The organism is Spirochaetota bacterium, assembly GCA_038043445.1.
GTDB lineage: Bacteria > Spirochaetota > Brachyspiria > Brachyspirales > JACRPF01 > JBBTBY01.
Window position 1 is genome coordinate 1 of sequence record JBBTBY010000039.1, and the last position, 57,671, is coordinate 57,671.

The 57,671-nt window shown below is 55.2% G+C and carries 55 protein-coding genes (1 of these 55 running past the window's edge); 30 read left to right on the forward strand and 25 right to left on the reverse strand.

Annotation, left to right across the window (positions count from 1 at the left end):
* Positions 1–118: 118 nt before the first annotated feature.
* Positions 119–1,318 (reverse strand): CsgG/HfaB family protein, encoded by a 1,200-nt coding sequence (locus tag AABZ39_05760; protein MEK6794259.1) that lies wholly within the window; start codon positions 1,316–1,318, stop codon positions 119–121.
* 431 nt (positions 1,319–1,749) lie between these two features.
* Here AABZ39_05760 and AABZ39_05765 point away from each other — a divergent pair, with 431 nt between their 5' ends.
* Positions 1,750–2,085: an ORF6N domain-containing protein gene (locus AABZ39_05765; protein MEK6794260.1), complete on the forward strand. Its 336-nt coding sequence runs from the start codon at positions 1,750–1,752 to the stop codon at positions 2,083–2,085.
* A 50-nt stretch (positions 2,086–2,135) separates the two neighbouring features.
* Here the strand turns inward: AABZ39_05765 and AABZ39_05770 are convergent, their stop codons facing one another.
* Positions 2,136–3,473 (reverse strand): sigma-54 dependent transcriptional regulator, encoded by a 1,338-nt coding sequence (locus tag AABZ39_05770; GenBank protein ID MEK6794261.1) that lies wholly within the window; start codon positions 3,471–3,473, stop codon positions 2,136–2,138.
* Between the two features lies 1 nt (position 3,474).
* Positions 3,475–4,677 carry an ATP-binding protein gene (locus AABZ39_05775; protein ID MEK6794262.1) on the reverse strand — a complete coding sequence of 401 codons (1,203 nt, stop codon included), beginning with the start codon at positions 4,675–4,677 and terminating at the stop codon, positions 3,475–3,477.
* Between the two features lie 168 nt (positions 4,678–4,845).
* Here AABZ39_05775 and AABZ39_05780 point away from each other — a divergent pair, with 168 nt between their 5' ends.
* Together AABZ39_05780 and AABZ39_05785 are read left to right on the forward strand one after the other, a co-directional pair.
* The gene (locus AABZ39_05780) at positions 4,846–5,388 is read left to right on the forward strand and encodes a thioredoxin-like domain-containing protein (GenBank protein MEK6794263.1); all 543 of its coding nucleotides are present in this window, start codon (positions 4,846–4,848) and stop codon (positions 5,386–5,388) included.
* Positions 5,389–5,664: 276 nt separating this feature from the next.
* Positions 5,665–6,369 (forward strand): hypothetical protein, encoded by a 705-nt coding sequence (locus tag AABZ39_05785; GenBank protein MEK6794264.1) that lies wholly within the window; start codon positions 5,665–5,667, stop codon positions 6,367–6,369.
* Between the two features lie 7 nt (positions 6,370–6,376).
* Here the strand turns inward: AABZ39_05785 and AABZ39_05790 are convergent, their stop codons facing one another.
* The gene (locus AABZ39_05790) at positions 6,377–7,690 is read right to left on the reverse strand and encodes a HAMP domain-containing sensor histidine kinase (GenBank protein MEK6794265.1); all 1,314 of its coding nucleotides are present in this window, start codon (positions 7,688–7,690) and stop codon (positions 6,377–6,379) included.
* Between the two features lie 33 nt (positions 7,691–7,723).
* Complete coding sequence (locus tag AABZ39_05795) at positions 7,724–8,146, reverse strand: response regulator (protein MEK6794266.1); 423 nt, start codon at positions 8,144–8,146, stop codon at positions 7,724–7,726.
* A 239-nt stretch (positions 8,147–8,385) separates the two neighbouring features.
* Here AABZ39_05795 and AABZ39_05800 point away from each other — a divergent pair, with 239 nt between their 5' ends.
* The 4 genes from AABZ39_05800 (at position 8,386) to AABZ39_05815 (ending at position 11,731) form a co-directional block, all read left to right on the forward strand.
* Positions 8,386–8,820 (forward strand): response regulator, encoded by a 435-nt coding sequence (locus tag AABZ39_05800; protein MEK6794267.1) that lies wholly within the window; start codon positions 8,386–8,388, stop codon positions 8,818–8,820.
* 87 nt (positions 8,821–8,907) lie between these two features.
* Entirely contained in the window at positions 8,908–9,882 is a 975-nt protein-coding gene (locus tag AABZ39_05805; protein ID MEK6794268.1) for an aldolase catalytic domain-containing protein, read from the forward strand.
* Positions 9,883–9,912: 30 nt separating this feature from the next.
* Positions 9,913–10,776: an alpha/beta fold hydrolase gene (locus AABZ39_05810; GenBank protein ID MEK6794269.1), complete on the forward strand. Its 864-nt coding sequence runs from the start codon at positions 9,913–9,915 to the stop codon at positions 10,774–10,776.
* Positions 10,777–10,954: 178 nt separating this feature from the next.
* Positions 10,955–11,731: a sugar phosphate isomerase/epimerase family protein gene (locus tag AABZ39_05815; protein MEK6794270.1), complete on the forward strand. Its 777-nt coding sequence runs from the start codon at positions 10,955–10,957 to the stop codon at positions 11,729–11,731.
* Between the two features lie 18 nt (positions 11,732–11,749).
* Here AABZ39_05815 and crcB read toward each other — a convergent pair whose 3' ends face one another.
* From crcB to AABZ39_05905, 18 genes are all read right to left on the reverse strand, one after another.
* Complete coding sequence (gene crcB, locus AABZ39_05820; protein ID MEK6794271.1) at positions 11,750–12,136, reverse strand: fluoride efflux transporter CrcB; 387 nt, start codon at positions 12,134–12,136, stop codon at positions 11,750–11,752.
* 63 nt (positions 12,137–12,199) lie between these two features.
* Positions 12,200–12,691, reverse strand: a complete 492-nt coding sequence (locus AABZ39_05825; protein ID MEK6794272.1) for a PilZ domain-containing protein — start codon at positions 12,689–12,691, stop codon at positions 12,200–12,202.
* 160 nt (positions 12,692–12,851) lie between these two features.
* A complete protein-coding gene (locus AABZ39_05830; protein MEK6794273.1) occupies positions 12,852–13,412 on the reverse strand; it encodes a hypothetical protein in 561 nt (186 codons plus the stop codon).
* Positions 13,413–13,539: 127 nt separating this feature from the next.
* Positions 13,540–13,857, reverse strand: a complete 318-nt coding sequence (locus AABZ39_05835) for a DsrE family protein (protein ID MEK6794274.1) — start codon at positions 13,855–13,857, stop codon at positions 13,540–13,542.
* A 12-nt stretch (positions 13,858–13,869) separates the two neighbouring features.
* Positions 13,870–14,409 carry a class I SAM-dependent methyltransferase gene (locus AABZ39_05840; protein MEK6794275.1) on the reverse strand — a complete coding sequence of 180 codons (540 nt, stop codon included), beginning with the start codon at positions 14,407–14,409 and terminating at the stop codon, positions 13,870–13,872.
* A gap of 53 nt (positions 14,410–14,462) precedes the next feature.
* On the reverse strand, positions 14,463–15,491 hold the full coding sequence (arsB, locus tag AABZ39_05845; protein ID MEK6794276.1) for an ACR3 family arsenite efflux transporter: 1,029 nt from the start codon (positions 15,489–15,491) through the stop codon (positions 14,463–14,465).
* A 26-nt stretch (positions 15,492–15,517) separates the two neighbouring features.
* Positions 15,518–16,495, reverse strand: a complete 978-nt coding sequence (locus AABZ39_05850; GenBank protein MEK6794277.1) for a rhodanese-like domain-containing protein — start codon at positions 16,493–16,495, stop codon at positions 15,518–15,520.
* Positions 16,496–16,538: 43 nt separating this feature from the next.
* Positions 16,539–16,829 (reverse strand): mercury methylation ferredoxin HgcB, encoded by a 291-nt coding sequence (gene hgcB / locus AABZ39_05855; protein ID MEK6794278.1) that lies wholly within the window; start codon positions 16,827–16,829, stop codon positions 16,539–16,541.
* Positions 16,826–17,848, reverse strand: a complete 1,023-nt coding sequence (gene hgcA / locus AABZ39_05860) for a mercury methylation corrinoid protein HgcA (GenBank protein ID MEK6794279.1) — start codon at positions 17,846–17,848, stop codon at positions 16,826–16,828. The genes hgcB and hgcA overlap by 4 nt, the downstream gene beginning before the upstream one ends.
* Complete coding sequence (locus AABZ39_05865) at positions 17,848–18,225, reverse strand: thioredoxin family protein (protein ID MEK6794280.1); 378 nt, start codon at positions 18,223–18,225, stop codon at positions 17,848–17,850. Before AABZ39_05865 ends, hgcA begins: the two co-directional genes overlap by 1 nt.
* Positions 18,226–18,228: 3 nt before the next feature.
* Positions 18,229–18,525 carry a thioredoxin family protein gene (locus AABZ39_05870; protein ID MEK6794281.1) on the reverse strand — a complete coding sequence of 99 codons (297 nt, stop codon included), beginning with the start codon at positions 18,523–18,525 and terminating at the stop codon, positions 18,229–18,231.
* A 15-nt stretch (positions 18,526–18,540) separates the two neighbouring features.
* On the reverse strand, positions 18,541–18,744 hold the full coding sequence (locus AABZ39_05875) for a hypothetical protein (protein MEK6794282.1): 204 nt from the start codon (positions 18,742–18,744) through the stop codon (positions 18,541–18,543).
* Position 18,745: 1 nt separating this feature from the next.
* Positions 18,746–18,973, reverse strand: a complete 228-nt coding sequence (locus AABZ39_05880; GenBank protein ID MEK6794283.1) for a DUF2798 domain-containing protein — start codon at positions 18,971–18,973, stop codon at positions 18,746–18,748.
* 27 nt (positions 18,974–19,000) lie between these two features.
* Positions 19,001–19,720: a cytochrome c biogenesis protein CcdA gene (locus tag AABZ39_05885; protein MEK6794284.1), complete on the reverse strand. Its 720-nt coding sequence runs from the start codon at positions 19,718–19,720 to the stop codon at positions 19,001–19,003.
* Positions 19,721–19,743: 23 nt separating this feature from the next.
* Complete coding sequence (locus AABZ39_05890; GenBank protein MEK6794285.1) at positions 19,744–20,700, reverse strand: permease; 957 nt, start codon at positions 20,698–20,700, stop codon at positions 19,744–19,746.
* 71 nt (positions 20,701–20,771) lie between these two features.
* The gene (locus tag AABZ39_05895) at positions 20,772–21,122 is read right to left on the reverse strand and encodes a putative zinc-binding protein (GenBank protein MEK6794286.1); all 351 of its coding nucleotides are present in this window, start codon (positions 21,120–21,122) and stop codon (positions 20,772–20,774) included.
* Positions 21,123–21,167: 45 nt separating this feature from the next.
* Positions 21,168–21,599, reverse strand: a complete 432-nt coding sequence (locus AABZ39_05900; GenBank protein ID MEK6794287.1) for an arsenate reductase ArsC — start codon at positions 21,597–21,599, stop codon at positions 21,168–21,170.
* Positions 21,596–21,925, reverse strand: a complete 330-nt coding sequence (locus AABZ39_05905) for a metalloregulator ArsR/SmtB family transcription factor (GenBank protein ID MEK6794288.1) — start codon at positions 21,923–21,925, stop codon at positions 21,596–21,598. The genes AABZ39_05900 and AABZ39_05905 overlap by 4 nt, the downstream gene beginning before the upstream one ends.
* A gap of 146 nt (positions 21,926–22,071) precedes the next feature.
* On the opposite strand from AABZ39_05905, the gene AABZ39_05910 reads away from it, so the two are divergent.
* From AABZ39_05910 to AABZ39_05950, 9 genes are read left to right on the forward strand one after another with little or no spacing between them, the layout of a single operon-like run.
* Complete coding sequence (locus AABZ39_05910) at positions 22,072–23,385, forward strand: hypothetical protein (GenBank protein ID MEK6794289.1); 1,314 nt, start codon at positions 22,072–22,074, stop codon at positions 23,383–23,385.
* A gap of 26 nt (positions 23,386–23,411) precedes the next feature.
* On the forward strand, positions 23,412–24,818 hold the full coding sequence (locus tag AABZ39_05915) for a hypothetical protein (GenBank protein ID MEK6794290.1): 1,407 nt from the start codon (positions 23,412–23,414) through the stop codon (positions 24,816–24,818).
* A 60-nt stretch (positions 24,819–24,878) separates the two neighbouring features.
* Positions 24,879–27,257 carry a TIGR03960 family B12-binding radical SAM protein gene (locus AABZ39_05920; GenBank protein MEK6794291.1) on the forward strand — a complete coding sequence of 793 codons (2,379 nt, stop codon included), beginning with the start codon at positions 24,879–24,881 and terminating at the stop codon, positions 27,255–27,257.
* The gene (locus tag AABZ39_05925; protein MEK6794292.1) at positions 27,257–27,859 is read left to right on the forward strand and encodes an RNA polymerase sigma factor; all 603 of its coding nucleotides are present in this window, start codon (positions 27,257–27,259) and stop codon (positions 27,857–27,859) included. The genes AABZ39_05920 and AABZ39_05925 overlap by 1 nt, the downstream gene beginning before the upstream one ends.
* Positions 27,856–28,326 carry an isoamylase early set domain-containing protein gene (locus tag AABZ39_05930; GenBank protein ID MEK6794293.1) on the forward strand — a complete coding sequence of 157 codons (471 nt, stop codon included), beginning with the start codon at positions 27,856–27,858 and terminating at the stop codon, positions 28,324–28,326. Before AABZ39_05925 ends, AABZ39_05930 begins: the two co-directional genes overlap by 4 nt.
* A gap of 15 nt (positions 28,327–28,341) precedes the next feature.
* Positions 28,342–29,001 (forward strand): hypothetical protein, encoded by a 660-nt coding sequence (locus tag AABZ39_05935; protein ID MEK6794294.1) that lies wholly within the window; start codon positions 28,342–28,344, stop codon positions 28,999–29,001.
* Between the two features lie 22 nt (positions 29,002–29,023).
* A complete protein-coding gene (locus tag AABZ39_05940; protein MEK6794295.1) occupies positions 29,024–29,689 on the forward strand; it encodes a hypothetical protein in 666 nt (221 codons plus the stop codon).
* A gap of 54 nt (positions 29,690–29,743) precedes the next feature.
* Positions 29,744–30,865: a hypothetical protein gene (locus AABZ39_05945; GenBank protein ID MEK6794296.1), complete on the forward strand. Its 1,122-nt coding sequence runs from the start codon at positions 29,744–29,746 to the stop codon at positions 30,863–30,865.
* A gap of 58 nt (positions 30,866–30,923) precedes the next feature.
* Entirely contained in the window at positions 30,924–31,892 is a 969-nt protein-coding gene (locus AABZ39_05950; protein ID MEK6794297.1) for an ABC transporter ATP-binding protein, read from the forward strand.
* Here the strand turns inward: AABZ39_05950 and recQ are convergent.
* Positions 31,863–34,073 carry a DNA helicase RecQ gene (gene recQ, locus AABZ39_05955; GenBank protein ID MEK6794298.1) on the reverse strand — a complete coding sequence of 737 codons (2,211 nt, stop codon included), beginning with the start codon at positions 34,071–34,073 and terminating at the stop codon, positions 31,863–31,865. The two genes, AABZ39_05950 and recQ, sit on opposite strands and share 30 nt — an antisense overlap.
* 252 nt (positions 34,074–34,325) lie before the next feature.
* Here recQ and AABZ39_05960 point away from each other — a divergent pair, with 252 nt between their 5' ends.
* The 14 genes from AABZ39_05960 to AABZ39_06025 all read left to right on the forward strand — a co-directional run bounded on the left by AABZ39_05960 (position 34,326) and on the right by AABZ39_06025 (position 57,504).
* A complete protein-coding gene (locus tag AABZ39_05960) occupies positions 34,326–35,138 on the forward strand; it encodes a formate/nitrite transporter family protein (protein MEK6794299.1) in 813 nt (270 codons plus the stop codon).
* A 141-nt stretch (positions 35,139–35,279) separates the two neighbouring features.
* The gene (locus AABZ39_05965; GenBank protein MEK6794300.1) at positions 35,280–36,368 is read left to right on the forward strand and encodes a substrate-binding domain-containing protein; all 1,089 of its coding nucleotides are present in this window, start codon (positions 35,280–35,282) and stop codon (positions 36,366–36,368) included.
* Between the two features lie 20 nt (positions 36,369–36,388).
* Positions 36,389–40,861 carry a hypothetical protein gene (locus tag AABZ39_05970; GenBank protein ID MEK6794301.1) on the forward strand — a complete coding sequence of 1,491 codons (4,473 nt, stop codon included), beginning with the start codon at positions 36,389–36,391 and terminating at the stop codon, positions 40,859–40,861.
* A gap of 127 nt (positions 40,862–40,988) precedes the next feature.
* Positions 40,989–43,946 (forward strand): glycosyl hydrolase family 28-related protein, encoded by a 2,958-nt coding sequence (locus AABZ39_05975; GenBank protein ID MEK6794302.1) that lies wholly within the window; start codon positions 40,989–40,991, stop codon positions 43,944–43,946.
* A 42-nt stretch (positions 43,947–43,988) separates the two neighbouring features.
* Positions 43,989–45,995 carry a hypothetical protein gene (locus AABZ39_05980; GenBank protein ID MEK6794303.1) on the forward strand — a complete coding sequence of 669 codons (2,007 nt, stop codon included), beginning with the start codon at positions 43,989–43,991 and terminating at the stop codon, positions 45,993–45,995.
* A 120-nt stretch (positions 45,996–46,115) separates the two neighbouring features.
* Positions 46,116–47,141 (forward strand): LacI family DNA-binding transcriptional regulator, encoded by a 1,026-nt coding sequence (locus AABZ39_05985; protein ID MEK6794304.1) that lies wholly within the window; start codon positions 46,116–46,118, stop codon positions 47,139–47,141.
* Between the two features lie 13 nt (positions 47,142–47,154).
* Entirely contained in the window at positions 47,155–47,973 is an 819-nt protein-coding gene (locus AABZ39_05990) for a hypothetical protein (protein ID MEK6794305.1), read from the forward strand.
* Between the two features lie 13 nt (positions 47,974–47,986).
* The gene (locus tag AABZ39_05995) at positions 47,987–50,824 is read left to right on the forward strand and encodes a sugar-binding protein (GenBank protein ID MEK6794306.1); all 2,838 of its coding nucleotides are present in this window, start codon (positions 47,987–47,989) and stop codon (positions 50,822–50,824) included.
* 86 nt (positions 50,825–50,910) lie between these two features.
* A complete protein-coding gene (locus AABZ39_06000) occupies positions 50,911–51,972 on the forward strand; it encodes a hypothetical protein (GenBank protein MEK6794307.1) in 1,062 nt (353 codons plus the stop codon).
* 95 nt (positions 51,973–52,067) lie between these two features.
* Positions 52,068–53,252, forward strand: coding sequence for an AAA family ATPase (locus AABZ39_06005; GenBank protein ID MEK6794308.1), 1,185 nt, complete (start codon positions 52,068–52,070; stop codon positions 53,250–53,252).
* 251 nt (positions 53,253–53,503) lie between these two features.
* Positions 53,504–55,033: a ribonuclease Y gene (rny, locus tag AABZ39_06010; GenBank protein ID MEK6794309.1), complete on the forward strand. Its 1,530-nt coding sequence runs from the start codon at positions 53,504–53,506 to the stop codon at positions 55,031–55,033.
* A gap of 143 nt (positions 55,034–55,176) precedes the next feature.
* Complete coding sequence (locus AABZ39_06015; protein MEK6794310.1) at positions 55,177–55,968, forward strand: TIGR00282 family metallophosphoesterase; 792 nt, start codon at positions 55,177–55,179, stop codon at positions 55,966–55,968.
* Positions 55,965–56,648: a YggS family pyridoxal phosphate-dependent enzyme gene (locus tag AABZ39_06020; protein MEK6794311.1), complete on the forward strand. Its 684-nt coding sequence runs from the start codon at positions 55,965–55,967 to the stop codon at positions 56,646–56,648. Before AABZ39_06015 ends, AABZ39_06020 begins: the two co-directional genes overlap by 4 nt.
* Positions 56,635–57,504, forward strand: coding sequence for an AraC family transcriptional regulator (locus AABZ39_06025; GenBank protein MEK6794312.1), 870 nt, complete (start codon positions 56,635–56,637; stop codon positions 57,502–57,504). The genes AABZ39_06020 and AABZ39_06025 overlap by 14 nt, the downstream gene beginning before the upstream one ends.
* A gap of 33 nt (positions 57,505–57,537) precedes the next feature.
* On the opposite strand, the gene AABZ39_06030 is transcribed toward AABZ39_06025, so the two are convergent.
* Positions 57,538–57,671: the final stretch of a hypothetical protein gene (locus tag AABZ39_06030; protein MEK6794313.1), read on the reverse strand. Its footprint extends 940 nt past the window's final position; 134 of the gene's 1,074 nt are visible here — the last part of the coding sequence; its start codon lies off the right edge, out of view; the stop codon is at positions 57,538–57,540.

A 57,671-nucleotide genomic window follows, 5' to 3' on the forward strand; every position in this document is an offset into this window, starting at 1 on the left:
CAGCACTGTGCGGGACATCGGCAGCACTGTGCGGGACATCGGCAGCACTGTGCGGAGTGTCGGCAACGCTGTGCGGAGTGTCGGCAGGACGCTGTGCGGAAGTCTATTCCGGCTGTGCCTACCAGCGCAACGCGAACCGCGCGCTCATTCCGTCGAAATTCGGTGTCGGTACTATTGCGAACGATATCGGAGAAAGTTCATTGCCGTAAGCGAATTTGGAAAGCTCATCGTATTTACTTGCATTATAATTTGCTGCAATTGTCGATATGACCACATTCACTACAGTTCCGCTTAAGTAAACGATCGCGATAACGAATGCTTCAGCGCTTAAATATCCGCCAGATGAATATAACCATTGGGTAATCCCACCTCTATAAGTATCACCAACCCAAGGCACATAGGTTTGTCGGATGAATATCAAATCAAAAACAAAAAATGCTCGATATAACTCCAAAGACACACCTAATATCTGTCCACCAAGATTATCTTTGACCATAAATGCTCCGGCAGCGGGAGATATTATCGAAACCAATGAAACAGCCAATGGGCTGACATTGTTTACGGTTACAGTCTTAAGATCTACCATGCTTCCAGCCGGCACGAAACCTGCCGTGATATACCCCTTTGAATCGGTCGCATTTACCGTCACGAACCTCAACTTCCCTATTTCGGTGCGTTCATTGACGTTCTCCATCATACCGCTCTGGTCATTGCGCCGCTTGACCTTTCTCCCTGAAAGAACGATATAATCCTCGCCGGGGCGTACACCGTCATCGTAACCTGCGTTCATCGTCACTTCATTCCCATTCACCGATGTGATCCGTCCGAAATACTTTATTTTCGTGCCCTTTTCGGACTCTTCCATGGTCACGCCGGTAAGCTTTTCAATAAGACGCCGAATGGCTGAATTTATCTCTTTAAAACTGTCAGCGATCTCTTTGCCGGACTTTTCTATCTTCGACGTTTCAATATTTATCATATTCGCCGATACATAGAATTTATCACCGACGTTCATGACCGAGCCGTATATCATGAACTCCACGTTAAGCAGTTTCCCGAGCTTCACCGCGCAGGCGGTCTCCGTACAGCCGGTCTGCTGGAACTGCTGTTCCTTGAGAATATTATCCATATTCGCCCGATCTAGCACATCAAAAGCGCGTGAGGAAACAAGCTCGGACGAGAACAATTCCGTCACCGTCTCAGCCTCAAGCGTCGACACACCCTTGGCATTGAACGCAAGCACGGCAACACGCGGTTTTTTTTCGGCTGCAAATACCGCGGTAATGATGAGAAGCGATACGATCACGCGTTTGAACATCTTGTTTCTCCGTATAAATTATGCGCTGATTATATCGAAACGCTGAGGTTTGTCAATTATTCTTGCGTCATACGTACTGCACACAGACAAAAACGGCATCACTTCCTCCAATTTCTTTTATCGTCTTATCCTCCGCGAGCTCCGTGGACTCCGTGAGACACTTCTTCTTTTTCTTTTCCCTCGTCGCGTCTTCGCGTCTTCGCGTGACATTCTCTTTCCCCGATCGTATTCCCATCGCCCTGAACATGTAGACAAGTCTCACGCCAAGCCGGCAATAACGCATTCCATCAAGACGATAATTTATGATACACAACAAGCGCTCCCTTTCCCCTTTGAAAAAGGGGGAAGGGGCTGGGGGTTAGGGGTGCGTCCCCCTTCGTGAGCCCCGTGGCCTCCGTGCGACACTTCTTTTTTTTTCCATTCTTCTCCGCTTGAACGATGAGGAATATACTATTTTGAGATCACAGATCGTGACCTCAAGATGGGGCGGAAGACGCTATGCTCCGTATGCGTTCACCGAGCAGGGTATCGCCATGCTTTCAAGTGTTTTGAGCAGCAAGCGGGCAATGCAAGTGAACATTACGATAATGCGGACATTTACCCGCATACGCAGCATGCTCGCGTCGTATGAAGAATTAAAAACAAGATTGAACGAAATGGATAAAAAATATGCCAAGCAATTCACCATTGTTTTTGAAGTTCTTGAGAAAATGCTGAACGAGGAGATCATGCCGAAGCGAAAGATAGGTTTCATACAGAAAGAATGATACTTGTGTACCGCTGCAAGTTGCGGTCTTTCTCGGCGCGGCAGCGCCCCCTACTCCTCCCCTATCTTCCGATACAGCGTCGCCCGTTCAATCCCCAGCGCCTTCGCCGCCTTGAGCTTATTGAACTGTGTTGCCGCAAGCACATGATTGATGTATCGCTTCTCAAGTTCATCGAGCGTGACCATCTCGTCCACGGAAAACGAATTCCCCGCGGACGCCTTCGCCGCTATCTCATCGGGGATATTATCCTCGGTGAGCGATGTGCCGCGCGCCATGACGACCATATTCTCGATGGTATTCCTGAGCTGACGGATATTCCCCTCCCATTGATGCGATGAGAGTATCTTATACACTTTCGGCGCTGTCTGCGTTATCTCTTTCTTGTGCTCCCGGGAGAATTCCTTGAGAAAATTATCGATGAGTACCGGTATGTCCTCGCGGCGGTCGCGGAGCGGCGGTAGATCGATGCGCACCACGTTCAGCCGATAGTAGAGGTCCTCGCGGAAACGCTTTTCCTTCACCTCGTCGGCGAGCCGTTTGTTGGTGGCAGCGATGATGCGTATGTCCACCGGCACCGGATCATTGGACCCGACCCGCTCGATGATATGCTGTTCGAGCACGCGCAGGAGCTTCACCTGAAGCGCCGCCGATATCTCGCCTATCTCATCGATGAATATCGTGCCGCGGTTGGCCGCCTCGAAACGGCCTATCTTCCGGCCGAGCGCACCGGTGAACGCGCCCTTCTCATGACCGAACAATTCGCTCTCGAGCACGCCCTCGGAAAGCGCGGCGCAGTTCACTTTGATGAGCGGCTGGTCCTTTCTGTCGGAAAGGGCGTGGATGGCATCGGCGACAAGTTCCTTGCCGGTGCCGCTCTCCCCCTCGATGAGCACGGTTGCCTTCGTCGGCGCAACGCTGCGTATCTGTTCATACACGCGCTGCATGAAACGCGAACGCCCGACCATGCCGTGGAAATTCCCGTCATAATCGACACGCCGTTCAAGCACTTCCTTCTCGCGTCGCATCGATTTGTTCTCGATTGCACGCGCGACGATGAGCGTGAGCTTGTCGAGATTAAGCGGCTTGGTGAGAAAATCGTAGGCGCCCAGGCGCATCATCTCCACCGCCTTCTCCACGTCGCCGTGACCGGTTATGATGACGACCGGGATGTGGCGGTCGAACTCGAGCATGGCCGCGAGCATTTCCTCGCCGGGCATCTCCGGCATCTTGAGATCGGCTATCACAAGATCGACGCCGCCCTTATATACGCGCTGTATGCCCTGCTTGCCGTTCTCGGCCGTTTCAACGATATAGCCCTCATACTCGAGCGACTTCTGAAGGCCGTCGCGTATGTTCTTTTCATCGTCGCAGATAAGTACGGTCGCCATGCTATACCTCGGTCTTCTGTGTCTTCAGATGCGTGTCTTCCAGGAGCTTGCGCTCGGCCACGGTCACCGGGAGCGATACGGTCACCTCGGTGTACTTCCCCTCATCGCTCGCCACCGTCACCTCGCCGCCGTGCGCCTTGATGATGCGGTACACATTGGTAAGCCCAAGCCCGGTGCCGGACGTCTTCGTGGTGAAATACGGCTCGAACAACTTGCCCATGTCCTTCTTCGCTATCCCCGCGCCCGTATCGCGCATGCGTATCTGCACGGCATTGTGCATCTCATCGTAGCTCACGCGTATATCGATGCGCCGCGTCCGCGAATCGGCCAGGGCGTCGACGGAGTTCTGTATGACATTGATGAGCGCCTGCTTGATATAGCGCTGATCGGCCTCGAGCACCGGCACGCCTTCGTCCAGCCGCACATCCACCTTTATCTTCGCGCGCTCTATCTCGTATTTGAGGAACCCCACGGTCTCGGCGATAAGATCGCCCGCACGCACGGGCTTGAGATCGAGATTGATCTTCCGCACCGAAAAAAGAAAGCTGTTGACGATATCCTCCAACCTCGATATCTCTTCCTTTACTATGGAGATGAACCCCCGCATGTCCTTCACATCTTTGGATGATTGATCCTGCCGTTTCAGGAGCCGTTCGATGAGCTGAATATGAATATCGAGCGACCCGAGGGGGTTCTTTATCTCATGCGCGACACCGGCGGCAAGCGTGGTGAGGCTTGCGAGATATTCCATACGCTTCATCTCCTGGTCCTTGCCCGCCGCCTCGGTGATGTCGGAAGCGATGATGAGCGATCCCTTGATGACGCCCGACTGCCCGAGCGAAAGCACCTCAAGATCGATGATGCGCGGCACCGCTTCTCGCTCCACGCGTATGGTCCTCCGCACATTCTCGTTGGCAGCGAGCGCCTCCATGAGCGCGTCGCGGAAATCGGGGAGCGACACCCCTTTGATGTCCTTGCCGCGGTCATCGGCGCCGACGCCGAGCAGGAACGCCGCCTGCTTGTTCGCCGCGAGCACGCGGTTCTCGCGGTCAAGCGCAATGACGCCGTCCCTGAGATTATCGATGATAAGCGCGCTCACGGCATACTCGCGCGCCACCTGCACGAACAGGCGTTTTACCTCCTCGGCGGAAAGCGTATCGAAACGCTGTATCACGTTTTCAAGGAATGAGAGCGTGTCTTTCATAGATGTTTCCCGGATACGACGCAGTATAGTGCAGAGTGCCGGGGGTGTCAATCTCTTTTCGCATCAATGCCGATGATTGACGCCGGTATACAACGAATGTATACTATGTCTATTGTTGTTCGTCGCGGATCGCAACATTTCCAATTGCCGCTTTCGACGGAGAACGCAATGATACACCATCGTATTCTGCCGTACGCCGCCTGTATCGTACTTTTCCTGGTCTCCACACCGGTCGTCCCCGAAGATGAAAAAAAAGATAATCATTCGCTTTTCCTTTTTACCGTCGGCGATACGCTCGTAAATCCGGAAAACGAAAAACGCGACATATCGTACATCGCTCAGCAGCGCTATCTCCTGGTGTACTTTTCGGCGAGCTGGTGCGCGCCTTGCCGCAAATTCACGCCGTTATTGGTGAAATTTTACAAGGCGAAGAAGACCAATCATAATTTCGAAGTTGTGCTTGTCAGCTCGGATGCAAACGAGGGCGCAATGCTTGATTATATGAAAACCGATGCTATGCCGTGGCTCGCCGTTCGTTTTTCAGAGGACGGCGCAAGAAACACGTTGAAACAGAAATACGGCGGCACCGGTATTCCCTGCCTTGTACTGCTGAACGAGAATGACGAGGTCGTTTCCGACAGCTATGTCAACGGCAAGTATGTCGGCCCGCTGAAAGTACTGAACGACCTCAACGCCGCATTGAAACGTTGAGTTCATTTTAAAGCAAAAAACCATGCCAAATCTCCTTTCTATCTGCGTTCATCGCGTAAGCGAAGCCGTTGAACAAGCATAGCGAGGCGGTACGGGTGTTTGATGATACCATACCAGCAAGTCACTCGCGTGTCAAAAACGCCGGCCGATCTCCGCTTGACGACTCGCGGACGCCGGCATATACTTCCGGGAACATTGCGCTGGTGCAGCGAACGTGCATCGTCCGCGATCGGGCATTTCCGGCATGCTGCATCACGACTATTCCCGGAGGCGCGTATGAAACGTTCCCTCTCCCTCGCAATGGCGGCGATAGCTGTCTGCATCATATCGCTGCCGGCCGCCGACAGACTGACCATTGTCGATTATTATCGTATGATACCGGACAAGGCGTTCAAGCACCCGAAATTCATCCTTACCCTGAAGAACGGCGTGTATACGACACCGTCAATTATCGAGGAACAACTGAAACCGACCGTGGACATACCGAACGGTTATCTCTTCGTGGAAGACCCCGGCACCGGCGGCGGCACGACGGGTCATGCGTGCGCGGTGTTCATTGCCGCATCCGGCGTTCCGCATATTGCGCTCAATCAGTTCGCCTTCAACGGGGTCGCCGGTGACAGCGCTCTGTCAATGTTCATCCTGCGCGACGGCATGCTTGTTGACCGCACCGCCGAATGCGCTCCGATGATATCGCTTTCGCTGTTCCTGAAGGATCCCCATGACATCAAACGCATACAATCGGTCATCGGGAAAACGCATCTGTACATGATCCGTACCGAACTCCCGCGCTACGGCACCGACATCGTTACAACACTCATGGTGTTCTCCGGAAAAGCGGAGCTGTATCGCACCGCGGATTGGCTGAGCAGCAAAGAGAAGGCAGAGTACGCAGCATTCTTTGCCATGCCGAAATATGAGACCATCATATTCTCCTGGGATAAAAAGAAAGCACTATTTATTGCCGGCTCGAAAAAATGAAAAGCGCCTACCCCGATATTCTTACCGGTGGAACGGGCAGCTCAATGGAGAAAACGGTCCCCCGCCCCTCCACCGATGAGGCATGAATCACACCCCCGTGCTTTTCGATGACATGCTTGGTCATCGCAAGGCCAAGTCCCGTTCCGCTTACATCGGCAGCGGTACGTGACGAACGATAGAATTCATTGAATATCATGGGCAGTTCCCCGGCGGGAATACCAACGCCGTCATCGGACACCGTTGCGATGACGGCATCCTGTCCGCAGGTGATGGTCACGCGCACCGTTCCGCCCGCGCGCGTATACTTTATCGCGTTTGAGATGAGCTCAAGGAACGCCGCCTGTATCTCCGCGGATGAACCGACGAGCGCTGGACAGTCATGCGCAAGATCAGAATCGATGGCAATATCATTGTTTTTGGCGGTTGGGAGCGCGAGTTCGATGGCACCGGACACCGTACGCGCGATATCGAACCGCTCATTGTCGGTCCCTTCTTTCAGACGGGCGATGGTGAGGTTCAGGAGCGATTTCACGAATGCCAGAAGATGCTCCGTCCGCGTTTCGGCGCGATCGAGCAAGTTCTTCTGATCATCGGTGAGCGGCCCCGTTATCCCGGCCTGAACAGGATGTATGCAGCTTTGTATCGCAGCGATATGCCCCTTGATGTCGTGTGAAACACGGAGCACATACTCGCTCTTTACGCGGTCCTTTTCCTTCAGTTGCCTGTTCGCATCCGCAATACGACGTTCGCGTTCAGCAAGACGCCCCGCGATGTTCGTGACCATGTACAGCGCGATGAACATGAGGCTCACGAAGACGAACGATACACATATGACGAACAACGTGTTCGAATAGAGGGGCGCCGGCAGAAAATTGAGCACTGCATGATGCGCTATCGCACCCGCATATTCGAGCCATACCATCGAGAGAAAGAGCACCGATGCGAAAAGCGTCATGAGCGCGGAATACCGTGCCGGCAGAATGATCCCCGAAATGACGACGTGAAAGATATAGTAGAACATAAAGGGGTTTTCCGCCCCCCCGGTGAAGTGAAGGACAACGGTAATGCAGATAAGGTCGAGTATCACCTGCGAATTCGCGAGCGAACGCGGAGCAGCGGTGACCTTCCTGCGTCTCAGCCCCGCGACGAAGACAGCATACCCTGTATTATACACGGCAATGCACACCGCGGTCATGAGTATCGGGGTCTTTTCTATGGTGACGCCGAAGGCACCGACAGCGAAGGCACCCGCCGCAAGCCCTGCGGCAGCGAGCCAACGCATTGTCACCGCCCAGGCGACCTCGTCCACACTGTGGGTCATATCTGCTTCTTTTCCTCAGCGCATATATCGTTGTCAACGGGCAAGCAGTTCTTCCACTTTCCTGAGCAGTTCCTCGGGCTTTATCGGTTTCTCATAGAACGCATCGGCCTCCGGCTTCAGCGTCGCTGCAGCCTTCGGGTCATCGGTATCGACAGCGGCTCCGTCGTCCTGCAGCCGATAATTCATATCGGGAAGCTCTTTTATGGCGGTCAGCATGATGATCGGGATCTGCCGCATTGACCCATCGCTCTTGAGCGCGGCGCATACCTCGAACCCCTTCTCTATGGTCTCCATCATGACATCGAGTATGATCAAATCGGGTTTCTCAGCGTATGCCTTTGTAAGTCCATCCGCGCCGTTGTACGCGGCGACAGCCGTATGCCCGCGATGGCGCAACACCATGGTGATGGATTCCACGATGTCGATGTCGTTATCAACGATCAGTATCTTTGCCATTATTCTTCGCTCCTTCTCTCGGCAAGTGCCGCATGAAATTCGATCCTGCAGGATACAGGTGAAGGCGCATCGGTGTGTTTAAATCCTACCTGTACAGTATAGTTAACGTTCCCGTCCTGTCAAGTCATCGGGCACGAATGGCCGCTCATGCGCTTGACGAGATCACGTGAAAGAGGTATATTCTGATATATACTATAGAAACACTAGTATATAAGCGATGCGCCTTGAGGGAGGACACCATGCCGAAAGCGACCATTTTAGTGATCGATGATGATGCTGATATCGTCGAGGGAATGCGCATTCTCCTTGAATCGAACGGATACGCTGTGCTTAAAGCATATGAATACGCGAACGCCCTTACACAGGCGCGCACAGCCAGTCCCGCTGTCATCATCCTCGACGCCATGCTCATGCTGAACGACACGCCAGGACTCAACTTCCCGCTTGATATTCGTCGCTCAGTCGCGACAGCACATATTCCGATATTCATGATAACCGCCTTGGACAGCGCGGATAGTGACGGCTTTAATCCCGGCACAGAGGATGAGCAGGTACCCATCGACGCCTTCGAGGGCAAGCCAGTGAATCCTGACGTGCTCCTCAAGAAACTTGATGAACTCGTACGCATGAACAGGAGTCCGTGGGCTGAATACTTCGCACTGAACCCCAAGTAAGAACGCGCCGCACCCTTGACGCAATGCATGCCATCGGTTAGTATGACCTCCAATTCACCGGAGCTTCCGGTCTAAGGACATATCCCCATGTATCGCAAGGAAATTCGCGTGCTCGACTGCTCCATACGCGACGGCGGGCTCATCAATAAATGGCAGTTCTCGGACGCCTTCGTCCGCGCCACGTATCAGGCATTGGCCGAGGCGGGCGTCGACTTCATGGAGATCGGCTATAAAGCCTCCAAGGGGATGTTCGATCCGAAGGAATTCGGTCCGTGGCGCTTCTCTGCCGATGATGATGTCAAGCGCGTCATCGACGGGATAGAGCCGCGCGTGCCGCTCTCCTGCATGGTCGATATCGGCCGCGTCGAGGACAAGGATATCGTCAAGAAAAGCGAATCCCCATTTTCGATGATACGGGTCGCCTGCTATATAAAGGAAGTCGATAAGGCCATCGATCTGTGCAGGATGATAAGCGATAAGGGCTATGAGACCACGGTCAATATCATGGCGGTGTCGACCAATCTCGAGCGTGAGATAGATGAGGCATTGAACGACCTCTCGAAAACCGACATCCCGACGATCTATGTCGTCGATTCCTACGGGGCCATGTACAGCGAGGACGTGACGCATCTCGTGAAGAAATATCAGGACGCGCTCCCCGGGAAGACCATCGGCATACACACGCACAACAATCGCCAGCTCGGTTTCTCCAATACCGTACAGGCCATCATCGACGGGGCGAACATGCTCGATGCGTCGGTATACGGCATAGGCCGCGGGCCGGGCAATTGCTGTTTGGAACTGCTCCTGAGCTTTCTGCAGAACCCGAAATACAAACTGCGCCCGGTCTTAAAGCTCATTCAGGAGGAATATCTCCCCCTCCGCGAAAAGATCGAATGGGGCTACATCATCCCGTATATGATAACCGGCGTGCTCAACGAACACCCGCGCGTTGCCATCAAGTTCCGCGATACGCCCGAACGCGACGACTTCGTGAAATTCTACGACACACTCGTCACCCCGGAAGCGGAAGAGGATATCCGTAAAGGCGCGCATCAATAGCGGCCAACACCGATCAAGGAGCGGAAGAGCATGGTCGAGAGCGTAACATTCTTTTCGGAAGGGAATAAGATCGCCGGTCATCTCTATCTGCCGCCGACAACGCCCGCAAAGGCCGTCGTGCTCTGTCACGGCTTCGCCGGGATAAAAGAAATATTGCTCCCTGCATATGCACAGGCGTTCGCGAACAACGGATACGCCGCGCTCGTCTTCGACTACCGCGGCTTCGGCGAGAGTGAGGGCGAGCGGGGGCGATTCGTTCCGCTCGAACAGGTCGCCGACATTCGAAACGCGATGACGTATCTGCAGACGCGTCCCGAGGTCCGGCGCGATGCCATCGGGCTTTGGGGAACGAGCTTCGGCGGGGCGAACGCGATACATGCCGCAGCATACGATGAGCGCGTGCGTGCGCTCGTCGTGCAGATAACGTTCGCGAGCGGCGAGCGCATGGTGCTCGGCGGCCAGGACGAAGCGGGCAAAGCGAAGGTGCGCGCAACGATACAGAAGGTCTGGGAACGCGAGGTGACGACGAACAAGAAAATGCTCCTCGCGCCCGATCAGATACTCACCGATGACGATTCCAAAGCGTTCTACGGCGGCATGATGCAGAAGCACGAGACGCTTCGAACGAAGATACCGCTCGTCACGCTCAAGCATATCATCGAATACATCCCCGAGGATGCCGTACCGGCGCTCTGCGTCCCCATCTCGATCATCGGCGCCGAGGACGATATCGTCTGTCCGGTAAGCGAATCGAAGGCGCTCTTCGCTGCGGCGAACGAGCCCAAAGAGCTTCACATCATCCCGCATGCGCGGCATTTCACCGTATACGAAGGAACATCGTTCACGCTCTCAAGCGGTTACGCGATCGCCTGGATGAACAAGCATCTCTCGTGATCATACCAAAGAATAACAAGTGCCGCGGCATTGCCGCCCGTCTCCATCGCGAGATCGCCGCATCGCTCAAATAGCCGGGCATAGACCGATATTCTCCATACGTTTTGAGCTTTCGTCCATTTCTTCGAACGATCGATATACCTATCTTCTCCATAATAATTCTCGAAGAGGTCTATCGATGCAATTCTCATTCATGACATTCTCGACCCCGGAGCTCGCTCTTGCCGAAGTGCTCGCGACAGCACAGCGATTCGGCTACGACTCGGTTGAACTCCGCCTCGATTCAGGCCATACACACGGCATTGAAGTTACGCTCTCCGGTGATGATCGGAAGCGTGTACGCGAAGCCGTTGCGCGTTCCGGCAAAGCGATATCCTGTCTCGCCACTTCATGCGTATTCGCCGATCCGGCAAAACGCGAGGCGATGACAGCCGATGCACTTCTGCGCATCACGCTTGCCGGCGACATCGGTGCGCCGACGATGCGCGTGTTCGGCGGTGTTTTTCCGGATACTATATCGCGCGAGGAAGCGATAGCCGGCGTTGTTTCATCGCTCAGGCGGCTTGCTGACGCCGCGGCAAAACACAATGTCATCGTCTGTATGGAAACGCATGACGCCTGGTGCGACCCCGCGCATGTCGCCGAAGTGCTCACGCGGGTGGATCATCCGAACATCGCCGCGAACTGGGATATTCTGCATCCGATACGAATGGGTCTCGCGACGATAGGCTCATCGTTCGAAGCGCTCAAACCATGGATACGCCACATGCACATCCATGACTGGAAGAACGACGCGCTCGCGCCCATCGGCACGGGTATTGTCGATCACGAAAAAGCGCTTGCGCTCGTTCGGGGCATCGGCTACACCGGAGCGGCGAGCGGCGAATGGATAAACTGGGAACCGTATGAAACGCATCTCCCGCGGGAGATAGCGACGCTGAAAACGTATCGCTGATCATCTCCAAATATTTTTTCAGCGGACCGCTTTGATCATCACCCTGCCGAGAACATATCCGAGGAACACGCATCCGATGCCGAGCACGACGCTCATGAGCACGTTCATAACGCCAAGACGCATTTCCCCATCGCGGAGGAGATTGAACGTCTCCAGGCCGAACGATGAGAACGTCGTATACCCGCCGAGCACGCCTGTGAATAGGAACAATCGCACATTGGGCGATATGATCCTCTCCTCGACGAAGCTCCAGAGAAAACCGATGATGAAGCACCCGCTCACATTGACGATGAACGTACCCCACGGGGCGATGCTCGAGAGATATTTCTGGGACGCCGCGCTCACGAGATAGCGCGAGACAGCGCCTATCGACCCGCCAAGCGCGATGTATACTATTTTATCCATGCTCGTGCGGCTGACTATAGGTGAGCGAGATTAAAATGTCAAGGCGCGGACCAGCCTGCGGCGCTACGAACCGGCATGCATCTGCGCTTTTTTCCGCGTGAACTCATGGAGCGCTATCGTCGTCTCGCGTTTTATGAATTCAGCGAGCACACGTACATCCTCTGCCGTATGCGAAAGGAATTCAATGCCTATCCTTCCGCCCTTGACGTGACGCACCCTGCTCATGAGCGAGAAATCGCCCATGTCCGGTATCTTGAAGATTATCGTAAGCATATCGCCCTCGGTGAAGAATTGCTGCACCTTGAGCGTGGCCCCCGTCATTGACAGATCGGTGACAAGGCATGTGGAGCGTGTGTTCCCGAAAATATAACGCGCCTCGAACGATACCCGTACACGGCCGCTTTTTCTATTGTTCTTCGGCTTTACGGCGAAACGCTTCAGCTCCTCACGTCCGGGCCGTGCTTTGACCGGGACTATCTCCGCAATGGGCATATGCCGGCGCAGGGAAGACAGCTTCTGATGTGCTGTTACGCTGATATTTGTCTTCAAGTGCATGTACGGCTCCGCACGGTTCTATCGACAGGTATATGGTACCATATAATCCGACCGGGACCGCAACGATACAGCTATGTAACTAATCGGATATCTGAACGGCGAACGCAGGTGCCGCTCTGTTATGTTACCTGGAACGGCGTTCCGCGCCGCCCGGACAATGTTATATCTTGAGAAGCAGCCCGAGCGAGCCGCCGGAATTCCCGCCGTAGTAATTGTATTCCGCAAAAATGGCGAGGTTCTCCGTGATAAAATAGTTCACGCCATCGGACGACCAAAACCCTATCCCGGTAGGGTTCCAATACCACAAATACGTGGTGTTCCAGCCCGGCACGATATTGAACCCAACGCCAAGGCCGATATAGAAATCGAGATTGTCGACGAAGGTAATACCGAGCTTAAGGCTTTTTATACTGAAATGGACCGTCGCCAAGCCGCCGACACCGAATGAAGAGCCCCACGCCCACCACGGGACGAAGTCCGCATATCCGCGAGCGGTAATACCGAATTGAAGCGGGACAACGTCGGCGATCCTCCATTCAGCGAAAACGAATTCAACTCCGCCGCCGACACCGAACCCGAAATAACTATAGTGCGCCCCGACTTCCATCATGAAATTTCCCGGCTTCAACCAGCTTGTTATGGCCAGCGGCTTAGCAGCCCCGAACGATGTTGATACTGCCAAGCCGCACGCGATCGCCGCGATCATAAGCTTACGGATCATACGCTTATCTCCTTGAATTTACTTTCAGCATCTCTGCTGTCAGGACGTGCATAACGTACAAATCTAAAAACAATAGTCAATCGATCCTGCTTCCCCGATATGTGCGGCATGACTTCGGCCGCGCCCTTTAAAACGTTATGACCTTATCCGCCCATTCCACCATGTTGACACAATCGGTCATAGTGGAGATGGGGCACGCCGCAGAGGCGTCCATGTGCCGCGATCTCAAGCACGTTCCGCACGCGAGAATGACACCTCCCGCGTCGACGAACGCGTTAAGCTGCACTGCGGTATCGTATTTCTCATGGGTGATGCTCTCGCATTCGACCGCCTCGCCCATGAGGAATACTTTGACCTCATGCCCTTTTTTCGATGCGACGGCGAACCGGAATGCATTCCATGACTTTTCCGGTTCTTTTGTTTCGAGAATGATACCGATTTTCATCGTTCTCTCCGTTTATACTATTTTAAATATCAGCCCGAAGTGATACGGCGGCAGATCCACTTGCGTATCGAGCCTCAGTCCGATCGATGCTGCCCAGTCAATGATCTGCTCCGGCCTCGGGCGGATCTCCATTGACGGACCGCGCGGCGTTTTTTCATATTTCCAATGGATGACACCGATGCGACCATTCGGCTTTGCGAGTGATCTCGCCTTCCATAAAAGGGATACCGGGTCTTCACAATGAAGTATATTGAACAGCGACACATAATCCGCGCTTCCCCGGTATGCATCGCAACTCCCGGTGGAAACATCGTCGAGCAGCAGATCGATGTTCGCCCTGTCCTGCTCGGCGATCATTTTCCGGCAATGGTCGATCATACCCGGATCGATATCTATGCCGAGCACCCGTTTGACCATCGATGCGGCGGGCAGAATGAACGTCCCATATCCGCATCCGATATCGATCAGCAGATCGATATCGCGATCGACCCCCATGCGCGGAAGCACCGCAGCAGGATCGAAGAATGTATCCCAAAGCTCAACGGCGGGCATGCCGGATTCCCTGAATTTGATACGACTATCCTCATGAACATTCGGTCGAACCCCTATACCCTAAAAAATCTGCGCTGAAAGTAAAGTGCGACACCGACAAGTCCGATAAGCACCGGCACTTCAACGAGCGGTCCGACCACCGCCGCGAACGCCTGGCCGCTCCCGATGCCGAACACGGCTACCGCAACCGCGATAGCAAGCTCGAAATTATTGCTCGCCGCCGTGAACGAGAGCGACGCAGCTTTCGGATAATCCGTGCCTGCCCGCTTCGAGAAAAAGAATGATACGAGGAACATCACGACAAAATAGATGAAGAGCGGTATTGCCACCCGTATCACGTCGAACGGGATCTTTATGATGTATTCGCCCTTAAGCGAGAACATCACAACGATGGTGAACAAAAGCGCAATAAGCGTGACAGGGCTTATCGCCTTTGAGAATTCATTCTCATACCACACCTTTCCTTTTACGCGGATAAGAACGATGCGGCTCACGAGCCCGGCGAAAAAGGGAATGCCGAGATAGATGAACACGCTTTTCGCGATATCGAGTATGGTGATGTTCACGAGAACACTTTGCATGCCGAAGAGCGGCGGCAGTACGGTAATGAAAAGCCATGCGTACACGGAATAGAACAGCACCTGGAATATCGAATTGAACGCGACGAGGCCGGCGCAATATTCGCGGCTTCCTTTGGCAAGATCGTTCCATACGATGACCATGGCTATGCAACGCGCGCTCCCGATGAGCATAAGACCAATGAAATAGTCCGGCTTGTCGCGGAGAAAGATGATGCCGAGTGTGAACATGAGGACGGGGCCGATCACCCAGTTCTGCACGAGCGACAAGACGAGAACTTTCACGTTCTTAAACACATCGCCGAGCTCTTCATATCTCACCTTGGCAAGCGGCGGATACATCATCAGAATGAGACCGATGGCGATGGGAATATTGGTCGTGCCGACGCTGAAATTATCCCAGAACCGGGGTATGCCGGGAATGAAATAGCCGATGGCGACACCTGCCGCCATGGCGAGGAATATCCAAAGGGTGAGAAAGCGGTCGAGAAATGAGAGTTTCATTGCATACTCCTTCTGATATATATTTATTATACGTTGATTGATAGGGACTTTTTTCGCTTCCCCTGCTGCGAAGATCGAAAAAGCGGATATCCCGCTTTTTCCCACTGAGGCATGGCGTCAACAAACCTCAGCATTTTTTTATGCCCTGCTTTGAACATTTTCCCAACGGCCTTATTCAACTTGCTGTCTCCGCTGTGACAGTAAACAACTACAGTTTTCTGGTTTAAATATCCCTCATGCCCAGGAAGCATTTCGTCAATTTTGTCTATGGGGATGTTTATAGAGCGTGCAATACTGATTTCATTGTATTTGTCTTTATAATCAACATCTATAAAAATGGCAAGATTGTTGTCATACAGAAACTTTGCCTCTTCCAGAGATACGTTTTTAACCCCTTGAACGGATACGGCTTCTTCAAGCAGGTGTTTGAACTGTTCAGGCAGTTGATATTTTTCTATGGGAAGAGAAGCCTGTGTCCACTCCGGCCAGCCTCCGAAAAATATTGCTATTTTCCTGTAACCCGCATCAAACAAATTAAAAGCCGTCTTGTCCGACAAATGGCATCCAACACCGTGACAGTAAGTGACGAGAACCTTGCCTTTCAACAATTCTGCCTGCGCTTTTATCTTTTTAGGCGAGTCGTCCGCTCCGATATAGAGAGAGCCCGCTATATGAGACTGGTTGTATTCTTCCTGACTTCTAGCATCTATGAAAAGCGCTTCCCCGCTTTCAAACAGGAGTTTTGCTTCTTTGAGATGTATTTTTGGCACATCTTCCTTTGTCTCCACTTCCATAAACAGGTATTTGTGCTTTTCAGGTATTGCATACGTTTTCACCGGGACAGGTGAACGATCAGCAACTTCTTCCACATCTGCCGCCTGTTTTGAGTTTTTTTCTTTATCAGAACCCTGTGCCGCCCGCATGACCGTACATGAAAGCACGGCAAAATACGCCGCAGCGCATAGCACTACATATTTCACTATGCCACGCACAATGATTTTCATAAACACCTCTTCAAATATATAAACCAAGATACAGGATATCTGACTATCCACAACAGTCGCCCTCCCCGCAATCGCAGGTCGGTTCACTTTTTCTCACGATGCCGTTTATGACCGCAGCAGCACATCCGACGCCCGCACGCACCGTTATTGCACCGCGTGCACAATTCCGTGCACAAGCGCCGCATTCCATACAGGCATCTTTGTCGACAATGATGGACTTTTTTTTCTGCATGGCAAATACGGCATGCGGGCATACGGTCACGCACATACGGCAGCCATTGCATCGTGATGCATCAAGTGCAAGTGTGGCAACATTCGATAGATACTTCATCATACAGCGCCCCCGAAGAACCTGCTCAGCACGAGCGATACGATCGACACGGCACCGCCCCCTATCACCGCCGGGAGTGCGATACGCATTTCCTTCTGCACGCCGGTAAGCGATGTGTACGTGGATGCGCCGGTGAAATTCAGCGCAAAGAACGTCGATGCACTGATCGCATAGAGCGAGAGCGCAGCCGCGGCAAGCGGATCATGGACAAGAAGGAATGACACCGCAACGGCAGGAATTGCCGCAATGGCACCTTTCAGCGAGAACGCTCTCGGCAGCACGGGAAGGAGGAGCGGCACGAGGATGCTCCCGCCGATGAGCGCGGCAGCAGAAACAACGGATGCCATTATCACATCATGCAGATACCGCTTCAGTGCGAACCCCGAGGGTGATATGAGACATATCGCAGCGGCGGCGGCGATAGCGATGAGAGATATCGGCAGCGACAAACGTATCTCCATAGGTATGAGAACAACGCGCTCGGAAAGTGAGAACGCTACACGCCGCATAGCATCAGTCGCTTTCATGCCGTTCTTGATGAAAGCGCCGATGTCCGAAGCACGTACCGGGCCGTATATCACCGAGAACCCCGATCGCTTCTGTACTTCATGAGCCGCCACGCCGACAGCACCGAGCTGCGGAAGTATCAGTTTTCGATGCGAAATACGCGAAGCGAGTTTCACCACTTTGATGCGGCTGACAAGCTCTTCAGTTCCGAATGTACCTTTGCCCGCCGCACACCAGACATTTATACCTTTCGTATCGAGAACAAGTATCCATGCATCCAGGCCGGCGATGTTTTTCCGCAGTGTATCAAAGCTCAATTTATAATTTGCCGTCACGAACACCGGCGAGGCCTTACCCGGTGCGCCGAGCGCATAGAGCCCGGGAGCGGTACGATAGCGCTCCCGCCCGATACCGAAACGCATCATGACCGCCCCAAGCGTATCGCGAAAGCGGACATGTGCGTCTGTCGTGCGTATCGAAGTGCCGCAGCCGCAGTCACAAGTACATGCATCCATCACTGCACCCCGCGTTTCTTCAGAAGATCGACGATATCTTTCTCCGGAAAGAACCCTTCATGTCTGAAGAACTCTTTCCCGTCCTTGTCAAGAAAGACCTGCGTGGGAATGACGCGGATACGGTACTCTTCTCCGTACTTCTGACCGTCCTTTGTCCATACATCGTGAAAGACTACCTTGACCTTCCCTTTGTACTTTTCCTCGATATTCTTCATCACCGGCTGCATCATTTTGCAGGGGATGCAGTTCACCGAACCGAGCTCGACGAAGGTAACGAACGGCGCGTATACGTTTCCGCTGTTTGTACTGCTTTCGATTTTCCCGAAGCAGATGGCCGCTGCGATCACGAGGACCATCGAGATCAAATACTTTTGCATGGATTACTCCTTATCATTATGAGAACACGGGGCTTCGGTTGCCGAGCGCAGTCGAGGCAAAGCCCCTTGTTCTTTTATATATCGCATTATCTCACTGGGAGAAAGCACTCTTCCTGCCGACTTGACCACATCATCGATGACGAGCGCCGGTGTCACCATGACGCCAAAGGCCATGATGGCGCTGAGGCCCGTCACTTTTTCTATGGCCGCCGCTATTCCTGTTTCGGCGACAGCTTTCTTAGCATTCACTTCAAGCGTATGACATTTGGCGCATCCTGTACCGAGTATCTTAATGACCATTACCGCCTCCCTGCATTATTCGACTGCGATCGCATTTCCGCAGCACAGCGGCACGCATATACCGCATCCGTCGCACAGTGCATCATCGATATCGATGCGCCCGCCGAGCGGGGCACTTTCGTCCTTACTATGAACGACAGCACCCTTCGGGCATGCCGCTATCGGCCTGCGCATATCGCTCTGCGCAGGACAGCGTTCCGCAAGCAGCTTCGCTTTCATATCATTGCTCCGTTATCGCCGCGACGCCCTTTCTTACGAGCGGAGCGAGAAAAAGTATTGCGGGAAACGCGATCACAGCGGCGACACCATAGGCCTTCATCCAGCGGACAAAGAACATTTCCGACCATCCTGCCGTGATGAGCACGACGAAGAACGTCATCACGAACGGGAGCATGAGCGCCATGAGCAATGCGAACGCGAACGGAGCGGACTTTTTCGGGAGTTTCATTGGATCACCTCATCGTCATGCTTTTCACTATCTTCCGATCACAAGCTTGAGAACATCTTTCAGCAGATACAATCCTGCGGCAATTATCAGGATGCCGCATATCTTCCTTACAATGACGACAGCCTTCGAGCGTTCATTCCACTTGAGATACCGCTCCACTTTCTCGAAGAACGATCCGGCGGCAACGATGACGGCAGAGTGGCCGACGGCATAGACGAGAACGAGCAGGAACGCATATACCGCATTCACGGAAGCCTCTGCGGCAGCCGCGGCCAGTACGGGCATCATGAATGCGAACGTGCACGGGCCGAGCGCAAGCCCGAAGATGAGCCCAAGCAGGAAGGCGGCGAGATATCCGCGTTTCTGTATCTTCGGCGTTATCGCATTGAGCGAAAGCGGGAGGACGTCGAGAAGATAGAGCCCCACGGCAAAGAATATCACCGCAACAACGACCGAACCCCACATGCCGATGCGTGAGAACACCATGAATCCGACCGTCATGGTGAGTATACCCAAGAGCGCCATGGTGATGAGTATCCCCAGCGCAAAAAGCGATGCAGTGATGAACGCCCGTTTGAACGTAAGATCTTTCTGGCCCGTCATGAAACCGATGATAAGCGGTATGCTCGACAGATGGCAGGGGCTTAACACTATGCTGAGAACACCCCACAGAAACGCTACGCCGAGCGCGATAAGCGGCGTGCCCTTGACCGCAGTATCAACGAAGATGAATAATGAATTAAGCATCTCAAATCATTCCTTACGCCTGTCTATTTTCCAAGATACAATGCATTGAATAGAAATCCCGTCAGCATGATTCCGGCGCTTACCACGCCGATGAATACGCCGAGCAGTTTCGGCTTGAGCACACGGCGAAGTATCACGAACTCAGGGAATGAGAGGGCGGTCACTGCCATCATGAACGCAAGCGCTGTACCGAGGGGAACGCCCTTGGAGACAAGCGCCTCCACGACGGGGACGATACCCGCGGCATTGGAATAGAGCGGTACGCCGAGAAGTGTTGCAAGAGGCACTGCATACCACGCATTCGTTCCGAGATACTTTGCAAAGAACTGCTCCGGCACATACCCATGAATGAACGCCCCGATGCCGATAGCAACGAGCACGAACGGCCATATCTTTTTCAGTATCTCGCCGACATGATCGCGTGCATAACGGAACCTCGACGGCATCGTCATCCTGTCCTCTATCATCGTCCCGACCTTGGTCTCAAAAACGAACGGCTCGATCCATTTCTCAAGCCGTAATACTCCAATGACAATACCGCTGACAATGGCGATGACAAGTCCGCTGGCGATGTATATAAGTGCGACTTTCCAGCCGAACAGCCCCGCGAGCATGACAAGCGCGACTTCGTTGATCATCGGCGAAGCGATAAGGAACGAGAACGTCACCCCCAGCGGTATTCCCGCTTCCACGAACCCGATGAAAAGCGGCACCGCAGAGCAGGAACAGAATGGGGTGACGATGCCGAGCAGTGCAGCGAGCACATTGCCGAACATGCCGAGTTTGTTCCCAAGCAGGGCGCGTGTCCTGGCAACGGAGAAATACGTCCTCATGAACGATATGACAAATATGATTACTGCAAGAAGGAAAAATATTTTTACCGTGTCGAATATGAAAAAGTGGAGCGCGCCGACAAGCCGGTTGCCTGCGGGCAATTTCAGCAGGGTATACAACAAATGATCAACAGCACTTTTCCACATACGAGGCCCTCATTAACTCAATGATCCGACATAACGGGCGTTTTCGCGCACGGAAACCGTCCCGCCATACTTTACTTTGCCGCGATCCGTTTCGCGATATTACTTACGAGCGCGTCCGTCACCGGCGTCTGTCCTTTCACATAGCCGAGATCGGTGAGCGCATAGGAAACGGGTTTCGCCCCCGCCGCTTCGAGAATCTTCTTCGCACAGAGCATGCCGCAGCCGTCGATGGCAATGGCAGTTGCACCCTTCGCCGACTCGATGAACGCGGGAAGTCCCGCAGCCACCGCCGCTACGCATGTCATCTTTGCGTAACCGTCCTTCATCAGTTTGCGGGCGGCGAGATCTGATGCATTGCCGAGATCGCAGGCGCCTGAGCATGCATAGAGCAGTTTCGTTCCTCCGGAACAGCATTCAGCCATGTGAGAACTCCTTCACTTTTTTTTTTTAATCCAAAGGCGATGGCATTACCCATCGCTCTTCGTTTCCTGTATGAACGCTTCGACCTTCGCCCGTATTGCATCGCGCACTATGCGCGTTCCCGCGAGTATTTCTTCTGCCGCACCGGCGAATGCCGACGGATCGGGAAATCCCCAGTGCAGTCGCTTCGACTTCCCGGGGAATAGCGGGCATCGCTCGGCAGCGCTTTCATCGCAGACGGTTATCACATAGTCAAACCGGCGGGCCTGTGCGAGCATCTCCGCTGTCCCTTTTGTCTTATTGCCGGAAATATCAATGCCGATCTCTTTCATTACTTCAACAACGATGCGATTCAGTTTTCCCGGCTCAAGCCCCGCACTCTCGACGATGAATCTATCGCCGCCGAATTTTTTAAGAAATGCTTCGGCCATCTGGCTTCGTGCCGAATTATGGATACAGACGAACAATACGGTCTTCATCGCTCTTTTCCGGCGAGAGCGGCGAACCGCTTCTCCATGTGCTTCATGAGCGTCCGCTCAAGACATGCATCAGAATCGATGAGGCAAGGGCACGTAAGTTTGTAGAACACCTTCGTCCCTTCTTTCCGCATCGCTACGATATTCGCATTGCGCAGCACCGAAAGATGTTTCGATATGTTCGATTGTTCTGCTTCAAGCTCGCGTATGATCTCGCAGACGCATAATTCCCCGCGTTCGTGTAAAAGCTGCATGATCGAGAGACGGTACGGCTCGCCCATCGCCTTATACACATCGGCTTTCATAGCAAGCATTGTATCTGTGTTCATCCATCCACCTGTATTGTTATATGACTATATACTCATATAGTATAATATTTCCATCGACGCGTCAAGTCCACGGCTATCCGGATTGCATACCGCAATCACTACCGACGTACTTGACAATAGAAGGAAAAAATCAGATAGTATAGGCAATGAACATCATGCCTGTGCTCTTACTTGCTGCACTGCTGCTGCTTTTCCCGGCGGTATGCGGCGCCGTCGATTCCATCGTTCTTGAAACCGGCGCGACGATCGAATGCAAAATAATCAGGCAAACGGGTGAGGAGATCGTCTACGAAAAGGACGGCAAGACCGTTACGCTCAGGAAATCCGACGTACGATCGATAGACCTTGATACCGATATCGATAAATATTTCAAGGCCGCAGAGAACGCCGACTCTGCAGAGAAAAAAATACTCTATCTCACAAAATCGATACAGAACTTCCCGGACAGGGACGCGAATAAGCTTACCCTCGCGAAGGTGTATATCAACGAGAACATGCTCGACAAGGCCGATGACGTTCTCCGCGGGCACGACACGCCGCCGTACCGCATGCTCAGCGCGCTTGTGCTGCTCCGCAGGGGCGACCGTGCAGGCGCCGAACGTATGCTGTCATCGGTCGATCGAAGCGCCCTTGATAAACCCGCGCAGGTGAATGCAGCGATCATCACCGCGTTCGTCCGTCTTGACGCAGGCGATATCACGGGTGCGATGGCTGCTGTCAATGAAGGGAAGACGCTCGACAGGGAATTCGCAAAACGTTTCGAGTCGTTCAGCTCGAAGGAACGCACGGCGGATTTTGAGAAGCGGCTTGTTGCCGCACGCGACACGAAGGCCGCGGAAGAAACGGCGAAGAAGAAAAAAGCCGATGAGGATGCCGATAAGGAACGGATAGCGTCACAGACAAGGAAATTCCTCTCATCCATCGATCTCGGCATACGCATACCCTGTTCGTTCAACACGATATTCACCGCATCGACGGGCATGTGGATGGGTATATCGTTCGGCGGCGGGCTCAGTGCGGGTGTTTCACTCCTTGAGAATTATCTCTGGGGGGGGTCGAGGATATCGCTCGAAGCGTCAGCGGTGTGCGGCGATAATGAGACGATGCTGCCGTCCGCGTATTATGCCGAAGGGAGTTTTATCCGCCAGCTCGATATTCGCTGGGGTGTGAACCTCTGTCTCTGGATAACACGGAACATCTTCGCCGGCGGCGGGTTCAGTGTCGCGAGCATTTTCGCCGGCGCGCAGGGCAATGCATCCTATTCTTCACGGCTCACGAACACCATGCTCGGCAACGACCTGCATGCCTCTTTCCTTATCGGCTATTCATTCGCACTGACCCCCGCGCTTGCCATACCGATAGCGTGCAGGATAGAATATATCCTTCCGGTAAATCTTCCGACGTCAAAACCGTTCGAATTCGGCATTACTACCGGTATTACTTGGAAATTAGGCGTATGAACAACATCCACACAACGGGGATCACGATGCGGGCTATAGTCGGTGCACTTGCGCTCGTCTTCCTTGCGAGCAGCTGCATACGGACGTCCACTCCGTACGAACAGGATATCCCCTATTTTCTTGAGGCACCGCGCCCGGGGGCACCATACAGTTCTTCTATCGACATAGCGTTCCGATTGTCCGCTGATGCGACGATATTCTACGTCGTCAAGGCAGCGGGTTCGAGCGCGCCGTCATTAGGCGCTTTCACCGGCGGCGCAGCGGGTTCGGCCGGCATCGTAAGCCGCGGGGCCTTCACCGCGAACAATACGACCGGCGGCGTTACCTTCCCGCACGCGAGCGCGTCATACGAGATCTTTTTCGCTGCCGGCAGGGACGATCACGTTTCTTCGGCGATACAGCGGTTCTCGCTTTCGTTCAGTGCCGGCGGAACATCGATGCGCGGATGGTTCGGAAAAGGCGGTACGACGACGGGCTGGCATACGAACGGCTCCGGGGAGATCGGGGTCATCGGCGCGGCGGCGGGAGAATTCTCTTCCCCTTCCGGCATTGCCGTTTCCCCAAGCGGGGTGGTCTATGTGCTTGACGGCGGCAGCAGTCGAGTGCAGATATTCTCGTCACCGGGCATGTACCATGCAAGCTTCGGCAGTTCCGGATCGGGGGACGGGCAGCTCAATAATCCGTATGACATCGCCCTTGACCGTGACGGGAATGTGTTCATCGTCGATACGGGCAATCACCGTATTCAGAAATTCTCATCGACAGGAACATTCCTCATGAAATTCGGAGCGAACGGTACCGGCGATGGAAAATTCAATACGCCGGAGGGGCTTACCCTTGATACGGACGGCAACATCTACGTCGCCGATAATGCGAACGCCCGCATTCAGAAATTCACTGCAAGCGGCGTATTCCTCGGGTGGTGGGGAAAGGGCAGCGTCACGAGTGGATGGCATGCCCCCGGTTCAGGCGAAACCGGCGTCGGCGGATCGGGCCTCGGTGAATTCAACAGTCCCTACGGCGTTGCATACGACCCCGCGGGGTATATCTATACGATGGAACTCGGCAGCAGACGTCTGCAGAAATTCACGACTGCAGGGAGCTATATCACCGAATGGGGAGGGTCGGGCATCGGTGACGGATTATTCGACATGCCCTACGGCCTCTGCGTCGATCCCGCGGGCTATGTCATTGTCGTCGATACATTCAACGACCGGGTTCAGAAATTCGCACCGTCCGGAGCGCTCGTCGGATGGTGGGGACAGGACGGGACGACGTTCAGCGGATGGCATGCCCCAGGATCGGGACAGAACGGCAATTTTCCCGGCACCGGCGACTGTCAGTTCAATTCACCGAGACGTATAGCCTGCGATGCCGCAGGCAATGTGTACGTTGTTGATTGGGGGAACAATCGCATCCAGGTGTTCCGTTGACGAGACTGCCATTCGTTTGCAATTAAACCCAACGGGCTGTATATAATCCACGAGCCAACAATGAACATTCGAGCAGCACTTGCCGGGATATTCCCGCGCGTTACTCATCCCCAGGAATATCTCGGCGGCGAGCTCAACAGCGTTTTGAAGACGGACTTTGATGTCCACGTCGCCCTCGCCTTCCCCGACCGCTACATCATAGGGATGAGCAATCTCGGCATACAGATACTCTACACGGCGATGAACGGTATGGACGGTGTTTTCTGCGAACGCAGTTTTGCTGTTTCTCACGAAATGGAGGCCTTGCTCCGCGAGAAGGATGTTCCGCTTTTCTCGCTTGAATCGCAGACCCCGCTCGCTGAATTCGATATCATAGGGTTCTCGCTGCAATATGAGATGCTCTACACGAATGTGCTCGCCATGCTCTCCCTCGCGCGCATTCCCTTACGAAGTGCCGACAGGAACGGCGATATGCCCATCATCATCGCCGGCGGGCCGTGCGCATACAATCCCCTGCCGCTCGCTCCGTTCATCGATATCTTTCTTGTCGGGGAGTTCGACAGCGAGATACGGAATTTCGTATCGAAGTATCGCGCGCTCAGGAAGGCGGGCACGGAACGCGACGATATCATTCGCGAGCTCGCACAATTCCCCTACGCGTATGCGCCGCGTTATCATGAGCCAGGGCGCATCATCAGAAAACAGATCGAACATGATCTTGAGAACGCGCCGTACCCGGAACGTCCGCTCATACCCAATGCACGCACCGTGCAGGAACGTGTGGTCGTCGAGATATCGCGCGGCTGCACGCATAACTGCCGCTTCTGTTCGGCAGGCATCATCTTCCGTCCGCTCCGCCACCGCTCTGCGAAACGCATCGTGGAGATGATACGCATCATGACACGGGCAAGCGGTTATGACGAAGTGAATCTCTCCTCGCTCTCCGCGGATGATTACCCGAATATACGCGGCCTCGTGGAATATGTGAGCGCCTGGGGGAATGCTGCGGGCTTCTCGCTCACGCTCCCATCGCTTCGCATCGACAGCTTCGACAGATCGGTCGCCGACCGCATCGCAACGTTCAAGAAGACGGGGCTTACCTTCGCGCTTGAAGCAGGCGATGCGAATGTCCGCGCGCAAATAAATAAGGAGGCGAACGCGGAGGATGTGCTCGCCATTGCGAAAGAGATACAATCGCTCGGCTGGCGGCTCATCAAATTATATTTCATGATCGGCTTTACGGACGATCTGCAGAAAGAAGCGGATGCGATAACGCTCTTCCTCAACACGCTTCGCACCACGGCCGGACGCGGCGTGAAGATAAACGTAAGCATCAATGCGTTCATACCGAAACCGCATACACCGATGCAGTTCCTTGCGCAGGCGGACCATCGACGCATTGCAGGCATCATCGGCACCATGCGTGACTCGTTCCGGCACACCAACGTTTTCCTGAAAACGAACCCCTATGAGATGAGCCATATCGAGGGCGTGCTCGCGCGGGGGGATGAGCGCATTGCGGACGCCGTCGAGCATGCGTTCAATGCCGGCGCGCGCTTCGATGCGTGGGGGGAACACTTCTCGCTTGCGCGCTGGGAGAAAGCGTTCGCGGATGCCGGTATCGATACCAGGTATTATCTCGGCGCACGGACGCTCGATGCGGTATTACCGTGGGACTTCATATCGACCGGGGTGTCGCGGGAACATCTTAATGCGGAATACCGTCGCTCACTTACCGGCGAGATAACACCTGATTGCCGCACGCACGGTTGTCATGCCTGCGGGCTTGAGGAAGGATGCGCGCCGTCACAGGACGAACCGATCGATCTCCCGCCCCCGCCGGAGGCGGCCGATATACGTGCCGATGCTGCCGATAAGGTCTTCGTGCGGTATACCCGGACAGGGAACGCGCGTTTCCTCGGACACTTCGATGTCAAGCGCCTCATCACGAATGCGTTCACCATCTCCGGCATATCACTCGCCTATTCGAAGGGGTTCTCTCCAAAGCCGCTCATCGCGTTCACCGACCCCCTGCCCTTCGGCGTGGAGAGCGAAGCGGAATACTGCGAAGCCGGCCTCCGCGAACGGTGCGATATCGAAAGGCTCATGCTCGACCTCAACGAGCTGATGCCCGAAACGATACGCATCGCGCACATCGAACGCATCGGGCTCACGGAGCGGCGCATCGGCACCATGCCGAAAAACGCTCGATTCCGTTTCCATACGGGGGGCGATACAGCACTTATCGATGCGCTCGCCGCCATTGCCGTACCGGCCGTACGGACGGACAGTGATATCACGCTCGATCTTGCATCCGGCGGGCCAAGGCTCAAGGACATCATCGCAACACTCGCGGAGCAGGGGTTCACGGATGTACGTATCACGAGGGCAGAACCCTGTAACATCCCCATCACTCCCGGGGTAGATGGTATACGGTAATGGAAAAGCCGATCCCCCATGACTCCGACGATGAAGATATAAGCGCCGTTCGGCGTGTGCTGTCGGGGGATGCCGAAGCGTTCCGGTCCATCCTGAAAAAGTATAAGGACCCCGTCTATTCCCTCGCCTATCGATATGCGAACCGCGATCCCGATGAAGCGGAAGACCTTTCGCAGGAAGCCTTCGTTCATATCTACCGGAAACTGCCGCGATTCGACCTCTCGCGGAGGTTCTTTCCCTGGATGTACACGCTCGCGCTCAATATCATAAGGAAGCGCGCGAAACGAAAGCGCCTGCGAACGACCGAACTTTCTGACGCAACCCCCGCGCAGGATGAGACCATCGATTCCGCGATCGACGGAGCGGCTTTCTCCCGGGCGGCGCTCTCCGTCGCCAACGAACTCCCCGAAAAATACCGCGCGGTATTCATTCTCCGCCATTTCGAAGAACGATCGTACGAGGAAATAGCCGCCGTGCTGTCAGTACCGCTCGGGACCGTTCAGGGCTGGCTTTACCGCGCACGTGAGAAATTCATGACTTTGGCACGGCAGCGTAACATCATCCCCCAGGCCGGGGTACATAACAGAGGAGCGAAACAATGAAAGATGACGCATTCGAAAGAATAGCCCCGCTCCTTTCCGAGCGGTCTCCCCATGCCCCGGACACTCTGGCCGAGCGCGTCATGCAGGATATACGCCCGCATCGCGCCGTGCGCACTTTTCATCCCGCCTGGGCAGCGGCTGTGCTCTCCTCGGCGGCCGTTCTGGTATTCGCCGTAACGTTCGCGTTCCTACGCCTGCGTCCCGCGCAGGTGACCGTAGAGATATCCATAGTCAACAGGGATGCGAAAGCGATACATGTCGTCGGTGATTTCAATAATTGGGACCCGTCGGCCCATCCATTGACCCGTACTTCCGAGAACGGCGTATGGCGAACGAAGCTCAAACTCTCGCCGGGGCGATATCGCTATCAGCTCATCATCGATAATGACAGATACATACCGGACCCCAGGGCCCGCGAAGCGGTGCACGATCAGTTCGGCGGCATGAATTCGATACTGGAACTGTAGGAACGGAGGATGACCATGAGAACAACAATAGCATTCCTTCTTTCGATGACAATGCTCTTCCCGGCGGCGACATCCGTCGAGGGGAACGCCACGCGTCTTTCTCAGGGCAAAGGAACCGCATCCGCCATCGGCACACAGGCCAAGGAAGAAACCTATGCAGCCGACAGTGACCGCCGGGGATCCGAGCTCTTCAACAGGCTCAAAGGACAGGGGCTCATCGATACGGACGATGCATCGATACGTACCGAGATACGGGAAATGCTCGCGAACGGCGGGAATGAGACGCACATCGCCGCAATGCTCAGGTTGAGCAAGGACGCCGGTATACGCGGCACCGAGCTCAGGGACACCCTTGCGAGCGCCAACACCGCCATGCTCATGGGCGTTTCGATACGCGATGTGAGCCGCTCGCTTTCACACACCATACGCAGCACGGACACGGGCACGCCGGACCGCGAACGCATGCTCGATCATCGTTACGGCAGGTTCAATGACACGATGCGCCGCATGGTATCGCGCGTCGAAGGGTCACGGCTGCGCGACCGTATTCGATCGCTTGCCGGCAGACGTGATACGCTACGGCGCTACGGCACGCGGATACACGATTGGCTTGCAGCGCATCCCGAAGAAGCGGCGCGGCTGCAGCTCCTCTTGACGATACTGAGGAACCGATGATACGGGAGATACGATCACAGCCATGAAACGCATCATGCTCATCGCGTTCACCGCCATGCTCGCCGCAGCCGAGTACGGCACCTACTTCACACCCGAAGAGAACGCGCTCATACAGGCGGCCTTCAGGTCCGCGCGCGACAGCAACGCACCCGAGGCGTATCTCTCCGCGAAAGTGAACGAGGGCATCGCGAAACGTTCTCCGAGCGCGCGCATCGTCACAGCGGTGACGAACTGTGCCGCAAAGCTCGTGAGCGCCGCACGCATCGCCGACATAGCGAACATACCGAAGGCGGAGCGTGAACGTGCGTTGACGCTCTTCACCGATGCCATGATCAACGGCCTGACCGCAGAGGATATCGAACACATCCGCGCATCTTCGGGCAACGATGTCATCGCTGACCTCATACGCGCATACCTCACGCTCTCATCGTATCAAAGCGATGCGGCGCTCAGCCGCACCCTCGTACGCACGCTTGCCGAGAAGCGCATCACCCGCACCGAACTTGCCGATATCATGAACGTGATCGCCCGTTATGACCGGGATCAACTGCGCATGAGCCGGCGGGAGATACTCGAATCCGTGGCCGACGGCATACGCGACGGAAAACGCGGCCATGCGCTTACACGTGCCGTTGAGCGGAACGCCGAATCAAGAACGCCGCTGCGGCGCATCAAGCGACGGCAATGACGGTCGCTTGCATCCCCATCTTTTTTGCTGTACACTTTTCGAGAGGACGTCGTCATGATGCGAATAGGTAAGTTCATTCCGTTGTTCGCTGCCGCAGCGCTGTTCGCGGGCGATTTCCGCATGACCGGCGGCATCGAGGCGGGACTTCTTTATGACTCGAACATACTCGATGACAGCTTAAGGACACGTGACCTTCTCATTCCGATATCGGCGTCGCTCGGATACAGCTGGCGTATCACGGACGGGGTCATCAATAGAACGAGCTTTTTCCCGTCGTACACGCCGCATATCCAGAACCGTCAGGAAAGCGCGTATTCGCATGCGCTTTCAACGTCATTCGAGATGCACCCCTCGGACACGGCCACACTGATCGTTGCAGCGGGCAATGACATCACGCTCTACCGCATGATGGGCGATCGTGCCGGCTGGACATCGAACGACAGTGTGGGCGTATCCGGGTCCATTTCCGCTGAGTTCGAGATGAATGATTCGATGATAGCCGCACTCTCCGTACGCACACTCGCCGTGCTTTACCCCGCAGCCGACCTCGATTCGATAGAGAACATACTGACGGCGAAAGTACTATGCAACACATCGCTGTTCTCAGAAACATCGGTCGGTGTTTTCGGTTCGATAACCCCCTACACGGAATCCCGGCTGCACGGCTACGGCACGAACGCCGCTTCCGTCATCACCAACGAGGGGACACGCAGGGATATCGCGATCGGTGCGAACGCATCGTATCACAACGAGGAGTCCGAGTGGTTCAGGTTCGACACGGCATTATCCGTATCATCGGTATGGTCCACCGGCGATATCGCCGCCGTAATACTGGCGACCTCGTACATCAATTCCGGGTACTACAACCACATCGCCGGAGAAATTTCGATCAGCGGCACGCTCATCGCGTTCAAAGGCAGCGCCGTATCGCTCGCGCTCGCCGCCGATGTCGAGTACTATCGCGAACGGTTCGCGCTCTCATCATTAAGCACTCGTACCGGAACGGTCATCGGAACAGCAACGGCCGGTCTTGCCGTCGAGCAGACGCTCATCAGGAACGATACCCTTGCCGTCGGCATTTCCGCGACCGCTGATTATTTCCGACGATTCAGCAATGACCCTTACGAGGAAAGCGAAGGATTCACCGCGGGCATTTCCGCTTCGCTTTCGTTCTGATACACGCTTGGCATTTTCCCATACTTGACATTCTTCCATCCCGAAATACAGTAGCAGCATGCAAGAGCCGCTGATACGCATGGAATCACTTTCCGTGAACTTCCGTTCGGGAAGCATGGAGATACCCGCCGTACGCGATGTCTCGCTCTCGGTGAACAGGAATGAAACGCTCGGCATCGTCGGTGAGAGCGGGAGCGGGAAAAGCGCCACCGCCCTTGCGCTGCTCAGACTTCATAATGAACGCCATACGAGCTACCGCGGCCGCATACTCGCCGACGGGAAGGATGTGTTCACGTTCGATGAGCGCGCACTGCGATCCTTCCGCGGGCGGATCGCCGGCATCATTTTCCAGGAACCGATGAACGCATTGAACCCCGTCATGCGCGTTGGGGAGCAGATCATCGAACCGCTTCTCACGCACGAGCGGATGGACAGGACGAAGGCGCTCGCCCTCGCTGCCGAACGCCTCGTACGCGTCGGCATTACCGATGCCGCGTCGCGGCTCACCTCGTTCCCGCACGAACTTTCCGGCGGCATGCGTCAGCGCGTGATGATAGCCATGGCCACCATGCTCGCACCGCCGCTCCTCATCGCGGACGAGCCGACCACGGCGCTCGATGTCACTGTACAGCGCCAGGTCATTGAACTCCTTAAGGAATTACGCCGAACCGAATCGATGTCGATCATCATCATATCGCATGATCTCGGCGTGGTTACCGATATCGCCGACCGCATTGCGGTCATGTATCTCGGCGAAATAGTGGAATACGGCGGAACGAGGTCGATCATGGATGAGCCGAAGCATCCGTATACCGCGGCGCTGGTGACGCTTGCCCGTACGCTCGCACGAAAAGGGAACGAACCGTTATCATCGATCCCCGGGAGCGTCCCCTCGCCGCGCGAACGCCCCGAGGGCTGCGCTTTCCATCCGCGCTGTTCGCGCTGCTTCGATCGCTGTCGAACTGAACACCCGCTTCTCCTTGAGAGAGACGGGATGTCAGTCCGTTGTCACTTGTACGACAGATGATGATCCCTCGCCGCACAAATACGATAATCGCAATGCCCTGATATCGTCGTAGGACACCGTCTCGCAGAGATGTTCGAATATCGGGCGCAGCCGCTCTGTCCCTATCGACTTGAAGGCGTCGTATACCGCCGCGGTGTTCGTATTCGGCGAAACAGCTTCAGCAATATCATTCCCTGCCCGTATACGATCGCCCGCACGTAACGACCGCTCAAGATGTGACAGCACTGTTCCGCGCGTCACGTCGAATCTCCCCATGATCTCTTTGATGCTCTCGCCGGCATTATACGCCGTAGTCACCTCGCGCGTTCGCTGCGGTGTCACCTCACGTGTCCGCTCCCCGCAACCGTTCTGAACATCCGCTTTCTGTTCCGGTATTTCCTTCATTCCGGTTTCAACGCAATAGGACGCTATCGCATGAATAAAAACCGCTCCATATTCCAGCAGCTTGACATCCCCGACCCCGGATATTCGCAACATACTCTCCGTTGTCTGCGGAAAGAAGCGCGCCATTTCGGTGAGCGTTCGGTCCGAGAATACGACATAGGGCGGGACATTTCGGTCCTGTGCAAGTTCTTTCCGAAGTGCACGAAGCCGCTGAAAGAGGGCATCATCGTAATGATCCGGCGCGCGCTTTTCGCCCGCTGTCGTTCTTCCCTGAAAGGGCCGGCCGAATATCTTTTCGCCGGACCGAAGCGCCGACGCCCCGTGTGCGGTAAGGGATACACTGCCGTACTCGGGATCAACTGCGAGATAGCCATTGACGGTCAGCTGACGCCCCAGATGCATCCACGCATGTTTCGACAATTCCTTCCCGATGCCGTATGTCGAAAGCGTGTTATGCGAAAGCGACCGTATCTTTTTCGTGTCCGCGCCGAGAAGTACACTGACAATATGCGCTGCGCCGAAGCGTTCACCCGTGCGTATCACACATGACATGAATTTCTGCGACAGGATAGTGATATCGACCGCTTCCTTCACCGGTCCTGTACAATTATCACAGCTGCCGCACTTGTCCATTGGTGTGTCGCCGAAATAGCGCAAGAGCGGTTTTCTCCGGCATTCCGCCCCTTCTGCATATGCCACCATTGCATTCACATGACCGAGTGCGGTGCTCTTCTCCGGCTCTTCCTTCTCATCCAGCGCTTGCCGCATGATGAAATGGCGGAGCTTCATCGCATCTGAATAATGATAGAGGAGGAGACACCGGGACGGCAATCCGTCACGGCCGGCCCTGCCGATCTCCTGATAATACCCCTCGATGCTTTTCGGCATGTCATAATGCACGACGAAACGCACATTCGGTTTGTTGATACCCATACCGAACGCTATCGTCGCGACGATTATCTGAACGTCATCGCGTATGAAATCTTCCTGATTCCGGCGCCGCACATCGCTTTCGAGTCCGGCATGGTAGGGGCGGGCGGATAATCCATTCTGAGCAAGCATGCCGCTTATTGTCTCAACTTGTTTTCGCGAAAAGCAATAGACGATACCGGACTGCCCCGGGAATTCGCGGACGAACGATATCAGCTGCTGCTTCGGGTCGTATTTTTCCTCAACAGAGATGAAAAGATTCGGCCGGTCGAACGGCGCGACGAAAACTGAGGCATGAGGTATTCCAAGAGTGCGTATGATATCATTTCGAACGCGCACGGTCGCGGTCGCCGTGAGCGCAAGCAGCCGAGCTTCGGGGAAACGCCCCTTAAAGGACGCTATCTGCCGATATTCCGGACGGAAATCATGCCCCCATTCCGATATACAATGCGCCTCGTCAACCGTGATACACGCTACCGTTGTCCGGTCAAGGATATTTTGGATACGGTCCGTGAACAATGACTCAGGGGCAAGATAGAGCAGTTTCACTTCGCGGCGCTTCACCTCTTCAGCGCGCATCGCATATTCCTCCGGTGTAAGAGAGCTGTTGAGGAATACCGCGGGGATATGATGTGCGGCAAGCTGTTCGACCTGGTCCTTCATTAGCGCAATGAGCGGCGAGACAACTATCGTTAAGCCATCGAACAAAAGCGCCGGTATCTGATAGCAGAGCGATTTCCCGCCGCCGGTGGGAAGTATTGCCAGCGTATCTGCACCGGACAAAAGCGAATCGATGATCTCCCGCTGCAGCGGCCGGAACATATCGAAGCCGAAAGTATTTTTCAGTATGGTATCAATCGATCTCATTGCAGCTCACGCCTCCTATTCTCCGATCCCTTTACGTTCGGGATAGTATACGAAACACCTATCGGCGTCAAGCGCCATTGCGTGAGCCGACTTGTGCTGAGCCTGTCGAAGTACGGCGAACAAGCGAACGGGCGTTCAATGCTGCCACAAAGGAAAGCCTCACACCAAGCGCCGGCACGCGTTGAATTTAAAAATCGAATATGGTATAGTATGGTCGTTCTCGGAGCGGTCAAATCAGCAGTTGGTGAAACCATGAGCGATCAAAAGCAAGCGTACGACCCGAAACATACGGTCAAGGAAGTACAGGCGACGATCTCCAATCTCGGCATAAAGAAAGCGAACACGCGTGCGTGGCAGCTTTTTCTCCTCGCCATACTCGCGGGACTCTATATCGGTGTCGGATCACATCTTTTCCTCGTTGCCATGGAACAGGGGATGGGGCGAATGATCGCCGGGGCAGTGTTCGGCGTAGGCCTTGTCCTCGTCGTTATCGCCGGTGCGGAACTCTTCACCGGCAATGTAACGATGGTCGTCGGCACCATCACGCGCCTCTACAGCATACGGAAAATGCTCTTCAACTGGCTTATCGTCTATATCGGCAATTTCATCGCATCGTACCTCTTCGCGCTCCTGGTGTTCAATTCCGGAGTGTTCGGCACACCGGACAACCCGAGTTCGATGGGACTCATGGCGATAAAGGTCGCCGAAGCAAAGCTGAGCCTTACCTTCTCCCAGGCATTCATCCGAGGTGTGATCTGCAATATCCTGGTCATACTCGGCATCATACTCTCGTTCTTCGCAAAGGATATCATCTCAAAGATATTCTGCTGCATACTTCCCATCATGGCGTTCGTTTCATCCGGATTCGATCACTGCGTGGCGAACATGTATCTCATACCCGCCGGGCTCTTCTCCAAAGGCGTGCCGTTCTCCGAGCAGGCGATAATGTTCAAGAATCTCATACCGGTAACGCTCGGTAATATCGTCGGCGGCATTTTCATACTTGTGATACACCCCAATCGGATACGGCAGATAGTGACGCTTTTCAGGAAAGCGAAAGCATAGCACCAATATCGCTCCCACTGAGAATACGCCTCCCCGCTGCGGCGTGCACTGATGCGCATGATGCGTTCTCCTTGACATCTTCGGGTAAAATGACTATATTATAGCATACGGTGCCCTATATGGTGCACCATATAGGTGAAAATGTCAAAAAATCGTGTCCCGGAAATGAAGTATGACTCTATTGCCGCTGAGATACGCCAAGATATCAAGAAAGGCGTGTATTCCGAGCGTATACCCGGGGAACGGGTGATCGCTGAGAAATACGGCATCAATTTCAAGACAGCGAATAAGGCGATATCGTCACTGGTCAGCGAAGGCATACTCTATCATGTGCGCGGTAAAGGAGCCTTTATAAGCAAATGCGGAACGAGAAACGATGTCATCGGGCTTTTCCTCCGCACCACCGGCCATACCTTCGAACCGATGACGAACGCCATGATCAGCGCACTTCAGCGCGGCGGCTTCCTCCCGCTCGTGCACGACACCGCCGACCCCGATTTCGCCTTACACGCAGCTGAACATATCGAGCGCGTCCTGACACGCGATCCCGAAGCGATAGTCATGGAAGGCGATGCCACCATCGTCAACGGGAAACTCTTCCGCAGCGCCGCAAAAAAGATACGCCATCTCATGTTCGTACGGGTGAGCGAAACGCTGCCGGGGCTTGATGCCGTGGAAGTTGTGACCGACCCCTATGCCGGCGCATTCGCCGCGACCGATCATCTCGCTTCGCTCGGGCATACGCGCATAGCGCTCGTGATATACAAATGGATACACGGCGAACTGCTCGGCCGTGTCGCATACCGCCACCGCTACGTACAAGGCTATATCGATGCGCTTGAAAAGCACAGGCTTGCGCCGATGCTCCTCGAAGAAGGGGCTGACGAAGCCGAACGTCTTCTTGCGTGGGAGACGATGCTGTCATCGCCGGCACGGCCGACAGCGCTTTTTTCCGTCGGCGATTTCCGCATCGTCCGCGCCTTCAGCGTGATAAAAAAGCTCGGGCTCTCCGTACCGAACGATCTTGCCCTTGTCGGACATGACAATACACCGTGGTGCACGCACATGGAAGTACCGCTCACGAGCGTATCCATAAAAGAAGAAGAGATAGCGCGCATCGCAGCGGAACGGATACTCACCAGGAATTTCACCCCTGAGCGCATCGTGATAACACCGGAATTGATCGTCCGTGCATCCTCGGATGTTTCCCGCCGCACGATCGATACATAACAGATTGATGGAGGCAACGCATGACCATTCGCATCTTCATTGCATGCAGTATATGCATCGCCGCGCTCAGCGGACAGTCGATATTGACGAACGGCGGATTTGAGATATGGCAGCCGTTCACCGGGACCGTGTCCGCACGCACGCCGACGCTCCCGGACACAATGCTGCCCAATGGATGGACGGCAGCACAGGAAAAACCGGGCGGGGCCGTGCGGAAAAGCTCGACGGCGGCGGACGGGACGTATTCGATACTCATCGAGAACCGGGAAGCGACGATCACATCGGTCGAAACCATGGTCGGCGCATTACCGAACACGAAATACCGCATACGGCTCACGGTAAAAGGCGAGAACATAAGCAGCACCGACGGTGTTTATGTCTGGCACAACACGGGGCCCGCATCCGATTTCTGGAACAAGCAGAACAGGAAAAGCACGGTCGTGCCGGGATCGTCCGGGACATTCGACTGGAAAGAGTTCTCCTCAACGTTCGAGACCGCTTCGGACACCGCGGTCGTACGCTTCGTTCTGCAGCTCAGGAACACAAGCGGCAAAGCGTGGTTCGATAATGTCACATTGATACGCGAGGAAACCAGTATGGGAAAAGTATCACAGAAACCGGAAAGAACAACGTCGGCGAAGGCAGTAGACGCTCAACCGGGGACGGCCGATCTCCGCGGCTACGGCAGGGTCACGACCTCGTTCGGCGCGGATCGTGCAGAGTTCATGTGCGAGAATGAGGGAAAGGCGGATCTCCTCCTCGGCAAGCTCATCGCCGATCTTTTCTGGGATGCCGGGACGGGGCATACTGAAAAGACTCTATCGGTGAAAGGCAGACAGATCATCGTCCATATGTGGCCGCCCTACGGCGCTGTCATGCTCCTGCGCGCGAAAACGCGTGTACTCGCCGTCGGCGCGGAGAACGAGAATGCCCTCGCCGCAGCGCTTGAAAAAGAGACGATGATCATATCGCCCGATGTGCTCTTTGTTCCGTCAAAATCGTACCCTCTCTATCTCGATTTCTATGACCTCAGATCGTTCCGATTCTATACGCATTCGATGTCCTCAGTGAAAAAGCAGGGGCTCGAGAATCACTGGCCGTTCGTGAACCAGTTCGGTATCGGCGGTATATCTTTCCAGGGCGTGGCATCATGGGGAAAATCGCCCGCCGAGGGAGTGTTGCAGATCGCCGATTCGGATTATGAAGTGCGCGAGGCCGGCAAAAATGGCGGCATGGCGGTGCCGTGTCCGGGCATGGGCGAGGTGTCATTGTGGGTGCATAACAAAGAGCCGTTCGCCATGAAACAGCCTTCGCCCACAGCATTGCTCGGTGCCTGGGGCGGAGCAGGATGCGCGGGTGCGCATTATGAGAGCGACGGCATTGCGGCAAGCTACAATGCGCAGAACGTCGCCCTCGCGATGGAACGATACGTCAACGACCCATCGGTCGGCGGCTGGCATCCCTATGCCGGTTCACCGGGAGCCGAAATGGGTATGCATGAGCGCACTGGCGACTTCTGGGATTACTCCCCCGCCGGGCTTTCAAGCTTCCTCGATTATCTGCGCTCGGTAAAGAAATATGATCTGCCCGCGCTCGGAAAACGCTGGCATGCTGATGCATCGCGATTCAAAAGCTGGAACGATGTCATGATGCCCGATGCGCTCGCCTTCTACGGCAGCCTTGATGAGAAAGCGCTCCGCATCGGCGGTGAATGGTACTGGCGTAAAGCAAAGGATGAAACAAGCATTCCAGAGGACGACGGAAAATGGGTACCATTCAGAATGCAGCCGTCCCAGGAACAGGCATTTCTGCCGTGGGGCACATCGTTCTACAGGACGGCGTTCGATGCGGCGGACTGGTGTGCGGCGAACGGCGGAAAAACGAAATACCTTGCGATATCGGCATGGAACCGCACGAAAGGGACCTATCTCGTATGGCTGAACGGGAAAAGCATCGGCGAGTACAAAGGGACAGGACTGCCGGAACCGTTCTGTGCCGACACCGCCGACGCGCTCATTGCCGGAAAGAACGAGCTTGTCATCAAAATACCCGGCAACAATGAATTCAGTGAAGGAAAGATATTCGGACCCGTGCTGCTCACGACGACAAAGCCTGAAAAATACCCCTTCCTCGGGAAAGAAGCCAACGCCCGATACGTCGATCTCAAGGAATGGCAGGCATATACGGTATATAAAACGCATGCGCCGGTGATGGAAAATTGCCGCGCGGTCGATACTGAACGCCAATTCATCCTTTCACCGGGCTCCTCCGCACCGGTGGCTAATTATGCAAATGAACTCGGCGTGCGATACGGCATGGGAATGCAGATGACCGGACGCGAAGCGTGGTATCACCCGTGGTGGCCGGGCTACGGCTTTGTCGCGGGATACTACGGCACGAGCGAACCGTCGGCTACCGCACGCGGTGATTCGCTCACGCGTCTTCTCAGCTGGATATCCATCGACGGGGACAGCGCGCATACGCTGTTCTGGGACATCGAGGATTACATGCTCGAGGAGAAGACGAATGCGTGGTTCACTCGCCATGCCCGCGACATTCGCCTCTTCGGCAAGGCAACGCGGGAAAAACCGGACATCGTGATACTCCGAACCGCTCAGAACATGCTCTTCGGCGTCGAAGCCCCCTGGCGCTGGGATGTCGGCCGCGGCGAACTGCAGAACGCACACTACGATAATGTGTACGCGTCGGAACGCGAGCTTTCGCTCAACCTCATCGACGATTACCGCGTGCTCATGGATTGCGGTAATGAGATCATGGACGATGATCTTCTCGCCTCGATAAAACGGTATGTGGAAAAAGGCGGCGTGTTCATTGCGCTCCACAACACGGGCCTCCACACATCGCTTGAACCGGGATCGTACCCGCTCGCGGCGCTTTCCGGGCTCACACCGACGTCACGCGACAAGAAAGGGACAATAACGTTCGCAAAGGGCATTCCCGTGCTCAAGGAATGGGAAGGCAAGTCCTTCTCCGGCGACGGGATATGCCTCGACCACATGGGTAATGACAGCGCGAAGAATTCCGGTCTGGGGCTCAGCGCCGCGGCAAAGGATGCTGTCGCACTCGCGCGCTGGGATGACGGCAGCATAGCGGTAGGCTATCGGAAGATCGGCAAGGGTGCGGTCATCGTGCTCGGTTCATCGTTCTGGCGAAGCGGGAAGGACGTGAGCGGCGTGTGGCGCACCGGAAGCGAACTTGAAGGCGCCTTCTTCGAACGGCTTTTCACCGATCTGGGGGTTGCACGCAGCGCTTCATCATCGACACCTTCCGTATGGACCCGCAAGTTCATAACGAAGAACGGACTGGAAGAATGGCTCATCGCGTTCAATGCCGAGAAAGATCCGATCTCTGCGGACGTATCCTTCGCCATATCCGATCCAGCGGCGGTCGTGATCGATATGAAAGACCGAAGCGATGCCCGCGCGGCATGTTCGGATGGATGGGCGACGATAAAGAACGTGTCGTTCGAGGGATATGGGCTCCGGGTATTCGGCGTAAAACGATCACTGCTCGCACGCGGTATTCCCGTATGGTGGAAGGAAAAGACCACGTACTGGAAGCGCGTCGAGGCGAAACGCATTGCCATTCCGAAAACAGCGCCGTCGGTGCTGTCGATCGACACTTGGAAATTCATCGCCGACCGCGACGACAGATCTGCATCGTCCTCGGGATGGATGGCTGCTGAAGTGAAAGGCGACGGATGGTCGGATATCAAGACCGGACCGTGGGGTTCGCAACGCGACGAATTATCGGATTACAGCGGAACGGGGCTGTATCGCACCGCGTTCAAACTGCCCGCGGAGTGGAAAGGCCGCCGCATCACGCTCAATCTTTACAGCTTCGATCTGCCGATCGTGTTCGATGAGGGTGATTTCTATCTCAATGGAAAATTCGTGACGAATTACAAAACCAAGCGCTGGAATCAGACATTGAATTACGACGTCACATCGCTCCTTGCCGACGGGAACAATATCCTTGCGGTGAAGGTGAAAGGCGGGAAAGAGATGTCGGGATTGAACGGTGCGGTATGGCTCGCCGCGGAGAAAAAAGCCGTTTCTGAGATAGACGCTTCCGGAGCATGGCGTCTTTTCAAGGGAGATTTCATCACCTCCGATACCGTGAACATACCATGCGATGTGAAAGGGCAATACCTCACCCGCGACATCGAAGTCCCCGCATCATGGAACGGAAAAGAAGTGTATCTCCATCTCACGTCGGAATTCCAGTGGCTCGGCAGCGTTCTTGTGAACGGACGGCCGATCGGATACAACGGATATCTCCATCCGTTCGGTACACGTGCGGAGATAAACATCACCCCGTTCGTCACTGCGGGGAAGAACGTCATCACGCTCTGGCCGTATGCGACGATACCGCGTCCGGGTCAGGAATACGGGAAGCCGGGGAGCCGGGAAGGCATATCTGAAACGCAGATGAGCGTGCGGTCGATCACACTGAAGATGTGCGGCCAATGAGACGGGTCATCTTCACTGCGCTTCTTTCGCTGCTCGCCGATGCTGTCGCTCCAGCGAACATCGTCATTTCGAAAAGAATGCCCTCGAAAAACGGGTTTTTCGAGGTTCCTATAATGGAGAATACAATATGAGACGATCGGTCATCTATTCCAGTATTTTCGCATGTATGTTCTCGACCTTGTCTGCTACAGCGGGAGATACCGTACTGATCCTCGATTTTGAACAGACTGCAGTGAACACATCGCCGCGAACCGCGGTCGGTCCGGATGTGCCCGGCATTCGCGCCTTGCACAAGGCGGCGCATCCCGACGGTGTTGTCGATGTGAGCACGATCGCCGGGGGTTCATTGTTCGACGGAGGGGCGGCATCACTTCTTATATATGATGCGAGCGCAAGCGGTGCGCGGGGTGAGGCGCATATCTCGTTTTCGCCTCAGAAGGATGCCGTCGTTGTTTCCTTCGACATCCGAGTGAATGAAGTGTATACAATGGGTGACACACTTGCAATTCGTGTCCTCGCCGGCCAAGCGGTCGGCGGCGGTATTCGCCTGGCCGGGGACGGAAAGTCTGCCCTGCTCCTCGATACGGACGGCAAGCAGGTCTCATTTCCGCTTGTCACCAAACGCTGGTACCGTGTGGCGCTCAGATTCCCGGCTGCATCCGCTGCCGTCGGCACATATAAGCTGCGCATAACTGATGGCGAGACCAAGGAGAGACGCACGTTCGATGTCTATGCCAAGCGTGACGCAGGTCTTGCCGAGGAATATGGGCGTATCGTCATCGCTACTGGTTTTTCCCTTGCCGCAAAAACGGATGTATCGCTCGATAATGTCCGCGTCACCGGCACCGATGCATCGTTAGGCGATGACAGTGCACAGGAAACGGGCAGCACACTGCAGGAGGCCATTGCCATGACATCAAGTGAAACGCTGAAACGGTTTCCACGCATGGATTGGGAAGAACGAAGCGACTGGCAGAACGTGAAAAGCGACCATCCGCTCAAGGCGAAAGGTGACGGAAAGACCGACGATACGGCGGCACTGCAGTTCGCGCTCACAGCCGCCGGCGAAGGGACGACGGTGTTTTTTCCGTCGGGAACCTATCGCATCACCAAGACATTAGTGCTCAACGTGCCGCCGGGCGGCATCGGCGGTATGCGCATCGTGGGGCACGGACGCGATACCCGCATCGTCTGGGATGGGGAGAAGGACGGGCGCATGTTCGTCACCCACGGAATGCACCGTTCGCGCATCACGGGCATCGTGTGGGACGGGCGCGGTGTTGCCGGCATCGGCATCGAGCACAGTGCGGTCCGCTATGAAACACAGCTGACCCATGAGCATGAGGCCTTCCTCGGTTTCACGATCAGCGGCGTCCGTGTCGATCCGAAACGCACGGTGGCATCGGCGGAAATTCTCTATGAGAACTGCCTATTCGAAGCATGCGAGCGGGGTATTTCGTTCTTCAACTTCAACGACTATGACAATACCATCGACGGCTGCGAGTTCATCCGCTGCGGCATGGCCATAGAGGATGTGCATGGGAATTTCTACGTACGAAACTCCCGTTTTGAAGAAAGTCGCGTCGCGGACATCTCCATGCAGAGCATACATTCCAGTTCGGTGCGCCGCTGCGTATCCGTCGGTTCGCGCCTGTTCATTGATCACCAGGCGAGCGTCTCGCCCATAACGATCGAAAATTGCACCGTAAGCGGCTGGAGTGGTTCGGAGGGCGCTGTCAGGGCGGGCGGTGCGCCGGTGACGATATTCGATTGTGATTTTCGCGTTCCCGACGGCAATGCACCGGTCAAGATCGTTCAGAAAGGACAGCGCATCATATCATCGATGAACACGGTATCCGGCGGGCTGCCGCTGGTAAGGAATCCGAAGGACGGCACCGTGTATGAAATCCCGAGGGGCAAAGTGAACGCGCTAGGCATCAGCATCAATGAACGTGCGCTCAACGCGGATATAGACATCCCTACAAAGGTCTTCGATGCAAAACGCGACTTCGGTGCAAAGGGCGACGGCGTTGCCGACGACACTGCCGCTATCATTCACGCTATCGATGCGGCACGTTCGTACGGCAAGCGATCGATCGCCTATCTCCCCGCAGGCACCTATCTCGTGAGCGACACGATAAAGATCATCGGAAGCGATTTTACTGTCGGCGGAAGCGGTTTTCGCACACATATCGTCTGGAAAGGCCCGGCAGACGGCACGATCATTGCGGTGCATGACCCGCGCAACGTTGTCCTTGAGAACATCGCGATCGGGTGTGATGCGGCGATGAACAATGGCATCGATATCCGGCAGACGGGCTCGGGCGCGATGTCATCGATGACCTATGACATGGTGACCGTGTTCGGGATTTATCAAAAACAGGCCAACCGTAAGGGTCTTCGGCTCGAAGGGCTTTCAAAGAATGCGTTTGTGCACATAAAACACCTCGAAGGCAATGTGCGCATAACGGATTCGGCGAGCGCAACCATTCTTGCGAATACAACCTATGAAGGCATTGTTACAATAGAGGGAAAGGCGAAGGTGCGTGACGGGTTTATCGGCTTTCTTACGAGACTGGGAACGAAGTCGCAGCATCAACTCTATGTGAATGACAGCCAGAGCGTGGTGATGAGCGATTTCTACATCGAGCAGGCGGATGACGGTTTCCAATTTACCGGCAATGCCGGCGACCCGCCGGGGAGGATCACGGTGCAGGGGGCGAAGATGGGAACCGAGACCGGTCCGGTAACGGTGAAAAATTATGCCGGCGAGGTTTTCATAGGGCATCATCAGTTCTTCATGGTGCCGAAACCGATGGTGTTCACCCTGAAGGGCGAGCAGCCGTGTTCGTTATACGTGTTCGGGAGCATGTTTTACGACACAGTTCCGGTGACAAAGATAGACGGCAATTGCAGGGCATTCTTCTTCGGCAATCACAGCAGGGTCCCTTCGGGCTTAAACGTGGTCGATGCGTCCGGCGCGAACGATTCCGATGATACGTCCGCGCTTGTATCGCTCAGCAGGGCATTCGATGATCTCAGGAAACTTGGAGCGCTTGACCGGCGCATCAATCATGGACGCTGATACCGGACACTGCCTCGCACACGCCGAATAATGGAGCAGATAATGGATACGAATGAAAGGATACGTGCATACTGCATGGAGGCATCGCGCGCAGCATGCACCTGGTATTCCGAGAGCGGCGACTGGCGCCTTACATCAACACCGGCCGAAACGCGTGAACGGTTCTGGATATGCTGTTCACTCTACGCTGTCGGGACATCAGCGTTGGCCGATGCGATTATCCGCAAGGGCAACACTGCGCAAAAGACCGCCCGCGGCACGATACACTTTAACATCTTCGATACGAACATCGCTGTACTGCTTCTTATGAAGTATCGGGATGTGATGGGAAAGGACGTTCGCGAAATGCTCGAAAACCTTGTTCGCGACGGATTCGGCCTCTTTCCCGGGAATCGCCAGCCGGATTATCAGTTCCACGGCTACAATGACAATATGCCGGCGAAGGCGACCATGGGGCTTATACTCGGCGGAGAAATGCTCGGTGATACAGCAGCGGTCGAACACGGCATACACAATCTCATGCAGCTTCGCGCACAGCTCATACGCCGCGGCATTAACAGCGAATTCAATTCGCCGACATACACACCGCTTACCGTGCACGCCATGGCGGAGATCGCATCTCATGCCGAAAATGCCGAAGCACGGTCACTCGCGCTCAAGATCGAACATCGCCTCTGGTATGATATCGCTGCGCGCTTCCATCCGGAGACAAAAATGATATCCGGCCCGTATGCACGCGCCTATACGGCCGACATGCTCGGTCATGCAAGCTGCCTTTCATCGCTCCTCTGGTTCGTGCTCGGCGATGCGGCATCCCCCTCCCCGCTCTCGCTCTTCGGCGATCATGACGGCCTTGTGCTCCATCACATGAACGATGTGCCGTTCAATGGTGCGCAGATGTCGTGGTTCGCGAGCGGATCATATCATCTGCCGGAGAATATCGATGACCTCTTTTTCAAAAAGCGCTATCCGTTCCGCGCTGCCGCAACTGCCGAGGTCGGCGACTGTTCCGATATCGCCGGGAGCGCCGGCTATGCAGCACATCCCTGCCGCATTGAGACATACATGACCCCCGATTTTGCCGTGGGCACAACTGATACGCAGTGGCTCGGCGGCGAACAGACGATGAACTATTTTGCCGACTACCGCTATACAGACAGCGTACGGTCATGGCAGGACCGCGGCACGGCATTCACGAAATTCCTCATCAATGATGATGCACCGGGGAATACGGCATCCGCGGGATATTCGAACTGCGGCGAGGCGGACAATATCGCATCGCATACGGATACGCTCACCGTGCAGGACGGTCCGACCGTACTTCTGATCACCAATCCGCAGCCGTCGCTCGGGAATGACCGCGGCAATAAAAAGTCGACCGAGATGTCCTCGCTGCGCGAGCTCTTCATATTCCCGTCGCATGTCCGCGGCGCGGATGGGATCATGATCGGCAAGAACGCGGCATCGTCATGGAGCGGCACCGCGCGGCACGGGGAATGGATATGCGTGAAACGCGGCCGGCTATTCATCGGCATACGTCCGTTGGCATTCTCCATCCCCGAACGCACGATAGCGGTCTCGCTGAAAAAAGTGAACAGCTACGAGGTCATCGAAACGCTGTTCTACTCCGGGGACAAACGAACGTTCAGCCGCGAAGAGCTCTGCCATATGCACGGCGGGTATTACATCGAGCATGCATCCATTGATGAGTACCCGTCGCTTGCTCTGTTCGCCGAAGCCTGTGCGCGTATCGAGTTCTCGGATTTTTACTGGACAACACGCCGCGTACGCTGCCGACGTCCAGTGTCATCGGTACGCAAAGCACTTGAAATAGAACTCTCCGCGAGTGCGGATGCGCTGATCCCGCGTTTCGCCGCCGTCAATGGACGCGTTATCGACACCGTGACCCCGATCAGCATTGACGGCATCGATGCAGGGGCACTGCCGTTCATGGACGAGCCGTTCACCTCGGTGCCCGGCTATTTCCCCTGGCAGAAACTGGAATACTTCTGGGGGCCGCTTATTGCGGGCATCGGCGATAGAGAATGACATCCGCCTTCGACCATTTCAGGGAGTTCGGAGAAATGGAAAAATCCACAGCAGGGGGAATGCTGACAAACACCTTGACAATCGGCGACCGATGTGTTAATATTATTACTAATAATATTAATGAAACCGATAACGCAAAAAGAGATAGCGAAACGCGCCGGGGTATCGCAGACCGCGGCGTCCATGGTATTGAGCGGCAGGAAGAATGCCGCAATTTCCGAGGGAACGAAGCGGAAAATACTCTCCATTGCGCAGAAGTCCGGCTATCGCCTCCGTTTCGTCCGTAAAGAACAGACGCGGACGAATACGATCGCGTATCTGCTCGACGCCCGCTCATTCGAATCCGAAGTGACAGAGGCGTACTATCAGCGCTTCATCGGTTCGCTCGCCGATACCCTGGACGGCAAGGGGTATGCGCTCGCGGTTGCCACGCATGCTGACGCCGCAAAAGCCCTCCGCACCGTGTCGGAACGCGGCTACGATGCTGTCATCACAGGACGGGATCTTCCGGAAAAAAGCATCGCCGCCATGGAATGCCCTGTCATATTCCTCAACCGTCCGTCGCCGGACGCACAACTCTATTCCTCGGTCATGCCGGACAATAAAGGCGGCATCGCAGCAGCGGTGAAACGCCTTCACGAGATGGGACATCGTGCGATAGCTTTCTTCGGGATGACACCGTTGAACGCTCATTCGAAGGAGCGTCTTGCCGGCTATACGAACGCATGTTCATCGCTCGGCCTTTCGGCACACACTGGATATATCGTTACACCGCCGCGCAGGGACGGTACATACGAAGAGGTCTCGTCGTACGCGAAAGACGCCGTTGCATCGTGGCACGCATCCGCCATACCGCCTACCGCTGTCGTCACCATGGGCGATGTGTACGCGCTCCTGCTCCTTTCACACGCGCGCGCGATGGGCATGCGTGTGCCGGAAGACCTGAGCATTGTCGGATTTGACAACACCATCGCCTGTCTCTCTTCGGCACCGCAGCTTGCATCGATAGAGCAGGACATCGAAACAATGGCGACATCGGCGGCATTCATGGCGGAGGAACTGATAGCCGGCAGGCCACCACGCACCGTCGTCATACCGACCGCGCTCATGGAACGCGGATCGATCGGTCCGCACGCATCAAAATAGTACGGAGGCACGTATGAAAGCAGCCATCATCCTATTCTTCACAGCTTCGCTCAGCGCAGCGCTCGTAAAGGCACCCGACGCGAACACGCTCTGGATCGAGAACGGGGCAGATATGCCCGGCGGATGGAGTTCGGGGCTCGACTTTGAATCAACCGCGAACGGTTTTATCATGAAAGCGACCGGCGACCCGAAACGGGTGTACACGCAGCAGAATATCCCTGTCAGCGCTTCGCATCCCTGGTTCGTCTTTGAGATCGTCAATATCCTTAACCGCGACGGCTATAAGGGGCTCTATTTCAACTCCGGCGCGAGCGGCAGGATAAGCACCGGTCCGGTGACGGTGATACCAAAGGGCATATTCGCCTTCATGCCGTACAAGCCGGAAGTGAGCGGCGATAAACCCATGCGCATCGATCTGCACGGAGCGGAGGTGACTTTTTCGTACATGAAAATGGTCAAAACACCGGAATACTACATAGAGATATCATCGCCTGCCATCGAGGCGAAACAGAAGGTAGAGCTCGGTGATTCGCTCACCGTGCGCGTTATCATGGCCGAGGAAAGCGAGGATGTGACGATCGCATTCTACGACAGCTATATGATGCCGCAGCTGACGGTGAACGGGCAGACACGCTTTCAGCTGAAACCGGAGAACGGCAATGCGAAAATATGGGCGACATCGATATCGCTTGCATCGTGCGCCGGCGACAGGCTCAAGCCCGGCGAAACGTTCAAGCCCGGGCGGCTCTTCATCTCGGCCAACATTCTCGGCGGCGGCGTGAAACTCCCGCTCTGGACCTGTAACCCGTGCGAATTCGTTCTGAAGAAATAGCGAGGGGATGATCATGGAACAAGTCATACGCACCATCATCGCGGCCGCACTGTGCACAGGAGCGGCATTCACACAGACGATAAAGGCAGGAAATGCCGCGGCCATCGTCCTTGACGGGAAACTGGATGAAGCATCGTGGCAGAGCGCCCCGTCTTCCGGGGCGTTCAGGTGGCTCAAGATACGCGAAAAGCCGTCCGCGCCGGTAAAAACGGAATTCCGCGTGATCACGGACAGCACCGCCGTATATATCGGCATTCGCCTCGATGAGCCGGAGATGGCAAAGCTCAAAGCCGCAACATTCGGCCGTGACAACATGGGGACATTCTCACAGGACTTAGTCGAGCTCTTCTTCGATCCGGAAGGCAAAGGGAACACCTACTATCAATATGCAATAAGCGCAGGCGGTGATCTCTGGGACGGTTACTTCATCGAGAAAGGGAATACCACCATCGGCGAATACACGGGGAATTGGGAAGCCGCTGTCCATAAGGACGATACGTTCTGGAGCGTTGAGGTGCGTATACCGCTCTCGGCGCTCTACTATACCGATGCAAAGAATTTCGGCACGACATGGAAATTAAATTTGTGCCGTGAACGGCAGACCGTCCCTGAACTTTCCACCTGGAGCTCGCTCGTAAAAGGATTCCATGAGCCGGACAATTTCCAGGCCGCAAGCGGCATGCCGAAAAAGGATGCGAAACATGATATCCGCATCACATTCATGGAAACGATACTCAACGGGCATGATGCCGGCACCTATTCTGGCTCGCTCGACATGAAGATCACTGCTTTCCTGCATACCGCCGGGACCTACAGTGTCGAAGTGAAAGACGAAGAGAACACCGTCATCGCCTCGCACGGCATTACCGTGAGCGCGGGGGAGAACAGGATATCCGTTCCGAACATCAGGATATCGAGACTGGGGAAGCAGTATCTGCACACCGTGCTTCGAATAAGCGGCGGTGACATCATCGCTGATATGTTCTACCCGGTGCGCTCTGAATATACCCCGCTTGTCATCGACATTACATCGCCATTTTACGGGAACGCTGTTTTCCCGGGACAAACGGTCGGCGCGATCGAAGGATCGGTAACGCTCAACATCGCGAAGGAAAAGGCCGCGAACGCGCGCGTTGAGGTGAGCATGGGGAGCGCCCGTGCGCCGGCGGTACTCCGTAACGGGAAATATCACTTCTCACTGCCGGGCGGCATAGCTGAAGGCGATCATACCGTCGCAGCCAGAGCGGTCGGCGCAGGCGCAACACTTGCCGAGGGCAGTACCGTCATACGGAAACTTCCCCCGTTCCCCGGGAGCATCGCCTATATCGACAAGGACCTCAATTTCGTACTCAACGGCAAACCGATGTTCATACGTTCCTGGTATAACGGCGGCGGCACATGGATGGTAAGCCGTGCGATACGGAGCGCAGGTAATGAAGGGCCTATAACGAAACACGTGAATGCATGGGAATGCATCCAGAACATGCAGGCTGAACGCATCGACAAAGCGGAGACACCCCGCACGAAGCTCGATGTGGAGCCCTCGCAGAAGATATTCGACACGCTCAAAAAGCGCATCGACGATAACCGTACGAACATGAATCTCCTCTGGTATTATCTAGAAGATGAACCGGAATGCCGCGGTGTATCGCCGGTATATCTGCGTCACTTGTACCGATACATAAAAAAGAACGATCCCTATCGCCCGGTACAGATCATCACCCGAGCGCCGGAACTGTACACCGAATGCGCGGACATTCTCGCGCCGCACCCGTACATAAGCCCGGTGATCGATGCGAACGGCGTGCGCCGTCTTTCCACACCGATGAAAAGCATACGCGATCAGCTTCGTACCGTTGCATCGGCGGGCAAGGGGCGTATAGCACCCTGGCTCTGCCAGCAGGCATTCTCGTATGAATTCCAAGACCCGTTCGCACACAACCCGAACTTCATCGAATACAACTGCATGTTCTGGTCGGCTGTCGCAAACGGATGCAAGGGGTTCGTGCCGTTCACCTACTGCTGGTCGCACAATTCCATGGACCTGCGCATGGGCACCGATTTTATCTATGAATCGCTCGCCGATCTTGAGCCCGCGCTCCTCGGCGGCGGCGACGAGATACTTCCTGCGACGGTACGCTCGGATGATGATGCCGTGGATGTGCTCGTACGCAGACACAAAAACACCGTGCTCGTGGTGAGCGCGAACGTCCTTCCGAAACAGGCAGCCGTGTCGGTATCGTGCCCAAAGCTCGGTACAACAACGCTCTTTGGCTACCGCGAGGACGGCACAGTGAACGTGGTCAACGGATCGTTCACGCTCTCGCTCGGCGCCTACGGCACACGCATACTTATGAACCCCAAGCGCGGCGAGGGACTGCAGTCTACCGCGGACTTCCTGAAAGAGCTTGATGCTGCGAATGCCGCGCTCAAGAGACCGGGGAACATACTTTACGGCCGCGGACGCGAGATCGATTATGACAGCTCCGACCCGTACATGGGAACGAAGCTCTACTCGCTCTGCGACGGCATTACCGATGCCTACGGCTGGGCGAACTGGTCGAAACCGATAAAAAAGGATGCGCCGGCACGTCTTGAAATGTCATTCCCGAATTTTACACCGAAATTCAAGAAGCTCGTCATTCATACCGCCACCATCGAAGACTGTTCGGCACTGATATGGAAATTCGGCGAATGGAAGTCTATCGGTGATGTGACCGGTAATAAAGAACGGACGATCACGTTCGAAATGCCGGAAAAGACATCGACGGTGAAACTGCAGATCATCACGACGAAGATAAAATCCGGCGAGCGCTGTGCGGAAATTTATGAAGTGGAAATGTATGAATAGCATCCATGCATGCTCTTAGCCTGCTTGCCAAATTGCCGTAACGGATTATCTTATCATCCATAGTCCGATAGGTCTTGGAGAACAGCATGGACACAGTTGTAAAAGGCGGTCTTCCCGATCCGTTCATCTGTGCGGACGGTCAACGCGTGCGCACTGCTGCTGAGTGGCGGAAAAGACGGGATGAGCTTTTAAAGGTCATACTCGATATTGAATACGGCGAGCTCCCGCCGACACCGGCGATACGTACCGCGCTCCTCCATCGCCATAACCCGGTCAAGCGGCTTCACGACTGTACTCACCAGCAGTACCGCATCAACATCGAGGGAGGCACCCGGCCATTCTGGTTCATCGTAGATATTCTCATACCGAACGGCGACGGGCCCTTCCCGGCAGTCATAAACGGCGACGGCTGCTGGAAATACGCATCAGACGAAGTGGCGCTCGAAGTGCTTTCACGCGGCTATATCTTCGCAACGTTCAACCGCACCGAGATAGCACCGGACGCATATTCGAGCGTACGCGATACCGCGTTATATCTCGTCTATCCGAAGAGCACCTTCGGCGCATTATCCGCATGGGCATGGGGGTATCACCGCGTCGTGGACTTCCTTATCAGGCAGAGCACTGTCGATGCATCGAAGATAGCCGTCGTCGGCCATTCGCGCGGCGGAAAATGCGTTCTCTTGGCAGGCGCAACTGATGAACGCATTGCACTCACCGCACCCAACGATTCCGGATGCGGCGGTGCGGGCTGCTTTCGGATAACCGGAGAAGGGAGTGAAATGCTCGCTGATTTACTCAAACCGGTGCCCTACTGGTTCTCGCCGAAACTGCGCGATTATATCGGCAAAGAGAGCGATCTCCCGTTCGACCAGCATTCGCTCAAAGCGCTTGTCGCTCCGCGGGCATTGCTCTCCACCGAGGCGCTCGGCGATCTCTGGGCGAACCCGAAAGGGACCTATGCCACCTATCTCGCAGCGAAAGAGGTGTACCGCTTCCTCGGTGCGGAGGAGAAGATCGGTATCTGGTACCGCGAGGGCGCGCATTCTCACGGCATCGATGACTGGAATGCATTCCTTGATTTCGCCGATATGCAGTTCTTTGGGGAAAAAGCGGCTTCGGATTACGCAACGAATCCATTCTCTTAGCGATGGTCATTACACCTCAATTTTATATATGACAAAAATGTATATCTATCCATTTTTGTATTGACAAATATGAATAGGCATACTATATTATCTCAATGACCGCAGCAAAGGAATACCGCTATCTTTTCCCGCTCATCGAAGATGACCTGAGCTCAAAAATGGTTTTTATCGGCGGGCCGCGTCAGGTCGGAAAAACCACGCTTGCAAAGGCCATAGCCGCTGCGGAAAAGAACGCGCTCTATCTCAATTGGGACAACACCGATCACCGCAGAAGCGTTCTGCGGTCACAGTTCCCACCGGATACTGCGCTCATCATCTTTGACGAGCTGCATAAGTATTCCCGATGGAAATCGCATATAAAAGGGATATGGGATACCCGCACCGGCGGGGAAAAGATCATCGTTACGGGGAGCTCGCGGCTCGATATTTACCGCAAGGGAGGGGATTCGCTGCTCGGGCGCTATCATTACTATCGGCTGCACCCTTTCAGTCTCGCGGAGATCGCCGCGCGGTCGGCCCCGAAGGAATTCACTTCGAAGCCTCCCATCCTCGATTTTTCGGCTGCCGCAAAAGGAATATCGGAACTCATGCGATTCGGGGGATTTCCCGAACCGTTCCTCGCCAGTTCCGAACGAAGCCTCAAGCGCTGGCAGCGGGAGCGGTTCGAACGCGTATTCAGGGAAGATATCCGTGATGCAGAATCCGTACAGCTACTTGGTCAGATCGAACTCCTTGGCGCGCTCATCCCTGAACGGGTATCATCTCCCTTATCAGCCGCCTCACTTGCCGAGGATATTCATACAAGTCCGAAAACCATATCATCTTGGCTTGAGCTGCTCTCGAGGAATTACTATATCTTCCGTGTCCCAGCATGGCACGGCAATCTCGCCCGTGCATTGACGAAAGAATCGAAGTACTATCTCTGGGACTGGTCAGAGGTAACCGACCCCGGACAACGCTTTGAGAACATGATCGCAAGCCATCTCAATAAATTCTGTCACTACTGTCATGATGCGTTCGGGATACAGGCGGAATTGTATTTCATCCGCGACAGGGAAAAGCGTGAGGTTGATTTTCTCATCACCTGGGAGAAAAAGCCCTTCCTTTTGGCGGAATGCAAGATCGGGAAGCCCGATTCACTGCGTCCGCTTGCGTACTTCGGATCGCGCCTTTCCGTCGAGAACCGTTTTCTTGTCACCCTCGAAAGGTCGTATTACCGGGATAAACAGACCGGTGTTCATGTGATCCCTGCAGACAGATTCCTCACTGCATTGGTTTAGCATCAGCACCGTTGATCGGACTTCTTCACCGCTGTTGCAGCGAGGCACGCAGGTTGGGATGGTGCGCCGAAAAAAACGCCCCCTAGCGCTGGGACGTCCAGCGGGAAGGCCTCAATCCTGTCCTATAATATTTTTCTGATGATCGAAGTCCATCCAGTTGACTTTCCATCCAGACATGGTAAACTGTATTTTACCGTGGTTCATTCCGCGGTGAGAAATGAGTATGATCTTAGAAAACTAAGGAGAAGACAATGACAACGGTACTTATCGTTGTCTTTTCCCTGGTTGCTTTCATTGCTGGTTTTATCGTGCGGTGGCTGTATGCCCGTACGAAGGCCCGATCGGCGGAGATGATGAGCAAGACGCTCATCGACGAGGCACGGCGAACGGCCGATGCCGAAAAGAAATCACTGCTGGTCGAGACTCGTGATCTGATATCGCGTGAACGGAACACTTTTGAGAACGAGGTTCGTGAACGACGGAGCGAGCTTTCTCAGCTAGAGAAGCGCATCCATCAAAAAGAGGAAAATCTCGACCGAAAGTACGAATCGATCGATCAACGAGAGCATGAATTAGCGAACAGGGAAAAGCGCAATCAGCAGCAGGAGGCGGAGCTTTCCACCGCAATGGAAAAGCACCGCAAAGAGCTCGAACGGATATCGGGGCTTTCCGCCGAAGAGGCGAAACGCGCCCTTATTTCCGCGCTTGAGGAAGAGGCGAAACGCGCCGCTTCCCGTACCATCGACAATATCGAGAAAGGCGCCATCGAAGCCGGCGAGAAGAAGGCCCGCGAGGTCATCATTCAGGCGATACAGCGCATCGCAGGCGAAGTGACGCAGGACGCATCGGTTTCATCGGTATCCTTGCCCGGCGAGGAGATGAAAGGACGCATCATCGGGCGCGAGGGACGCAATATCCGCACGCTCGAAACGCTCACCGGTGTGGACGTCATCATCGACGATACACCGGAGGCAGTGATAATCTCCTGCTTCGATCCGGTACGCCGCGAGGTGGCGAAACGCTCGCTCGAGAAACTCGTGCTTGACGGACGCATACACCCGGCACGTATCGAGGAAGTGGTCGAGCGGACCACGAAAGAGATAGAACATGTCATGATGGAAGAGGGCGAACGCGCCCGCATCGACATGAACATAACGTCGGTGCATCCGGAGATACTCCGCTATGTCGGACGGCTGCATTTCCGTACCAGCTACGGGCAGAACGTGCTCGCGCACATCAAGGAAGTATCGAACATCTCCGGCATCATCGCCGCCGAGCTCGGCGCGAACGTGGAACTTGCACGCCGCGGGGGCTTTCTCCACGACATCGGCAAGGCGGTCGAGGTCGAGGGCGAGGGATCGCACTCCATCGTGGGCGCGGAAATGGCGAAACGCTTCGGAGAACCGGAGACCATCGTCAATATCATCCGCGCGCATCACGGCGATGTGGACGCATTGTCGCCGGAAGCGGTCATCGTCAAGGCGGCCGACGCGATAAGCGCAGCACGCCCGGGCGCACGCCGCGAAAGCTTTGAGAACTACGTGAAGCGCCTTGAGAATCTCGAGCGCATCGCCAACAGTTTCGCCGGCGTCGAGAAGACGTTCGCGATACAGGCCGGCCGCGAGATACGCGTCATGGCGCGCAACGACATGGTCGACGACGCGAAGGCGAAGGACTTGGCGCGCGACATAGCACGGAAGATAGAGGAAGAATTGAAGTATCCGGGCATCATACGGGTGACCGTGATACGCGAAATGCGCGCGGTGGAAATAGCGCGCTGACGGGCATTGTCGATACGATACGGCGTAGCGGTGAGGCGAAAGTCCTGCCGTTACGCCTTTTTTATCAGCCGTGTTGTGAAACCTTGGTTTGTGCGTTATAATCGGCCCTTGCATATGAGCGTATCATCCAAAGGAAGTGCTTCATGGGCGATGAAGTGAAAGTTCTCTGTGTCGGCGACCTCATCGGCGATGCGGGGAGGAGCGCGCTTCGCGATACGCTCCCGAAGCTTAAGGAAGAACATCATATCGATTTTGTCGTTGCGAACGGCGAGAACGCTGCGGGCGGCTTCGGCATCACTCGCGACATAGCCGCCGATATCTTCAGCATGGGCGTGGATGCCATTACGAGCGGCAATCATATCTGGAAATGCAAGGACGTGTTCGCGTTCATCGGCGATGAGAAGCGGCTCCTTCGTCCGTTCAATTATCCGGAAGGCACGCCGGGCAACGGCTACACCGTGTTCGATGTCAATGGAAGAAAGATAGCCGTTCTGAATCTTCTCGGACGCACGTTCATGGACGCGGTGGACTGTCCGTTCCGCCGCGGTCTTCATGCCGTCAAGGCCATCGAAAAGGAAACGAAGATCATCATCGTCGATTTTCACGCCGAGGCGACGGCGGAAAAGCAGGCGATGGGGTATCATCTGGACGGCATCGTATCGGCGGTCACCGGTACGCACACGCATGTGCAGACGGCTGACGAGCGCATATTGAAGAACGGCACCGCGTACATCACCGACCTCGGCATGTGCGGCGGCGAGAATTCGGTCATCGGCATTCGGCGCGACGCGGCGATAAAGCGTTTCGTCACCAATCTCCCGCATAAATTCGAGGTCGATAAGGAAGACCCGGTGCTCCACGGGGCGGTCATCACGATAGATGCATCAAGCGGAAAGGCAACGGCCATCGAAAGGATACGGGCGAAGAAGCCATGACGGACCTGAAGGCGAATTATGCGCGTGTCGAAGAGCGCGTACGCGAGGCTCTGCACAAGGCCGGCGATGCCGACCGACGGGTGACCATCGTTGCGGTGACGAAGACGGTACCGATAGAGACCGTGCGCGAATTCGTCTCGCTGTCGCTCACTGCGCATCTCGGCGAGAGCCGCGGCCAGGAATTGCGCGACAAAGCGGCGGCGCTTGACAGCACCATACAATGGAACTTCATCGGGCCGATACAGACGAACAAAGTGAAATATATCGCCCGCGATGCCGCGCTCGTGCACAGCGTGGACTCCCGCGATATCATCGACGAACTCGATAAGCGATGCGCGGCGCTCAATCGCTCCATGGATATCCTGATACAGGTGAACATCAGCAATGAGGCGCAGAAAGGCGGTGTCGCCCCCGATGCGGCGGAAACCCTCATCGCTGCCGCGAAAGAGAAGGAACATCTTTCCGTGCGCGGGCTCATGGGCATCGCCTCATTATCGGACGACGCGGTAGCGGTGGAACGCGAATTCGCCCTGCTTCGCGACCTGCGCGACACGCTTAGCTCACGTTATCCATCGCTTACCGAACTCTCCATGGGCATGAGCTCGGATTTTGGATCAGCGCTCAAATACGGCGCCACGATACTGCGCATCGGCTCGCTCATCTTCGGTGAACGCGGGTAGCGCCGTGTATTGGAAAATACCGAACATAGCGAAATTCCCCGTGTATCTCACCGAGGATATCTACGAGAAAATAGAACAATACCCCCCCCATCACCACGACGCATATGCGATCATGTTCCTCATCGAGGGCCGCGGGCGCATGCGCATAGGCAGCGAAAGTTTCGCCATTGAAGGAGAACGCGTCATCATCGTCAACCGCGGGGAAGAGCATCAGATAATAGGCACGCCGGGCGGGACGCTGCATCTGTACAACATCTACTTCTCGCCGGAGGCGTTCGCGGTCAATGCGCGGAAATATCTCATCAATGTTCTCGATGCGCTCCCGCGCTCCGAACGCGTCATCGACGTGGCGCGCAATGCGCTCCTCATGACGATACCGGCGTCGCTGCGCGAAATGATCTATGAGAAGGATGATGCATCATTCGGCAGACGGCTGCATCTCACGCTGAAACTCGCCGAAATGGTGCTCAATATCGCGTTCTACCGCGAGCGGTCGCGCCGCATCGAGAGCGAACGGGCAGGCATGAACGGCATCATCGATTACGTGAGGACGAACTATTTCCGGAAATTATCGGTCGCCGATATGGCCGCGCTCATCCCTATCGGCACACGGCAGTTCACACGCAACTTCAAGAAGGAAACAGGCATGACGTTCAAGGAATACGTCAATCGCGTGCGGCTTAACCGAGCGAAGGCGCTCGTCGCCAATGGGGAGAACGCGGTGGCCGCGAGTTTCCAGATAGGATTTGAGAGCGTACCGTACTTCTATCGGGCGTTCAAGCGCGAGACCGGCATGACGCCCAACCGGTATGCAGCGAAAATGGCCGTGCATGCGGGACGAAAAAAGAAGAAATGAGATGTATCGTCCGCCGGAGCGTATGTTGCGGATCTATTCGACGCATTTTTCCATAAGTTCATGCGCTGTGCTCTCGTCGCGGCAATTGCAGATAACGAGAAGTCCATTCGCACCGACGTTCTTTACAAGATCGTCGACCTCGTCCGCATGCGCATAGACCTGGCATG

What these genes read in the sequence shown, in the direction of transcription:
- AABZ39_05805 (MEK6794268.1), top strand. Translation starts at nt 8,908, where the DNA reads ATGTATCGCAAGGAAATTCGCGTGCTCGACTGCTCCATACGCGACGGC.
- AABZ39_05935 (MEK6794294.1), top strand. Translation starts at nt 28,342, where the DNA reads ATGAGAACAACAATAGCATTCCTTCTTTCGATGACAATGCTCTTCCCG.
- AABZ39_06000 (MEK6794307.1), top strand. Translation starts at nt 50,911, where the DNA reads ATGGACACAGTTGTAAAAGGCGGTCTTCCCGATCCGTTCATCTGTGCG.
- AABZ39_05950 (MEK6794297.1), top strand. Translation starts at nt 30,924, where the DNA reads ATGCAAGAGCCGCTGATACGCATGGAATCACTTTCCGTGAACTTCCGT.
- AABZ39_05825 (MEK6794272.1), bottom strand. Translation starts at nt 12,691, where the DNA reads ATGCACTTGAAGACAAATATCAGCGTAACAGCACATCAGAAGCTGTCT.
- AABZ39_05925 (MEK6794292.1), top strand. Translation starts at nt 27,257, where the DNA reads ATGGAAAAGCCGATCCCCCATGACTCCGACGATGAAGATATAAGCGCC.
- AABZ39_05920 (MEK6794291.1), top strand. Translation starts at nt 24,879, where the DNA reads ATGAACATTCGAGCAGCACTTGCCGGGATATTCCCGCGCGTTACTCAT.
- AABZ39_05995 (MEK6794306.1), top strand. Translation starts at nt 47,987, where the DNA reads ATGGAACAAGTCATACGCACCATCATCGCGGCCGCACTGTGCACAGGA.
- AABZ39_05915 (MEK6794290.1), top strand. Translation starts at nt 23,412, where the DNA reads ATGCGGGCTATAGTCGGTGCACTTGCGCTCGTCTTCCTTGCGAGCAGC.
- AABZ39_05875 (MEK6794282.1), bottom strand. Translation starts at nt 18,744, where the DNA reads ATGAAAGCGAAGCTGCTTGCGGAACGCTGTCCTGCGCAGAGCGATATG.
- AABZ39_05800 (MEK6794267.1), top strand. Translation starts at nt 8,386, where the DNA reads ATGCCGAAAGCGACCATTTTAGTGATCGATGATGATGCTGATATCGTC.
- AABZ39_05810 (MEK6794269.1), top strand. Translation starts at nt 9,913, where the DNA reads ATGGTCGAGAGCGTAACATTCTTTTCGGAAGGGAATAAGATCGCCGGT.
- AABZ39_05870 (MEK6794281.1), bottom strand. Translation starts at nt 18,525, where the DNA reads ATGGTCATTAAGATACTCGGTACAGGATGCGCCAAATGTCATACGCTT.
- AABZ39_06005 (MEK6794308.1), top strand. Translation starts at nt 52,068, where the DNA reads ATGACCGCAGCAAAGGAATACCGCTATCTTTTCCCGCTCATCGAAGAT.
- AABZ39_05885 (MEK6794284.1), bottom strand. Translation starts at nt 19,720, where the DNA reads ATGCTTAATTCATTATTCATCTTCGTTGATACTGCGGTCAAGGGCACG.
- AABZ39_05835 (MEK6794274.1), bottom strand. Translation starts at nt 13,857, where the DNA reads ATGAAAATCGGTATCATTCTCGAAACAAAAGAACCGGAAAAGTCATGG.
- AABZ39_05840 (MEK6794275.1), bottom strand. Translation starts at nt 14,409, where the DNA reads ATGCCCGCCGTTGAGCTTTGGGATACATTCTTCGATCCTGCTGCGGTG.
- AABZ39_05980 (MEK6794303.1), top strand. Translation starts at nt 43,989, where the DNA reads ATGGATACGAATGAAAGGATACGTGCATACTGCATGGAGGCATCGCGC.
- AABZ39_05905 (MEK6794288.1), bottom strand. Translation starts at nt 21,925, where the DNA reads ATGAACACAGATACAATGCTTGCTATGAAAGCCGATGTGTATAAGGCG.
- AABZ39_05985 (MEK6794304.1), top strand. Translation starts at nt 46,116, where the DNA reads ATGAAACCGATAACGCAAAAAGAGATAGCGAAACGCGCCGGGGTATCG.
- AABZ39_05900 (MEK6794287.1), bottom strand. Translation starts at nt 21,599, where the DNA reads ATGAAGACCGTATTGTTCGTCTGTATCCATAATTCGGCACGAAGCCAG.
- AABZ39_05940 (MEK6794295.1), top strand. Translation starts at nt 29,024, where the DNA reads ATGAAACGCATCATGCTCATCGCGTTCACCGCCATGCTCGCCGCAGCC.
- AABZ39_05790 (MEK6794265.1), bottom strand. Translation starts at nt 7,690, where the DNA reads ATGACCCACAGTGTGGACGAGGTCGCCTGGGCGGTGACAATGCGTTGG.
- AABZ39_06020 (MEK6794311.1), top strand. Translation starts at nt 55,965, where the DNA reads ATGACGGACCTGAAGGCGAATTATGCGCGTGTCGAAGAGCGCGTACGC.
- AABZ39_05975 (MEK6794302.1), top strand. Translation starts at nt 40,989, where the DNA reads ATGAGACGATCGGTCATCTATTCCAGTATTTTCGCATGTATGTTCTCG.
- AABZ39_05880 (MEK6794283.1), bottom strand. Translation starts at nt 18,973, where the DNA reads ATGAAACTCCCGAAAAAGTCCGCTCCGTTCGCGTTCGCATTGCTCATG.
- crcB (MEK6794271.1), bottom strand. Translation starts at nt 12,136, where the DNA reads ATGGATAAAATAGTATACATCGCGCTTGGCGGGTCGATAGGCGCTGTC.
- AABZ39_05945 (MEK6794296.1), top strand. Translation starts at nt 29,744, where the DNA reads ATGATGCGAATAGGTAAGTTCATTCCGTTGTTCGCTGCCGCAGCGCTG.
- AABZ39_05960 (MEK6794299.1), top strand. Translation starts at nt 34,326, where the DNA reads ATGAGCGATCAAAAGCAAGCGTACGACCCGAAACATACGGTCAAGGAA.
- hgcA (MEK6794279.1), bottom strand. Translation starts at nt 17,848, where the DNA reads ATGGATGCATGTACTTGTGACTGCGGCTGCGGCACTTCGATACGCACG.
- AABZ39_05760 (MEK6794259.1), bottom strand. Translation starts at nt 1,318, where the DNA reads ATGTTCAAACGCGTGATCGTATCGCTTCTCATCATTACCGCGGTATTT.
- AABZ39_06015 (MEK6794310.1), top strand. Translation starts at nt 55,177, where the DNA reads ATGGGCGATGAAGTGAAAGTTCTCTGTGTCGGCGACCTCATCGGCGAT.
- AABZ39_05865 (MEK6794280.1), bottom strand. Translation starts at nt 18,225, where the DNA reads ATGCAAAAGTATTTGATCTCGATGGTCCTCGTGATCGCAGCGGCCATC.
- AABZ39_05930 (MEK6794293.1), top strand. Translation starts at nt 27,856, where the DNA reads ATGAAAGATGACGCATTCGAAAGAATAGCCCCGCTCCTTTCCGAGCGG.
- AABZ39_05970 (MEK6794301.1), top strand. Translation starts at nt 36,389, where the DNA reads ATGACCATTCGCATCTTCATTGCATGCAGTATATGCATCGCCGCGCTC.
- AABZ39_05965 (MEK6794300.1), top strand. Translation starts at nt 35,280, where the DNA reads ATGTCAAAAAATCGTGTCCCGGAAATGAAGTATGACTCTATTGCCGCT.
- AABZ39_05815 (MEK6794270.1), top strand. Translation starts at nt 10,955, where the DNA reads ATGCAATTCTCATTCATGACATTCTCGACCCCGGAGCTCGCTCTTGCC.
- arsB (MEK6794276.1), bottom strand. Translation starts at nt 15,491, where the DNA reads ATGAAACTCTCATTTCTCGACCGCTTTCTCACCCTTTGGATATTCCTC.
- AABZ39_05990 (MEK6794305.1), top strand. Translation starts at nt 47,155, where the DNA reads ATGAAAGCAGCCATCATCCTATTCTTCACAGCTTCGCTCAGCGCAGCG.
- AABZ39_05780 (MEK6794263.1), top strand. Translation starts at nt 4,846, where the DNA reads ATGATACACCATCGTATTCTGCCGTACGCCGCCTGTATCGTACTTTTC.
- AABZ39_05830 (MEK6794273.1), bottom strand. Translation starts at nt 13,412, where the DNA reads ATGATCCGTAAGCTTATGATCGCGGCGATCGCGTGCGGCTTGGCAGTA.
- AABZ39_05770 (MEK6794261.1), bottom strand. Translation starts at nt 3,473, where the DNA reads ATGGCGACCGTACTTATCTGCGACGATGAAAAGAACATACGCGACGGC.
- recQ (MEK6794298.1), bottom strand. Translation starts at nt 34,073, where the DNA reads ATGAGATCGATTGATACCATACTGAAAAATACTTTCGGCTTCGATATG.
- AABZ39_05775 (MEK6794262.1), bottom strand. Translation starts at nt 4,677, where the DNA reads ATGAAAGACACGCTCTCATTCCTTGAAAACGTGATACAGCGTTTCGAT.
- AABZ39_05850 (MEK6794277.1), bottom strand. Translation starts at nt 16,495, where the DNA reads ATGAAAATCATTGTGCGTGGCATAGTGAAATATGTAGTGCTATGCGCT.
- AABZ39_05910 (MEK6794289.1), top strand. Translation starts at nt 22,072, where the DNA reads ATGAACATCATGCCTGTGCTCTTACTTGCTGCACTGCTGCTGCTTTTC.
- AABZ39_05895 (MEK6794286.1), bottom strand. Translation starts at nt 21,122, where the DNA reads ATGGCTGAATGCTGTTCCGGAGGAACGAAACTGCTCTATGCATGCTCA.
- rny (MEK6794309.1), top strand. Translation starts at nt 53,504, where the DNA reads ATGACAACGGTACTTATCGTTGTCTTTTCCCTGGTTGCTTTCATTGCT.
- AABZ39_05795 (MEK6794266.1), bottom strand. Translation starts at nt 8,146, where the DNA reads ATGGCAAAGATACTGATCGTTGATAACGACATCGACATCGTGGAATCC.
- hgcB (MEK6794278.1), bottom strand. Translation starts at nt 16,829, where the DNA reads ATGATGAAGTATCTATCGAATGTTGCCACACTTGCACTTGATGCATCA.
- AABZ39_05785 (MEK6794264.1), top strand. Translation starts at nt 5,665, where the DNA reads ATGAAACGTTCCCTCTCCCTCGCAATGGCGGCGATAGCTGTCTGCATC.
- AABZ39_05890 (MEK6794285.1), bottom strand. Translation starts at nt 20,700, where the DNA reads ATGTGGAAAAGTGCTGTTGATCATTTGTTGTATACCCTGCTGAAATTG.